44 protein-coding genes and 1 pseudogene (2 of these 45 cut by a window edge) are annotated in these 57,671 nt (G+C 49.7%); 10 read left to right on the forward strand and 35 right to left on the reverse strand.

Annotation, left to right across the window (positions count from 1 at the left end; translation table 11 throughout):
• The 5 genes from yjfF to MRBLPE1_RS22520 form a co-directional block, all read right to left on the reverse strand.
• Positions 1-1,019: the 5' portion of a galactofuranose ABC transporter, permease protein YjfF gene (yjfF, locus tag MRBLPE1_RS22500; RefSeq protein ID WP_364149522.1), read on the reverse strand. The gene continues 10 nt to the left of window position 1, outside the view; only the first 1,019 of its 1,029 coding nucleotides appear in the window; it begins with the start codon at positions 1,017-1,019; its stop codon lies off the left edge, out of view.
• On the reverse strand, positions 1,016-2,026 hold the full coding sequence (locus tag MRBLPE1_RS22505; protein ID WP_364149524.1) for an ABC transporter permease: 1,011 nt from the start codon (positions 2,024-2,026) through the stop codon (positions 1,016-1,018). The genes yjfF and MRBLPE1_RS22505 overlap by 4 nt, the downstream gene beginning before the upstream one ends.
• Positions 1,998-3,533: a sugar ABC transporter ATP-binding protein gene (locus MRBLPE1_RS22510; RefSeq protein WP_364149525.1), complete on the reverse strand. Its 1,536-nt coding sequence runs from the start codon at positions 3,531-3,533 to the stop codon at positions 1,998-2,000. Before MRBLPE1_RS22510 ends, MRBLPE1_RS22505 begins: the two co-directional genes overlap by 29 nt.
• 197 nt (positions 3,534-3,730) lie before the next feature.
• Positions 3,731-4,252, reverse strand: coding sequence for a GNAT family N-acetyltransferase (locus tag MRBLPE1_RS22515; protein WP_364149527.1), 522 nt, complete (start codon positions 4,250-4,252; stop codon positions 3,731-3,733).
• A complete protein-coding gene (locus tag MRBLPE1_RS22520; RefSeq protein WP_364149529.1) occupies positions 4,249-5,490 on the reverse strand; it encodes an MFS transporter in 1,242 nt (413 codons plus the stop codon). The genes MRBLPE1_RS22515 and MRBLPE1_RS22520 overlap by 4 nt, the downstream gene beginning before the upstream one ends.
• Positions 5,491-5,671: 181 nt before the next feature.
• Between MRBLPE1_RS22520 and MRBLPE1_RS22525 the strand changes: the two genes are divergently transcribed.
• Positions 5,672-6,646, forward strand: a complete 975-nt coding sequence (locus MRBLPE1_RS22525; protein WP_364149531.1) for an aldo/keto reductase — start codon at positions 5,672-5,674, stop codon at positions 6,644-6,646.
• 27 nt (positions 6,647-6,673) lie between these two features.
• On the opposite strand, the gene MRBLPE1_RS22530 is transcribed toward MRBLPE1_RS22525, so the two are convergent.
• Positions 6,674-7,006, reverse strand: a complete 333-nt coding sequence (locus tag MRBLPE1_RS22530; RefSeq protein WP_364149533.1) for a winged helix-turn-helix transcriptional regulator — start codon at positions 7,004-7,006, stop codon at positions 6,674-6,676.
• Between the two features lie 164 nt (positions 7,007-7,170).
• Between MRBLPE1_RS22530 and MRBLPE1_RS22535 the strand changes: the two genes are divergently transcribed.
• Positions 7,171-8,289 (forward strand): Gfo/Idh/MocA family protein, encoded by a 1,119-nt coding sequence (locus tag MRBLPE1_RS22535; protein ID WP_364149534.1) that lies wholly within the window; start codon positions 7,171-7,173, stop codon positions 8,287-8,289.
• Positions 8,290-8,391: 102 nt separating this feature from the next.
• Here the strand turns inward: MRBLPE1_RS22535 and MRBLPE1_RS22540 are convergent, their stop codons facing one another.
• The 5 genes from MRBLPE1_RS22540 to MRBLPE1_RS22560 all read right to left on the reverse strand — a co-directional run bounded on the left by MRBLPE1_RS22540 (position 8,392) and on the right by MRBLPE1_RS22560 (position 14,263).
• The gene (locus MRBLPE1_RS22540; protein WP_364149536.1) at positions 8,392-8,754 is read right to left on the reverse strand and encodes a YmaF family protein; all 363 of its coding nucleotides are present in this window, start codon (positions 8,752-8,754) and stop codon (positions 8,392-8,394) included.
• Between the two features lie 197 nt (positions 8,755-8,951).
• A complete protein-coding gene (locus MRBLPE1_RS22545; protein ID WP_364149538.1) occupies positions 8,952-10,124 on the reverse strand; it encodes a styrene monooxygenase/indole monooxygenase family protein in 1,173 nt (390 codons plus the stop codon).
• A 115-nt stretch (positions 10,125-10,239) separates the two neighbouring features.
• Positions 10,240-11,955 (reverse strand): cellulase family glycosylhydrolase, encoded by a 1,716-nt coding sequence (locus MRBLPE1_RS22550; RefSeq protein WP_364149539.1) that lies wholly within the window; start codon positions 11,953-11,955, stop codon positions 10,240-10,242.
• 336 nt (positions 11,956-12,291) lie between these two features.
• Positions 12,292-13,344, reverse strand: coding sequence for a Gfo/Idh/MocA family protein (locus MRBLPE1_RS22555; protein ID WP_364149541.1), 1,053 nt, complete (start codon positions 13,342-13,344; stop codon positions 12,292-12,294).
• Positions 13,345-13,375: 31 nt separating this feature from the next.
• The gene (locus MRBLPE1_RS22560; RefSeq protein ID WP_364149542.1) at positions 13,376-14,263 is read right to left on the reverse strand and encodes a sugar phosphate isomerase/epimerase family protein; all 888 of its coding nucleotides are present in this window, start codon (positions 14,261-14,263) and stop codon (positions 13,376-13,378) included.
• Positions 14,264-14,388: 125 nt separating this feature from the next.
• Between MRBLPE1_RS22560 and MRBLPE1_RS22565 the strand changes: the two genes are divergently transcribed.
• Entirely contained in the window at positions 14,389-15,273 is an 885-nt protein-coding gene (locus MRBLPE1_RS22565) for a helix-turn-helix transcriptional regulator (RefSeq protein WP_364149544.1), read from the forward strand.
• A 125-nt stretch (positions 15,274-15,398) separates the two neighbouring features.
• Positions 15,399-16,319, forward strand: coding sequence for a DUF4358 domain-containing protein (locus MRBLPE1_RS22570; RefSeq protein WP_364149546.1), 921 nt, complete (start codon positions 15,399-15,401; stop codon positions 16,317-16,319).
• 82 nt (positions 16,320-16,401) lie between these two features.
• On the opposite strand, the gene MRBLPE1_RS22575 is transcribed toward MRBLPE1_RS22570, so the two are convergent.
• On the reverse strand, positions 16,402-18,291 hold the full coding sequence (locus MRBLPE1_RS22575; RefSeq protein ID WP_364149547.1) for a beta-L-arabinofuranosidase domain-containing protein: 1,890 nt from the start codon (positions 18,289-18,291) through the stop codon (positions 16,402-16,404).
• Positions 18,292-18,480: 189 nt separating this feature from the next.
• On the opposite strand from MRBLPE1_RS22575, the gene MRBLPE1_RS22580 reads away from it, so the two are divergent.
• Positions 18,481-19,347, forward strand: coding sequence for a helix-turn-helix transcriptional regulator (locus tag MRBLPE1_RS22580; protein WP_364149548.1), 867 nt, complete (start codon positions 18,481-18,483; stop codon positions 19,345-19,347).
• Between the two features lie 19 nt (positions 19,348-19,366).
• Here MRBLPE1_RS22580 and MRBLPE1_RS22585 read toward each other — a convergent pair whose 3' ends face one another.
• From MRBLPE1_RS22585 to MRBLPE1_RS22630, 10 genes are all read right to left on the reverse strand, one after another.
• Positions 19,367-20,539, reverse strand: a complete 1,173-nt coding sequence (locus MRBLPE1_RS22585) for a sugar ABC transporter permease (RefSeq protein ID WP_364149785.1) — start codon at positions 20,537-20,539, stop codon at positions 19,367-19,369.
• A gap of 2 nt (positions 20,540-20,541) precedes the next feature.
• Entirely contained in the window at positions 20,542-22,065 is a 1,524-nt protein-coding gene (locus MRBLPE1_RS22590; protein WP_364149550.1) for a xylose ABC transporter ATP-binding protein, read from the reverse strand.
• 136 nt (positions 22,066-22,201) lie between these two features.
• Positions 22,202-23,305 (reverse strand): D-xylose ABC transporter substrate-binding protein, encoded by a 1,104-nt coding sequence (gene xylF, locus MRBLPE1_RS22595; RefSeq protein WP_364149552.1) that lies wholly within the window; start codon positions 23,303-23,305, stop codon positions 22,202-22,204.
• Between the two features lie 130 nt (positions 23,306-23,435).
• Positions 23,436-24,986, reverse strand: coding sequence for a response regulator (locus MRBLPE1_RS22600; RefSeq protein WP_364149553.1), 1,551 nt, complete (start codon positions 24,984-24,986; stop codon positions 23,436-23,438).
• Entirely contained in the window at positions 24,979-26,430 is a 1,452-nt protein-coding gene (locus MRBLPE1_RS22605) for a sensor histidine kinase (RefSeq protein ID WP_364149555.1), read from the reverse strand. Before MRBLPE1_RS22605 ends, MRBLPE1_RS22600 begins: the two co-directional genes overlap by 8 nt.
• Positions 26,427-27,404 (reverse strand): substrate-binding domain-containing protein, encoded by a 978-nt coding sequence (locus MRBLPE1_RS22610; RefSeq protein WP_364149557.1) that lies wholly within the window; start codon positions 27,402-27,404, stop codon positions 26,427-26,429. Before MRBLPE1_RS22610 ends, MRBLPE1_RS22605 begins: the two co-directional genes overlap by 4 nt.
• 218 nt (positions 27,405-27,622) lie before the next feature.
• Positions 27,623-28,057 carry an L-fucose mutarotase gene (gene fucU, locus MRBLPE1_RS22615; protein WP_364149559.1) on the reverse strand — a complete coding sequence of 145 codons (435 nt, stop codon included), beginning with the start codon at positions 28,055-28,057 and terminating at the stop codon, positions 27,623-27,625.
• Between the two features lie 40 nt (positions 28,058-28,097).
• The gene (locus MRBLPE1_RS22620) at positions 28,098-29,600 is read right to left on the reverse strand and encodes a rhamnulokinase (RefSeq protein WP_364149561.1); all 1,503 of its coding nucleotides are present in this window, start codon (positions 29,598-29,600) and stop codon (positions 28,098-28,100) included.
• Positions 29,601-29,651: 51 nt separating this feature from the next.
• Positions 29,652-30,311 carry a class II aldolase/adducin family protein gene (locus tag MRBLPE1_RS22625; RefSeq protein ID WP_076266723.1) on the reverse strand — a complete coding sequence of 220 codons (660 nt, stop codon included), beginning with the start codon at positions 30,309-30,311 and terminating at the stop codon, positions 29,652-29,654.
• A gap of 15 nt (positions 30,312-30,326) precedes the next feature.
• Positions 30,327-32,117: an L-fucose isomerase gene (locus tag MRBLPE1_RS22630; protein WP_364149563.1), complete on the reverse strand. Its 1,791-nt coding sequence runs from the start codon at positions 32,115-32,117 to the stop codon at positions 30,327-30,329.
• 126 nt (positions 32,118-32,243) lie between these two features.
• Between MRBLPE1_RS22630 and MRBLPE1_RS22635 the strand changes: the two genes are divergently transcribed.
• The gene (locus MRBLPE1_RS22635; protein ID WP_364149565.1) at positions 32,244-33,257 is read left to right on the forward strand and encodes a LacI family DNA-binding transcriptional regulator; all 1,014 of its coding nucleotides are present in this window, start codon (positions 32,244-32,246) and stop codon (positions 33,255-33,257) included.
• Positions 33,258-33,390: 133 nt separating this feature from the next.
• On the opposite strand, the gene MRBLPE1_RS22640 is transcribed toward MRBLPE1_RS22635, so the two are convergent.
• The 4 genes from MRBLPE1_RS22640 to MRBLPE1_RS22655 all read right to left on the reverse strand — a co-directional run bounded on the left by MRBLPE1_RS22640 (position 33,391) and on the right by MRBLPE1_RS22655 (position 38,402).
• Entirely contained in the window at positions 33,391-33,957 is a 567-nt protein-coding gene (locus MRBLPE1_RS22640; protein WP_364149567.1) for a YdeI/OmpD-associated family protein, read from the reverse strand.
• A 395-nt stretch (positions 33,958-34,352) separates the two neighbouring features.
• Positions 34,353-34,868, reverse strand: coding sequence for a DinB family protein (locus MRBLPE1_RS22645; protein ID WP_364149568.1), 516 nt, complete (start codon positions 34,866-34,868; stop codon positions 34,353-34,355).
• 82 nt (positions 34,869-34,950) lie between these two features.
• Positions 34,951-35,868 (reverse strand): helix-turn-helix transcriptional regulator, encoded by a 918-nt coding sequence (locus MRBLPE1_RS22650; RefSeq protein ID WP_364149569.1) that lies wholly within the window; start codon positions 35,866-35,868, stop codon positions 34,951-34,953.
• Between the two features lie 1,676 nt (positions 35,869-37,544).
• On the reverse strand, positions 37,545-38,402 hold the full coding sequence (locus tag MRBLPE1_RS22655; RefSeq protein ID WP_364149571.1) for an AraC family transcriptional regulator: 858 nt from the start codon (positions 38,400-38,402) through the stop codon (positions 37,545-37,547).
• A 148-nt stretch (positions 38,403-38,550) separates the two neighbouring features.
• Here MRBLPE1_RS22655 and MRBLPE1_RS22660 point away from each other — a divergent pair, with 148 nt between their 5' ends.
• Together MRBLPE1_RS22660 and MRBLPE1_RS22665 are read left to right on the forward strand one after the other, a co-directional pair.
• Positions 38,551-39,849 carry an alpha-glucosidase/alpha-galactosidase gene (locus MRBLPE1_RS22660; protein ID WP_364149573.1) on the forward strand — a complete coding sequence of 433 codons (1,299 nt, stop codon included), beginning with the start codon at positions 38,551-38,553 and terminating at the stop codon, positions 39,847-39,849.
• A 237-nt stretch (positions 39,850-40,086) separates the two neighbouring features.
• A pseudogene (locus tag MRBLPE1_RS22665) lies at positions 40,087-40,759 on the forward strand (cupin domain-containing protein).
• A gap of 67 nt (positions 40,760-40,826) precedes the next feature.
• Here MRBLPE1_RS22665 and MRBLPE1_RS22670 read toward each other — a convergent pair.
• The 7 genes from MRBLPE1_RS22670 to MRBLPE1_RS22700 all read right to left on the reverse strand — a co-directional run bounded on the left by MRBLPE1_RS22670 (position 40,827) and on the right by MRBLPE1_RS22700 (position 54,664).
• Entirely contained in the window at positions 40,827-45,320 is a 4,494-nt protein-coding gene (locus MRBLPE1_RS22670; RefSeq protein WP_364149575.1) for a sugar-binding domain-containing protein, read from the reverse strand.
• Between the two features lie 77 nt (positions 45,321-45,397).
• On the reverse strand, positions 45,398-49,780 hold the full coding sequence (locus MRBLPE1_RS22675) for a beta-L-arabinofuranosidase domain-containing protein (RefSeq protein WP_364149576.1): 4,383 nt from the start codon (positions 49,778-49,780) through the stop codon (positions 45,398-45,400).
• A 92-nt stretch (positions 49,781-49,872) separates the two neighbouring features.
• A complete protein-coding gene (locus MRBLPE1_RS22680) occupies positions 49,873-50,469 on the reverse strand; it encodes a TlpA family protein disulfide reductase (RefSeq protein WP_364149577.1) in 597 nt (198 codons plus the stop codon).
• A 50-nt stretch (positions 50,470-50,519) separates the two neighbouring features.
• A complete protein-coding gene (locus tag MRBLPE1_RS22685; protein WP_364149579.1) occupies positions 50,520-51,533 on the reverse strand; it encodes an S-layer homology domain-containing protein in 1,014 nt (337 codons plus the stop codon).
• Between the two features lie 318 nt (positions 51,534-51,851).
• The gene (locus MRBLPE1_RS22690; RefSeq protein ID WP_364149581.1) at positions 51,852-52,124 is read right to left on the reverse strand and encodes a DUF6171 family protein; all 273 of its coding nucleotides are present in this window, start codon (positions 52,122-52,124) and stop codon (positions 51,852-51,854) included.
• A gap of 14 nt (positions 52,125-52,138) precedes the next feature.
• Positions 52,139-53,632, reverse strand: a complete 1,494-nt coding sequence (locus MRBLPE1_RS22695; protein WP_364149583.1) for an alpha-N-arabinofuranosidase — start codon at positions 53,630-53,632, stop codon at positions 52,139-52,141.
• A 249-nt stretch (positions 53,633-53,881) separates the two neighbouring features.
• Entirely contained in the window at positions 53,882-54,664 is a 783-nt protein-coding gene (locus MRBLPE1_RS22700; RefSeq protein WP_364149584.1) for an alpha/beta hydrolase, read from the reverse strand.
• A 229-nt stretch (positions 54,665-54,893) separates the two neighbouring features.
• On the opposite strand from MRBLPE1_RS22700, the gene MRBLPE1_RS22705 reads away from it, so the two are divergent.
• Together MRBLPE1_RS22705 and MRBLPE1_RS22710 are read left to right on the forward strand one after the other, a co-directional pair.
• Positions 54,894-55,874, forward strand: coding sequence for an aldo/keto reductase (locus MRBLPE1_RS22705; RefSeq protein WP_364149586.1), 981 nt, complete (start codon positions 54,894-54,896; stop codon positions 55,872-55,874).
• A 165-nt stretch (positions 55,875-56,039) separates the two neighbouring features.
• Positions 56,040-56,525, forward strand: a complete 486-nt coding sequence (locus MRBLPE1_RS22710; RefSeq protein ID WP_364149588.1) for a C40 family peptidase — start codon at positions 56,040-56,042, stop codon at positions 56,523-56,525.
• Positions 56,526-56,610: 85 nt separating this feature from the next.
• Here the strand turns inward: MRBLPE1_RS22710 and MRBLPE1_RS22715 are convergent, their stop codons facing one another.
• Both MRBLPE1_RS22715 and MRBLPE1_RS22720 read right to left on the reverse strand, forming a co-directional pair.
• On the reverse strand, positions 56,611-57,492 hold the full coding sequence (locus MRBLPE1_RS22715) for a helix-turn-helix domain-containing protein (RefSeq protein ID WP_364149590.1): 882 nt from the start codon (positions 57,490-57,492) through the stop codon (positions 56,611-56,613).
• Positions 57,493-57,623: 131 nt separating this feature from the next.
• On the reverse strand, positions 57,624-57,671 hold the end of the coding sequence (locus tag MRBLPE1_RS22720; RefSeq protein WP_364149592.1) for a LamG-like jellyroll fold domain-containing protein. 5,400 nt of this gene lie beyond the right edge of the window; the window shows 48 of its 5,448 coding nt (coding positions 5,401-5,448); its start codon lies beyond the right edge, outside the window; the stop codon is at positions 57,624-57,626.

The raw sequence follows: 57,671 nt of genomic DNA on the forward strand, positions 1-57,671 counted from the left end.
ACGACTTTATTTTCAAATTTCGGTTTATTTTTGGCAGCCGGCAATGCGCTTTTTTCTTTTCTCATCACGATAATTCGTTGAAATGCCATGAAAAGAAATAATAAAAATCCAATCGTAATCTTTGTCCACCAGGAGCTTAACGTGCCTTGGAACATAATGATCGTTTGAATGATACCTGTGCATAGCACCCCAAGCGTCGGTCCGATCATATAACCGAATCCGCCGGTCAATAAAATCCCGCCGATTACGCAGGCCGCGATCGCATCCATTTCCATGCCCATTAAATGCAGCGAATAGCCGGACAGCATGTACAAAGTGAATACTACGCCGCCGATTGCCGAGAACAAGCCGCTTAAGGTATAGACGAGTATCGTTGTTTTTGCAACGGGCAAGCCCATCAAAACCGCTGATTTCTCGCTGCCGCCAATGGCGTATACCGCTCTTCCGAACGAGGAATAACGGCCGATCAATATAGCGGCTATGACCACCGCTGCCGCAACGAGGACACTAATCGTGATAAAATTATCGCCCCACAGATGAATCTTGTACTGTGACAGTTTCACGTAGGTTGGATTGCTGATGACGATGCTCTCCGTACTGATCAGAAAGCTGATTCCCCTGGCAAGAAACATGCCCGCAAGCGTTACGATCCAGGGGTGAAGCTGAAACCGCTGGATCAAATAACCTTGCCCTGCGCCGAACAGCGTACCGATTAACAGCGCAACGACCGTCACGACCAACGCGTTCACTCCCTGCTCGAACAAGCCGGCGGAAACCATGCTGATGAGCGCCACAACCGACGCTACGGATAAATCGATACCGCCCTTAATAATGACGAATGCCATTCCCGTCGCGACGATGATCAGATAGGCATTATCGATAAAAAGATTCAGGAAAACCTGCATCGAGAAAAAACCGGTGTAAAGGGCTGCCCCTGATCCATACAAAATGAACAAAAGCAGCAGTGTCGCCAAAACAATAATGTTATTGTGACTAATTTTTAGAGAGAACGGTTTCATTGTGCTGCCACCTTCTTTTTCGCCAATTTAAACGACTGCCTGAACATGTCGGATTGAATCAAACAAACGACAATGACGACAACCGCCTTCACGAGTAAAATACTGGAGGGCTCAACGCCCAAGGAATAAATCGTGGTTGTCAAACTCTGGATAAACAAGGCGCCGACGATCGTTCCGCCTAAATAAAAGCGTCCGCCCCGCATCGAGGTTCCGCCAATGACGACTGCCAAAATCGCATCGAGCTCGATCCATAATCCCGCATTGTTCGCATCGGCGCTCGCTACGTTTGCGCTAATGATAATACCCGCGATCCCGGCGCAAATTCCGGTAATGGTATACGCCGTCATAAAGATAACCTTCGGACGGATGCCCGCATAGCTGCTCGCCGTTTTGTTGCCGCCTGCCGCCTCGAGAAACAAACCGAATGCGGTACGCGTTTTGAAGAGATAAACGATGAGGAACACGCCCATTGCGAGAAACAACGGGAACGGAAGGCCCAGCAAATGCCCTTTCCCAATGAACTGGAAAGCTTTGTCGCTTGTCGTAAGTACCTGCCCGCCCGTAATGAGCTGGGCGATTCCGCGGCCGATGGTCAAGAGGATCAAAGTAGCTACCATCGGCTGAATGCCGAGTATTGCCACCAGCATGCCGTTCCACAATCCGCATAATAAACCTGCCCCGATCCCAACCAGAACCACAAGCCAAAGCGGATATCCATCGAGCATAAATACCGCGATCGCCCCCGAAATGGCAAGAACGGAACCAACCGAGATATCAATGCCCTCCTTCGCGATAACCAAGGTCATCCCAATCGCGATAATGATGAGCGGTGAACCGTTCTTCAAAATATCGATGAGATTACCGAATAAATGGCCGTCCTTCCACTCCATCCTGAAAAAATCAGGAATAACAATCAAGTTAAACAAAAATAAAACAACGATCGCTAGGATCGGCCAAATGATCTTCTGTTTTCCTAAATTAAGCGCCAATCCCGTCAGACCCGCCATACAATTCCGCTCCCTTCGCAATCATTTCCATGATGACATTCTCGCGCATATTCGCTCCCGTAACCTCGCCGATCTTAATGCGGTCCCGCAGCACGACGATTCGATTGCAGCATTGCACGATTTCCTCGAGCTCTGCGGAAATAATTAGAATGGAAATGCCGGTTGCCGCCAAATCAAGAATGAGCTTGCGTATCTCCATTTTCGAGCCAACATCGATACCGCGCGTCGGCTCGTCCAGAATGAGCAGCTTAGGCTGTGTCGCAAGCCATCTCGCCAAAATCACCTTTTGCTGATTGCCCCCGCTCAGGTTCTCAATCTTCTGCTCTGCGCTTGGGGTTTTTATCTTTAACAGCTCGATATACTTATTCGCGATTTCCTTCTGCTTGCGCAGCGGAATAAACGAGAACAGGCCTTTGCGGGCTTGCAGCGCCAATACGATATTCTCACGGATGGTCAGCTCTCCTACGATCCCTGCAACCTTGCGGTCTTCCGGCGTGAAGCCGAGCCCTTTCTGAATCGCTTTCTGCGGAAACATCGACGAAATCTGTTCACCGTCAATGGTCAGTGTTCCTTCATCCGCTTTGTCGATGCCGAATATCAGCTTTGCGATTTCGGTTCTGCCCGAGCCCAAAAGCCCTGCAAGGCCCAGCACCTCGCCTTTGCCGATTTGAAGATCAATCGGATTGATGCTTCCCCGCTTGCCGAGCGAGCTGGCACTAAGGAAATTTTCGCCGGCAATACGTTCCACTGCTCGTTTTCCAGCGGCTTCCTCTGTGCTCCATTCGCGTCCAATCATATGCGACACCAGCTCTGTTTTGGACAAATCCTTCGTTACGTACTCTCCCACGAGCGTACCGTTGCGAAGCACCGTTATTCGGTCAGTCACCTCATATACCTGGTCGAGAAAATGGGTGACGAATACGATGCCCATGCCCTCTTGCTTCAGCTTGCGCATGACCTTGAACAGCTGCTTTACTTCATTCGCATCGAGGCTGGATGTCGGCTCATCCAAAATAAGAATGCCATTCGAAATATCAACGGCTCTGGCAATGGCGACCATCTGCTGGATGGCTACCGAGTAATGCGATAAGGGCAGCTTCACATCAATGGCAAGGTCAAGCCGCTCCAGCAGACGCTCGCTTTCGTGGTACATTTTTTCCCAATCGATTAATCCGCGTTTTCGCGGATGGCGACCGATATAAATATTTTCCGCAACGCTTAGATTGGCGCATAAATTAACCTCTTGGTATACCGTGCTGATGCCAAGCTGCTGTGCTTCAAGCGGGGATTTGGGCGAGATCGGCCTGCCGGACAGTTTCACCTCGCCTGAATCCCACTTGTGTACGCCAGTCGCAACTTTAATTAAAGTTGATTTCCCGGCACCGTTTTCTCCCATCAGGGCATGGATTTCACCCTTCCTCAGTCCAAAATCAACATTCGACAGCGCCTTAACGCCAGGAAACGATTTGCTTATCCCTTTCATATGCAGCACGTAATCTGTGCCCATGACCTTCACCTCTTTCCAGTTTCACCTCCAATTGTAGAAAAAACGGCACCTGTCCGTATTTAGAAATATAGGTCTTTTTTTTAACATTTCGGACATTTAGAAGGTTGAACCCATCGTTAAAAAACAAATAAGCAGCGGAAGACCTGGACTCGTAAATACAGTCCTGGACTTCCGCTGCTTATTTCATGTTCCGCGTATTATAAGCGTTTTACATAACAATGCCTGGGTTTGCCTCCATACATAAGGCGAGTAAATGCAAGGCCAAATCCTTCGGATTCTAAGTTTCGTATGCTGGCATGATTGTCAGGATGCACCGTTGAAAAGAGGTAACGGCAGCCGTTCTCCTTGGCTCTTTTTTCACGCAGCCGATGGAAATGCCTTTGTAAACCGCGCCCGCGAGCCGATTCATGAACTACGGTTGCTTCCAAAAACGCCACGTGAGATAACTCGTTCTCCAGCACCCCGAATTCCCTTCCGGGATTATGCCCGCTCCGCTTTGGAAAAGTCAACACAGAATAGGCAGCAAGGCTCCCGCCAAGATAGGCTCCATAGATTTCCCCATTTTTGAGGACATAGTCATGAAAATAATCCTCTTCGTCCATCGCAAAATGATCTTGTGACGGGAGCCGGGACATCACGTCGAGCATGAGTGTTATGAGGTCTAACATATCTTTTTTTCCTAAACGGCGGATTTCCAAATTCATTTCCTCATTCATCATGTTCCCCGTCCCTCCTCAGCTGCATGTCCGGCGTACCTCTTGTACATGAACAGCAATGCCATACTCGCCGCAAACGAAAGAACAATCAGCAGGAATGGCATGGTCGGATCCCATTTGTAAGCCCAGCCTCCGATAATGCCGGACGGCGAAATGACAAGCAGAATCAGAACCGAGAGCATGGCAAATACGCTTGCGCGGTTTTCGTCGTCGATCGCGTTTGCAACAGCCGCCTCCAGATAGGGGTATGTCATCATCGTCCCCACCGCGGCAAGAATCGTACTGAAGATCAGCCAGAACATCATGCCCGGAAGAGATAAAACTAGTACCAGATTCGATAAGAGCGAAATAAAAAAGCCCCAAAGCATAATCGTATGAAGCTTGTCATTTCCCAGCCGGGGCAGCAGCAGCCACATAGATAGCAGCATGAACACGGAGGTTACAGCCGGAAATATCGATACAATGCCGCTGTCTAACCGCAGATGATCGACAAAAAAGAGCGATAAATAAGTGCTCTTGAGCGTGAGCTGAAACTGGAACAGAATGTAGACCCCAAAAATCAGCAGCAGCGGGCCATTCCCTGACATCTCGCGGATAACCCCTTTGTATTCCCGCAAACCGGCCAGCAAGCCTATGCTGCGGGTTTCCTCCATTTTGCGAAGACCGATCTCCGTTTCACGGGTGGCAAAATGGCGGCCGATGAATTGGATGGTCATGCAGACGCATGCGAGGAAATACATGATCCGCGTTCCCGGAATAAGACCGTAGTGGGCGACGAGCAGCCCTCCGAGTGGTGCGAATAAGCCGCCCAGCATGCCGACAAACTGGAGTACCGAAAAGACGTACGTCCTGTCCTTTGGAGCCGTGTCCTCAACGAGCAAGCAGTAAAACGCGGTATGCGGCACCCTTTGAAACCCGTTCACGATAGCCGCCGCTATAAAAAACCATATATTTTGCGATACCGCCCACAACAGGGTACCTACCGTCCAGCTTAGCACGTCAAAATATAGCAGCGCCCATTTCCTGCCGAGCCGGTCGGTTAAATAACCGCTGATGAAGGATGAGAAAACCTGAACGAGCAGAGTCAGCGTCGTGATACAGCCGATCGCCGTTTCGTTCATCCCCATCTCAAACATATATATCGTGGCATACGTGCTGAACATACTGTAGGGAATTAGAAAAAAAGGCTCGTAGAGCAAACAGCCCCGCGCGTTTTTGGGTAACTTGGATAAGCCGAACATCTTCCTCCTCCATTCTGTTTTGCCTTATGCTAATTGGCTCTCTTTGGATTGCAACAGTAACCTTTAGGTAATCTGGTAAACAAAATGTACCTACTTTTCAGATATTCTAATTTGTTTTATGTTGTATTTGCGGTTTAGCTTAGACAAACCAAATTTATTCATTAGATAGGTGGTATGTAAAATGGAATATCGGGTACTAGGGCGTTCCGGTCTACGGGTTAGCGAGGTCAGTTTGGGTTGCTGGGCGATAGGCGGACCGTCTTGGCGTGACGGCAGTCCAGTGGGTTGGTCGGGCAATAATGACAAAGACTCGCTAGCGGGTTTACACAGAGCCCACGCTCTGGGGATCAATCATTTGGACACTGCAGATGTGTATGGCGATGGCCATTCCGAAAGAATAATCGGTCAATTTTTACAGGAAATTCCGCGTGAATCAGTTATTGTCGCTTCGAAAGGAGGCTGGTTCAAGGGTACGGCCCCCAATGCGATGCAACCGCTTCATATTCGCCATCAGATCGAGCAGACACTTGATAACTTGGGTACGGATTATCTGGATATCTATTATTTTCATAATACGAATTTTGGCCCGAATGACCAATATCTTGAAGAAGCAGCCGATACGATGCGCCAATTGCAAAAAGAAGGCAAGGTTCGCGCAATTGGTCAATCCGCATATAGTTACGCGGATTTTATGAGAGTATGTCCGATAACGAGGCCAGACGTGCTGCAATTTCATTACAATGCATTTGGGAACCCATTCGACCTGCCGGAAACCAACTTGTTCCGCTGGGCTGATGAACATCATCTCGGGATCGTGCTTTTCGGTCCTCTTGCGCAAGGGCTGCTGCTGGATAAGTTTGATCCGAATCACCCTCCTCAGTTTGGCGACGGCGATGTACGCGCAAACAATGATGCCTACACGAAAGAACGGTTGTTGGAGATTCGCCGCAAACTACAGCCGATTAAAGAGCGTTTTGGCGATGAAGTCCAGGATTTGGTTCGGGTTGCGATTCAATATCCTCTGGCGCAATCTCCGAATGCTTGCGTCATTCCCGGATTTAAAAACGGACGTCAGGTAGAATCAAATGCTGATGCCGCAGGCAAGCCGCTCACTGATGAAGATATCTCGATCATTAGAACCATTTTTCGCGGATAATCAACATTCTTTGGGAATACGGATGAATTATTTCGAAGCCCACTCATTTCCCCATTTCTTCATTTCGTGAATAATGGCGTGGAGGGCATGTCCTTTTTCCGTAAGCGCATATTCGACCGTCATGGGAACGGTAGGATAGGCCGTTCGGGTAATGACTCCATTATTTTCAAGATGACGGAGCGTATCGGTCAATGATTTGGCACTAATCCCGCAAACGGCTTGCCTTAATTCGCCAAACCTTTTTTTCTCGTGAAACATCATTTCCCTGATGACCAGAAAGGACCATTTCCCGCCAACAATATCAAGCGATTTTTCTATTGAACAATTCGCAAGGTTTTCTTGATTTTCTGATTCTTCCAATCCAATCTCTCCTTTGGTTCGGCATGCTGGATCTTTTCTTAATCTTATTTTAATTTCGGACTTCATTATACGATACTCAAATGGTTAAGAGAATCTATTTCTATTTTTCGGATTTATTTTAACATGAAAAGGCTGAACAACTGTGCTTTCGAGGAGGAAACGTTATGAATATTGGATTTATAGGTTGTGGTATCATATCGATGGCTCATTTAGAAGGGCTGGAAGAGTTAAAAAGAGCAAACCTGAAGACATTTGATTTGACGGCTGTTTGCGATTTAAATGAGAAAAGGGCAAATGCATTTGCTGCTAATGCGGAGGAACGTCTTGGTAAACGTCCAAAGGTATATACTGACTACAAAAAAATGATTGCAGAAGAACCTTTAGATGCAGCTTCTGTTTTGTTGGACCATGATTTGCATCATATTGTGGCGGAAGATTGTTTTGCTGCGGGCATCCATGTACAAATGCAAAAACCGCTGGCTATCTCGCCATTCTATGGGCGTAAAATATTGGCGGACGCCAAAAAATACGACAGGATATTAACCGTTTCTGAACCAAGCGTTTTAGGTGCAGAGAACATCGCTATGGCCAGAGCAATCAAGGACGGAATCATTGGCCCGGTTCATTTACTGATGGACTATGCGACAGTCACCTTAAATAGGGCTTTTTTTGCCGGTACCGCTTGGCGGCATTTTAAAGGGAGGGCAGGTGCGGGATGGATCAACGATCACGGCGTGCACCGCACGCAAATGTTTACGGAAGTGAACGGGCCAATCCGTGAAGTTTTTGCTTATACGGAAATATTCGAGAAAGAACTGACAGACGGCAAAACGACAATCCGCCCTACGGGAGAGGACACCAGCGTTACCGTCTTCCGTTTTGATAACGGAGGGCTGGGGCATTGGATGTGCAGCACGGCTGCACATGGAGAAAGCGCGGGAGGAGTATGGATCTATGGCAGCAATGGCTGTTTCCGTCCCGGAAAACATATTGCGCTTGGAAACGGTCAGATCATTCCGATTGCGGATGTAATCAAGCAATATGCGCCAGAAGCAGCGGCACATCCATTTGCACACTCCTATGTGGAACTGTGGGAAGCGATCACGGATCGGAAAACGCCGATATCCAGCGGCGAGCGAGGGTTTGAAGCACTATGCATTGTTTTTGCCGCCCTTGAATCGGCGTTGATCGGGCAGCCAGTGAAGGTGAGGGAAGTTATGGACGGAGTAAGACATTCTTATGAAGATACCGTTGTCAATGAGATGATTCCTGACCGCAGATAAAATAAAACTTTCAAAAAAATAGAAGGCTGCAGATTTTTGTCGGCAGCCTTCATGACTATTAATTACCGCTCTATTAGAATGTTTGCTAGCAGTATGTTTCCCTTAAATAAGCGGCTCTTGAATTAATGTCGCGAATTTAAATTGATGCACATGCCCATCATTTAATGTTGTCTTTCCGGTCACAAAATGAACGTGTTTGCCATTACCGACCGGAATAGCTGGTCCTGTTACAATCTTTTTCAGTTTATGAAAATGATTAAAGAAATCCGTTTTTGTAAGATCGATTTCATGGACATGGCTTTTTCCTACTCGAATCGCTTGCCCCGTAACGCCTGCAAAGCGATGGTTGTGTCGATCAGCGCCTTCCTCAGCCAGTTTCGTACTGCCTTCAAATTCATGGACGTGACGCTGGACTTTTTTGCAGGTTTTTGTTTTCTTCCTTAATACCGTTCTCTTTCTCCGCATTCGTGGCAGGCCTCCTAATGGAAATGTGACTCATCACATCCTATTAGGACTTATAAATATACGTGCTAGGCAACTATCAATGATTCTCATTTTATTTGTAATGGCAGCCTGATCGATCAAATCTAACTGCCATTCAATAGAGAAAAAGCTGCATAATTCCTGCAGCCTTCTTGATTCCGATTGTTAGTCTCCGTATATTATTGGCGAAAAAAGGCTTCGTAAGCTTTCTGCGGTTGCTCGAACCAATGGGCGATTTGATCGGCAACTTGTTGGTCCGCGGCTGCCTTTAAAAGCATTTGAACGATGTGCTCGGGCATCGGTCCGGTCATTGCATTGGTCCATTCCGTCACTTCCGCCACATAGGGGCGAGTACGGCTCCAATAGTCGATTCCGACTTTTTCATCCCAAGTGGATTCCTTGTATGCTATAAGCGTCTCATATAATTGCTCCGCGCAATAGGAGGCCGTATTGCAGCCTTGACCCGTGATTGGGTCAGCTAGAAACACACTGTCACCGCAGCCCAGTACCAAAGTACCGTTCAGCATCAGATAGGGCCTGTGAACCACCGGGGTAACCGCTGTCTGGAGATAAGACGTCTCATTCGCCAGAGCAAAACGATCCAAATCAACGCGACCGTAAATCTCCGGGAAATGGTCCCTCAGCATGTTTTTCATCTGTTCCTCGAACGCTTGAGCGCTTTTTACCGGTTTAAAAACATCCAACATGCCCTCAGGCAGTGCCTCTAGAAATAAAATGGTAACCGCTCCTTGTTCCGTTAACGCGGGAATTTCAAACATTTCGCCGGCTCCCGGAACTACCGTGATGGAAATCCCCTCAGGCTCTACCGGGGCTACACCCTTAAAATAACCAACGATACATTTACGCTGCGGCGCAAGGAATGGCGTGAGCCCGGCTTCAACGGGGAAGGCTGGCAGCGGGCCTGATTTGCCGGATGAATCAATCAACAGGTCAAATGATTCAGCCAAGGCATGAATCTCATCCCGTGCTACGCGGGTCTTGCGAAAGTTTACGCCTTGTTGAACCAAATCATCCATCGCCTTAGAATAGGCCATGCGCTGATCAACAGACGTTGCCGCGCCTGCGAGCTTCCCCACAAACAATTTTTGCTGTCCCATGCTGAAGTGAATCGTTTGAATGGAAGGGGCAGTATCCATGCCCGGCATTTGGAACCGCTTCTCCCGATCCAAAGTCGGATGGAAATGCACCTGGGTCGATCGAATTCTCCCATGGCGGACCTCATCCGATTCCTCATAGTGAAACAGGGTCACGTCAAAATCGTTTTTCAAAGAATAGGCCAGCTGAAGCCCCGCCGTACCGGTACCGATAATTCCAATCCGTTTTTTCATCATTTCATCTCCCCCTTTAAGGTTTTCTGTAATGATACAGAAAATTTTCTTGGGCCAAAAGGGAATTTCTACCTATATTGTGAAGAAGCCAACCGGACAATCGGTTGGCTTCCATTGATTATTCGGCGACGGCTCCGACGATGGTCGTTCCCGTCTTCGTAATCGTATATTCGACGATTTTCCCGCTCCAAAAGTGGACGGTCAGCACAACTACGCCGTCATTGACCTCGTTAAAGAAGTTTTGCGTGAGCTTAATCTCATTCGTGTCGTACGACGGCGAGAAAGCATACGCAAATTCCTTGAAGGATGTCCAGTTCTGCGGACCCGCGTTGCCTCCTGCAGCGTAAACAGCTTCCATCGTGGCAAGCCGGTCGCCGTTGAACGCTGTCGGGATCGAGAAGTCGTTTGTCGTTCCGGCTGCATTCTGCAGCACTGGCGTAGAATAGACGATTACATCAAACGTCCAGTCCTCGCCCTTGTTGAATTCCGCTGTAAGCTCCGCGTTTTCGCCGTATGCGCCTGATGCCGTCAGCTTGGAGAGTAAGCCTGCCTTCACGGTCAGGATATCGCCCTCTACGGAATAGTCTGTGCCTTTGCGCAGCGTCTTGCCATTATGGCGAAGAGCCGTCAGGCGATTACCGTTCAATTCGAGCTTCATGACGGCATCCTGCGCTTTCTCGCCCTTGGCCAAATAAATCAAATCGGTTTCCGCGGTTGCAGAGCGGCCCTTCCAACTCGCTTTAAGCATGCCGTGCAGCTGCGGATCGTTCCATTTCAGCTGGCTGCGGTCGAGATGCTGTCCATTGTCCCACAGCATATGGGTAATGCCTCTTTCTTGGATGTAATGAAGCAAGTACTCGAAAAATTTAAGCTTTTCGCCTTGTTCGATCGTACCCGTGTTTTTGTCGAAGCCGAGCAATCCGTATTCCCCCAGAATAACGGGGATGCCCTTTGCCACTAATGTAGTATAGACGCGGTCGAATGTTTGGACGATGTCGTTTTTTGTTTCTTCATTGAAGCGGGTGAAGCCGGCGATGTTGACGCTGAATGGCCAAAATCCATAATAGTGAACGGTGGCAATCAGGTTCGGGTCGTTCAGCCCGGCAAACGTATCTACCAGCGCGTCGAGCCGATCCTGGTTCGCGTTCGTCTCAAGCGTCGGCAGCACGAGCGGGCGCTCGGAGTTGTTGCCGCCGGAGCCGCGTACAATCTCATGGAAGGATGCATTCAATTCATGCAGCATCGCGAAGTTATCTTCGCCGTTTCCACCCCAGCCGTCAGAGAAGCGAGGTTCGTTGATGCTCTCGAACGAAAGCTTCTTCGATTCGTTTTTGAACCTTTCGGCGATCTGCGTCCAGGCTGCGTTATATCGGTCCAGCACAACATCGTGTTCGCTGCCCATACGGTTAACCCACAGCCAAGAGTCGTGATGCAGGTTGATCATGACGTACAAGCCGGCGTCAAGGGACCAGTCAACGACCTCTTCAACGCGGTCCAGGAATGCCGGATCGATCGTGTAGTCTGGTGCCTCGCCCATCCGGTGATCCCACGTTATCGGAATGCGAATGCTCTTGTAGCCTTGCGAAGCGATATGCTTAATGAGCTGCTTCGTCACGCGCGGATTGCCCCAGGATGTCTCGTCGGCTCCTGTCGCGTCAAACGTATTGCCGAGATTCCAGCCTGGCTGCATAGCTTCGACGTAGGATTGGATCTTGCTCTTCGGAATGGCGATCGCGGGCCCTTCTTGCGAGGCTGCGCTCGCGGATGGAAGGATCATACCTAACAAAAGCGTTACCGACATGATGATGCTAATGAGCTTTTTGGATGAATGCATATAATAAAATTACCTCCTCCAGGTTTTGGTTCCGAAACAATATGCCGTGCATGTCGAACAGGTAGGAGCTCCACTCCTTTCATGAAAGCGTTGTCATTAATAGAATACAGGGATGATTGTACCATGTCATAATTTTTGGAAAAACCCTAACAATCAGAGAAAAAATCAGATGGAAATTACAGGATGGCGGCAGTTATTAGAGTAGATTACGCATTTCGTTCGTATTAAAAATTGAAAACTCTCATCTCTCCAAAAAAAGAAAGTATCCCCCGCGGCTTTGCCGCTTTGGAGATACTCTCTGCTAATCCTATCTAAAACAATTCTCTGCGGCTGCCGTTACTTCAGTGCCGCTGCATCCATGAAATCGGAAATCTGCACCTTGCGGCCGGTATTGGCGCTCTCAACCGAAGCGAGGACCATCGCCATACTAAAAATATTGTCGCTGCAGTCGGTTTCCGGCTTACGGCCTTCCTCTAACGAAGCAAACATATCGTCCAGGCAGCCTTTATGCCCGGTGTTAACCATATCAGGAAGCTGGGTTTCTACTCTCTCGTAGTCCCTGATAAACTTTCCGGTCTGATCACCGGCCGCAACGATCTCCGCGTAGGGATTTCCATGCCCGTCCCAAATCGCAGTGCCGTGCTCGCCGGTTACCCGCCATGATGCTTCCCATGAGGTAAGTACGCCTTCCGCGCACCAGGATCCGCGATAATTAAACACGGACCCGTCAGACATTTCGAAGATACAGATCGCCATGGCATTGCCTGCGTACCAGGAGCCGGGAGGATTAAACTCTTGGCAATATACCGAAACCGGATTTGCTCCCATAATATATCTTGCTTGGTCAAACGTATGAATCGACATGTCGAGAAGCAGAGGACTATCCATTGCATCGCGGAAGCCGCCGAAATGGGCGCCTAGAAAGAAGTCTGCGCCAATAAACCCCGGCTTACCGATTACGCCCTCCGAGAGCAACTGGCGCAATGCGCGAATACGCGGATCGAACCTGCGGTTTTGCATGACCGCATGCGTCCTGCCCAGCTCGTTCGATAACTGAACGATTTCGTTGCAGTCATTCATCGTTTCGGCAAGCGGCTTCTCGCCAAACAAATGGCAACCGCTCTCTAAAGCAGCTTTGCTTATCGTATAGTGGCTTGCCGGAATGGTAACATCAAACACCAATGTGGCACCCGTCTCCGCGATTGCTTGATTAATATCGGTAAAGACGGGACAGGCAAGCTGCTGCCGGTCAGCCATGGCTTGCGCAAATTCCATTTTGATATCCACGAGCCCGACGATTTCCGTATCTGTTCTTTGCTTGGCGTATTCCACCCATGTATTTGCCATGCCGCCGCAGCCGGCGACGACGACCCGATGCTTGATTGTCATCCTAATCTCTCCTCGCGTTCACTCTGGATTATTAAACGGGATTTGGAACAAAATCGCCGCCGCGGCAGCGCTTCAAATAGTTCAATGCATGCACTTGCCCGGTCATTTCCAGCTCGTCCTTATAAACGGGATCATGCCAGCCTTCAATATCGATCGTGCCTTTATAGCCGTTTTGTCTCAAAATAGAAATAATATCCGTCCAGTTCGTATCGCCAAAGCCCGGCGTACGATGCCATACAAATTGCTGCTTGCCATGGACGCCATGCTCTCTAACAATGTCCCATGCAATGGTTGCATCCTTGCCGTGCACGTGGAATACTTTATTCACCCATTTGCGAAGCTGCGGAATGGGCTCAATCAAGCTCACCATCTGATGGCATGGCTCCCATTCCAAGCCGATATTGTCTTCCGGCACGGCGTCAAACATAAGCTCCCAAGCGGTCGGGTTGTGCGCGATATTCCAATCGCCCGTTTGCCAGGTGCCGCCCATATCGCAATTTTCAAAAGCAATCCGCACGCCTTTATCCGCTGCTCTGCGCGTCAGTTCGCCGAACACTTCCTTGAACTTCGGAATCGATTCATCGATCGGCCGGTTCGTAATGCGTCCCGTGAAACCGGATACAATATCGGCTCCGAATAAATGGGCATGATCGATAAGGCGCTCCCAGCTTGCAAGCGTATCGGCATTATCGCCCGCGCCTGTCAGCGGATTACCGAATACGCTTACAGCCGGAACGACAAAATCATGTTCATCCGCAAGCGCTCTTACCCGCTTCGCCATTTCAACCAAATCCGTCTTGCCCGTCGTTTGCCAGAACGTTAGATTAAAGGATTCGAAGCCATGCTTTACAATTTGCGGAATGACATGATCTGCGTTGCCCCCGCCTACTAATGTTCCGATTCGCAATTTGTTTTCCACTGTTGAATATCACTCCAATATTGGCTTATAGTATTCGTAACAACTCCATTATAGCTAGGAGTTTTGCAGATTACTCTATACAATCTTGCGCAATACTAGTCTAATCTTGTGGTGGTGAACAGGAGATGTCCTATCCTAAGGAACTGCGGGAAAATACCCGTTTGGAGCATAAAAGTTATCCGATACAGCTGTTTCAAAATCACTGCCATGATGTCAAGCCGAATGACTGCATCCTCTATCTGCATTGGCATGAGCATTTCGAAATTATCGTCATGCGGCAAGGCAGCGCGTTGTTTCATATCGACAGCAGGCCATACGTTGTCAATGAAGGCGATGTCATTATCATCCCTGGCGGCGGACTGCATGTCGGCTACGCCCTAGGCTATGGGCATATTTATTATGATTGCGTCGTCCTGAACGCTTCCCTCTTCAATGATTGGGTTCATGATCCTGTGCACGCGCAGTTTGTTGCCCCTTATCTGGAGGGCCGTCTTCATTTTCCAGTCAAGCCAACCGAACAAGAGGAAAGCTGCCGGCGCTATTTCCCTTTGCTCGATGAAGCGGTGGCCGAGCTCGCGGCAAAGCCGCCCGCTTATCAGCTTGTCGTAAAGTCTAAGCTGCATGCATTATTTACGCTGCTCTCCCGCACCTTTCTCGAGCGCCAGCTCGCTGGCAAACCGGCCGAGCCCTACTTTGTCAACCGTGACCGGTTTAAACGGCTCATCCAGCGAATCGAGTCCGATTTTTGCGAGAAAATATCGATCGAGCAGGCTGCGAAGCAGGTCAGCTTGAATCCTTACCATTTTTGCAAGCTGTTCAAAAAGCTGACTGGACGTACGTTCGTCGAATATGTAAACGTCAGCCGGATGAACGAGGCCGAGCGCCTGCTTCGAGAGAGTAACGATACGATAACCGAAATCGCCGCAAAGGTCGGATGCGAGAATCCGAATTATTTTACGAAGCTGTACAAGCAATATAAAGGAATGACGCCGTCACAGGCACGGAAATAGCTGCATAATACAGTGATTTCCTAATGTTTATCGCATGGAAAAATGTCGTAAATCGTCAAAATAGCAACTTTTGTCCCTCTTCTAGCGTCTACATTTAATAACGACGTTTAAATGGGGTTAATATGATGTTTAAGCTAAAAAAGAAATATTTATCCATTGCTTTATTGGCTGTAGCCGCAGCAGTCATCTCGGCTAGCTGCAGCAATGCAGGCAACCAGCCGGAAAATAGCGATAGCTCCGTAAATATATCTCCTCAAGCCGGTGAATCGGACGAGCCGCGGAAGACCGCTCCGACTGAAGAACCTGAAGCTGCCGTTTTGCCTACGCCGGCTGTGACGGAAGAAGCAGCAGCCTCGCCGGCTCCGACGGAATCCGCAGCTGCGGCTAAGCCGGCTGCCACCGATAAGCCGTCAATTGAAACGTACGGGAAACCGGAAGCGACTGCGAAGCCAACGAAAAAACCCGCTGCTTCGCCAAAGCCGTCACCTATAGCAGAGCCGACTAAGAAGCCAGCCTCAGCTACAGCGGCTCCTACGCTGAAGCCAAGCGTGAAGCCGACAGCAACGCCCAAACCGTCACAGCTCACGATGGCGACTCCGTCGCCTACGCCAAAGCCGACGACTAAGCCTGATCCGGAGAACCCGTCCGCGGAATTTACGGTTGCCGATATCGCGGCCAAATTAGCAGCCGATGCCGGACTTGGGCCTCTCAAACCCGTGGAGGGCGATCAGATCAAGGAGACCTATGGCATCGACACGGAAACACAGCTGGTCGACGGCATTTTTTATCAACCCAAGATGGTGATCCAAGCCGGTGAATTTTCGGTTGTGCAGCTGAAAACGGATCAAGACTACGACGACGTCAAAGCAGCTTTCGAGAAGCGCGCCGAAACGGTGAAGAAAACGTACGAATCCTATCTGGAGGATCAATATGAGCAGGCACAAAACTACCAGATTATCCGGAACGGAAACTTTGTCCTATTCTCGATAACGCCTGATCAGAAAAAAACGGCAGAAATCTTTAATGGCTTCTTTAAAAAAGAATAGACCGTCTATACAAAAAAAGACTCCTTACAGCCTTTGGGCTCTAAGGAGTCTTTTGGTTTGACCATGCAAGGATGACGGCTGCTTACGGATGCCTTGCAACCGGCTTTCGCTGTCCAAGAAGCGGGAATTCTCCGATGCGCAGCTTAGCGCTTCCGTAAGGGACCAGCTCAAGCTCCTTCGTCGGCTGCCCCTCGGTATTCGGGTTGAGCGGCGGCGTACCTGCATTATTGCCTTCCATTCGCCAGTCGCTCACCAGCTTGCCTCTCGCTTTCAGGCGAACCGGTGCAGCGGATGCATCGAAAGGCTGATAAGGAATGGCTTCGCTGCTCACGGTAACCTCGAAGTCCGTATCAGCCAGCAAGCCGTATTTCCATGCAGAGGCCGGATAAACCTCCCAATCATGGAACCTTTCGCGCTCACGCAGCAGCTGCCAATTTTCCGCGATTGGCAAAGCATACACAAGCGGTCCGCGTTCAACGCTTATCGCGTATAGATTGCGGGAAACGGTGCGCACCTCCATCGGCAGCTGGAGCAGCAGCTTATCGCCGCTATTCCATTCGCGCTCAATTTTTGCATATCCTTTCACCCTCTCCAGCACGACCCGCTCGCCGTTCACAAGCAAGCTAGGCTCCGCGCACCACTCCGGCACACGCAGTGAAATGCCAAACGTCGCAGACCGATCCAAGCGAAGCTCAATCGCAACCGAATCCCGGAATGGATACTCACCGCTTACGCGAACTTCGATTGCTTCCCCGCCCGCAACATACGTTTTTACATGGCAAGGCGCATAGGATACAGCGGCCAGGCCGCCGCTTGCATCCGTCATCCATAGATGCGAAACCAGCTTCGGCCAGCCCTGATGCATATTTGCCGTACAGCAGCCAAAGTTAGGCTCTAAGCCAAACAAATTCGCGTCTGCGCCGTTGCTCCAATTTCTTGGTGCTACGTTGCACATCATTTGGTTCACCTGCTGATCATATTGATGAGAGGTCCAGTCCTTGGAAATCGTTGCCGGCAGCGCGTTAAATGCCACCTTTTCCAAAATATCGCCGAAGCGCCCTTCGCCAAAAATCCGGGTAAGCTGTTCCATGGAATACATGTACTCCACTACCGCGCAAAGCTCGACGCCTTGGCTCGGATGCGTGCCTGATAACCATTCATCGCCGGAGAACATGCCATGCGCCTGCCCGTGATAGGTCATCAGGCTGTCGATACCGCGATGGACCGCATCGCGCTGAAGCTCTTCTCCGGATAACTCATAAAGTATGCCGGGCGTTTTGATTCCCATTGCCACGTTGACGACATGGGTCCGCCAATCCCATTGTTCGACCTTTCGCCAGAAAGGGAAATCATGAAAGATATCCGTCCAATCTAATGTCTGGCCCGCAACGATGTCGGCCAGCTTCAGCAGCTCATTGTCACCTGTTTTTTTGTACACCCACAGAATACATAGCAGCATTTCTGATCCGCGCGACTTTGCCCACCCGCTCAGCGGTATTTCTTCGATTGTAGCGCGTACATATCCAAGAAATTTGCTCAGAAACGGGACAATCCGTTCGTCTCCCGTCGCCTCTTCAAACTGCATCATCACCTTCAGCATAATCATGAAATGCCACCAGTCATGCTGCTTATCGACGTCATTGTTTACCGTTTCGATGCGAGCCGGACCAAATGAACCGTTCTCCTGCTGGCTTGCGAGCGACCATTCTACCCATCGGTTCGCTTTGGCAATAAGCTTCTCGTCGCCCAATATATAGGCTAGCGGCAGCAGCCCGTCCACATAATAAGGTCCGCGCTCCCAGCTCTCGCCATTTCCGCCGATCCAGCCGTTATTAGGACCCACGTCTTCCCAGTGCTCCTCCAAATGGCCTGTTAATCCGTCTGCTTGTATCCGAAGCTGATTGTACAGCCAGCCTTCAGCCTTAATGCTCCCTAACGGCAGCGCTTTAAATGCTTCATGTAATTTACTCATGCTTCATTCTTCACTCCCTTTGCCGATATGTTTACTACCCGACTATAACACGCGGAAAGGGCTTGCTTGGATAGCTGATCCCAACTACTTTTTATCTAATCACAACATCAAACATAATCGATAGCTTTGCGCATAAAACCATAATCGCTTATGATTATCCCAATAGATTGCAGCAAGGAGCGAAGGGGAATGTTCCAATTCATTTGTCCGCCTATGCCTCATTACATTGATGGGGGCGAAGATACCTACCCGGTTCAAGGCAAGCATGCCGATCGTTCCCTCATCGGTGTCTTCGATCTCATATTCGTCACTAGGGGCTGTTTATATATGGAGGAGGAAGAAATACCGCTCCATATTTCGGCCGGTCAATTCGCGATTTTGCGTCCCGACCGTTCCCACCGATCAACGATGCCGTGCAGCGAGGAAACCCATTTTTACTGGCTTCACTTTCAAACGGTCGGGGAATGGAGCGAATCGCCAGAGAAACTTCCTTTTGCATTAGCAAGACAGAGCCAGCCCTATGCCCATATTGATTATTTTCCGTTTCATCTTCCAAGGCACCGGTCCCTGCAATCGCCGCTAGCCATTGAGGCCCAAATGCGCGAGCTGCACCGGCTGCGCGAGCAGCCCTCCGCTCATTCGCGCTGGAAGCAGCAGCAGCTTTTTCACGAGCTGCTTCAGCATCTCCAGGAGGAAAGCGGAGCCGCTGCCGACAGTCCGCAGCTTCAAATTGCCGAAGCCGCGGCTTTGTACCTGCGCCGGCATTATCAAGATCCGCTCAAGTATAAGCAGATGGCGGAGGAGCTCCATTTTCACCCCAACTATATTGCCATTTGCATGAAAAAAACGTTCGGCTGCACTCCACTCGAATATTTAACAAGCCATCGGATCGAACAGGCCAAGCGTCTTCTCATCCATACGGATGAGCCGGTTGGCAAAATAGCCGAGGACACGGGCTTTGGCTCCTTTCCCTATTTCGTCCGGTGCTTTACCAAGCACGCGAATACCAAGCCAAAAGCGTTTCGGATGCAGTACCGCAGCAAGAAACCGGAATAAAGCCTTAACCACTTGCACGCTAGACCTTTTTCCGCTGCCTTGTATAAATATCGACGTACACCGCAAGAATCAGAATTCCACCTTTGACGATATACTGCCAAAAGGATTCTAAATTCATTAAGCTCATGCCGTTATCCAGGCTTGCCATGACGAGTGCACCGATTATGGCTCCCGCAATGGTGCCGGTGCCTCCCATCAAGCTTGTGCCGCCAATTACGCAGGCTGCGATAGCATCAAGCTCATAGTTTTGACCGGCGCTCATCGTTGCCGCATTCAGTCTTGCCGTCAGCACAAGCGCGGCAATCGCCGCTAATGTATTGCACAGCACAAACACAAGCAGGATTCGCCGCTTAATGTTGATTCCGGATAAACGCGCCGCTTCCGGGTTGCCGCCAATCGCATAGACCTGCCGGCCAAACGTCGTATTTTTCGCGATGAAGGTAAAAATGAGCGAGAGAACAATAACCATCACAAAGGGAACCGGGATGCCCTTATAGCTGTTCATTAAATATACAAAGCCGATGACAAGGGCGCCGATCACGCCTAAACGGAGAATGCTTACCGCAAACGGCTCGACATCGAATCCGAATTTAGCTCTTGCTGTCCGCTTCCGCATGACCATATAGCCGGCAACCGCCAATGCCGCAATTCCAAAAATCCACCCGATAAGGTCTCCTACATACGATTGTCCGATCGCTTTCACGGAAGGCGTCAGCGGAGCAATCGTCACGCTGCCGGTCGTTCCGAACAAAATGCCGCGGAAGATAAGCATTCCGCCTAAGGTGACGATAAAGGCCGGCACCGCCCGGTATGCAATAATCCACCCCTGTATGAATCCGATAGCAGCGCCAATGGCCAGCGTAGCTAGAATAACCGGTATCGTATTCCACTCGTACCAGACATTTAGGATCGCGGCGATCCCGCCAGTCAAGCCGACCAGCGAACCCACCGATAGGTCAATTTGGCCCGCAACGATGACCAGGACCATTCCAATCGCCAAAATGGAGGTAACCGACATTTGCAAAAATAAATTCGAAATATTCGTCGGCGATAAAAAACGGTCATGCAGCAGCGAAAACAATACCCAAATGGATATTAAGGCTCCAATCATCGTATAAGCGCGCGCATCGAATTTGAACCAATTCGGACGCTGTTTCGTTTTGCCCGGACTGAATACGGTTTCTTGATTCATGCTCATCTTCCTTTTCCTCCCGTTGCGGCGGTCATAATCAGTTCTTGCGTTGCTTCTTCCGCCAGAAACTCCCCGGTTTGCCTGCCTTCGGCAATCACAATAATTCGGTGGCTCATCCCAAGCAGCTCCGGAAGCTCCGACGATACCATAATGATGGATACGCCCTGCTTGATTAAATCGTTCATGATCGTATAAATTTCAAATTTGGCTCCCACATCGATTCCCCGTGTCGGCTCATCCAGGATAAGAAGCTTGGGGGCAGTCATCAGCCATTTGCCGATAACTACCTTTTGTTGATTGCCGCCGCTTAACGTTCCGACGATCGTCTCCACCGAATTTGCTTTTACCCGGAGAGAACGTAAATACTGGTTACCAGCCGCAATTTCCTCATTATGGCGAAGGATGCCGCTTGCGGATATCGAACCAAGGCTCGCAAGGCTCACGTTGCTTTTCACGTCCATCCCCAGCACGAGCCCGTATTTTTTCCGGTCCTCCGATACGAGCGCCAAGCCTGCTTTTATCGCTTGCTGGGTATTTTTAATCTTCACCGGTTTACCTTCCATTTCAACCGTTCCATAGCTTTGACCCGCGTACGATCCGAATAAGCTCATCACCAGCTCTGTGCGCCCCGCTCCCATCAAACCGGCTATGCCCAGTATTTCCCCTTTGCGTACCTCGAAGCTGAGATTGTCGATCACCTTCTTGCCCTGCCGTTCCGGATTCATGACCGTGTAATCCTTCACCCTCAGCACGACCTCGCCCGGCTTTGCTTCCATCCGCGGGAATCGCTCCTTGAGCTCCCGTCCGACCATAAGCGAAATCACCTTGTCCTCATGAATATCCGAAATGTTGTAAGTTCCGACCGATTGTCCGTCGCGCAGCACCGTGACCGTGTCGGCTACGGCAAAAACCTCGTTTAGCTTATGAGAGATATAAATGCAGGTAACGCCGCGTTTCTTGAATTCCTGCAGGATTTGGAGCAATATATCAACCTCTTGCTCTGTCAAAGCGGCGGTCGGCTCGTCTAAGATAAGAATATTCGCCTTCTTGGACAGCGCCTTGGCAATTTCGATCTGCTGCTGCTTGCCGATGCCCAGCTCTCCGATTAATTGTTCCGGGTTAACGTCAAGGAGACCGACCTCCTTCAGCCATTTTTCGCTCTCCTTGAATACCCGCTCCCAATTAATAATCCCGAAGACAGCCGGCTCCTTGCCGAGGAACAAATTCTCGCCTATTGACAGATCCTTGACCAGAGCAAGCTCCTGATAGATGATGGCAATGCCTGCTTCTTCTGCATCCTTTATTTTCATGAAGCGTCTTTCTTCCCCGTTGATTAGAATTTGGCCTTCATAAGTGCCATGCGGGTATAATCCGCTGAGCACCTTCATTAAGGTTGATTTGCCGGCTCCGTTCTCGCCGCAGAGCGCATGCACCTCGCCCTTTTTCACCGAAAAAGTAACATCATTCAGCGCTTTAACGCCTGGAAACTGCTTCGTAATATTGCGCATCTCTAATGCCGCCGTCATCTCATGAACCCCTCCGTAGTCAAGCGTTTACGGCTGCTGCCGCCCAAATGAATCTGATCATTGTTTCTATAGAAACAAAAAGGGGAAGAGCGTCATGGCACCCCATCGCTTCTTCCCCCGCTTTGCCCAATTGCTGCTACTTCACATTTTTGTATACATCTTCCTTGGAATGGAAGCCGTCTGCGATAACCGTAGCGTCTATATTCGTTTTATCAACCGCTTTCGGTTCAAGCAGCACGGATGGCACATCGATTTTCCCGTTGTTGACCGTTTTGTCTGCGGCGACTTCCTCGCCTTTGGCCATCTTTACCGCCAGCTCAGCCGCTTTTTCCGCCAAATCCTTAATCGGTTTATAAACGGTCATCGTCTGCGTGCCTTCCACGATCCGCTGCGCTGCCGCGAGCTCGGCATCTTGTCCGGATACCGGTATTTTTCCGGATAGCCCTTGCGCGGCAAGCGCCTGAATGACACCGCCTGCGGTACCGTCATTGGCTGCCACAACCGCATCGATTTTGTTATCGTTCGCGGTGAGCGCGTTTTCCATATTCGCCAGCGCGTTCGCCGGGTTCCAATCCTTCGTCCATTGGTCAAACACAACCTCAATGTCGCCGCTGTCGATGAGCGGCTGCAAAATATTAAAGGCGCCTTTCTTGAATAAATGCGCATTGTTATCCGTCTCAGAGCCGCCGATGTAAACGAATTTGCCTTTTGGCGCCAGCTTAACGATCGCCTCTGCTTGCATTTCGCCCACTTTCTCATTGTCGAAGGAAATGTACAGATCCAAATCCGAATTTTTAATTAATCGATCATAAGCAAGCACTTTAATGCCGGCAGCGTGGGCTTTCTCCACAATGGCAGCCGTCGCTTCCGCATTATGCGGAACCACGACCAGCACATCCACCCCTTGGCTGATAAGATTCTCTGCTTGCGAGATTTGTTTCGCATCGTCGCTGTTGGCTGCCTGAACCTCAACTTCTGCGCCAAGCGCTTCTGCCGCGGCGATGAACAAATCGCGGTCGCGCTGCCAGCGTTCTTCCTGCAGCGTATCAAGAGAGAAGCCGATGACTAACTTATCATCGCCTGCTTTAACGTCGTTTGCTTCGGCTGTCGATTCTGTATTGTTCGACTTGGCGCCTTCATTTCCGCTGCTGCTGCCGTTTCCGCTTGAGCAAGCCGTCAAAACGAGCACCAAAGCCAATACAAACGATACTGCCCCGCCTCTTGTAAACCTTTTCCCCATTTTCTTCGCTCCCTCATTTTCCAAAATGTAACTGCTTACATTTACAAATATAGCACGGTGCCGGAAGCCGAGGGCGCTGTTCTTCCAGCACTCTTTTGCCATCGTCTGTACTTTTTTAAGATGGCAGGAATCATACGTTTCGGTGTCCGAAAATCACTTTGCGGTATTCCGACGGCGTTGCGCCGCAAACCTTTTTGAATACCTTGCTGAAATAATTGGGATCGTTATAGCCGATCTCGAACGAAATTTCTTTTAAGCTGCGCTCGGGGTCCCCCATCAGCTTCTTAGCTTTCTCGATTCTGCATTCCGTCAGAAAATCAATATAATTGATGCCTTCATGGTCCTTGAACATTTTGCTCATGTAAAAAGGGCTCAGCCCGATTCTCAGCGCCATGCCTTCAAGCGTAATATCCTTTTCCGAATTTTCAATGATATACTGTTTCATTTGCCGGGCAGCATCCGGCTGCACGCTGCTTTGGTAAGCTGCGATACAGGAAACAAGCTTGCCTATCAGCCCTTCCGTTTCTGCCCTAAGCTGTTCATACTGCGTGACCTGAAAGGAAAATAACGGCTTTTCCACTTCTATCCCCATCTCCCCGGCCACGCGGGCTATCATCCATAATCGTTCTAAAACCTCCTGCGCCGAACGCGTAAGCGGGGTTTGCTGCCGATCATGCTTGGCAAGCAGCGCCATGACCGCTTCTCTTACCGACTCCCACTTTCCTTGGCGTATATGTTCGATAAATTGTTTTTCCGATTCTTTGCCTTGTTTGTCGCTTGACGAAGGGCGGTCGGCCTCGGCCTCACCGTAAAAACGTTGTTTCGCTGACGGCCCCATTTGCGCCGACGCGAGCAGAGCCTCTTGATAAGACAGCTTTACATTGTCCAGCCCGGTATAGGGTCCCCCTATCCCGATTCGCAGTTCTCCCCCCGGCTCTCGCTGCCGGAGCATGAGAAGCTGCTGTACAAGGGAATAAGCTTGGGAACGATAGGTTTTGCCGGCTTCGCGAAAAACAATAATCGGAATTTGCCGCCCGGACATCGCGCCGACCCAGCCGCTCTCCGTTTGGTGGATCTTCCCTTTAACCGCGGCATACATCGCTTCCGCTTGCGTTTCGCCGGACAGCATGACGAGTAAAATAAAAGCTTCGCTCGTCAGTTCGCCTCCAAGCAGCTGCAGCATATCGCTGATATGGACATCATGGACACGGTCGAATAGAAGTTGCGTGACGACATCGGCTTCCACAAGAGGCATCATTTTCCGCAGCGCTGCCTTCTCCTCCCGTTGCTGCGCGTCAATCGTTTTTTCAAGACGGATGTCCTCGATCACTTTTCCAACGATGCTGATGATTTCGCTCGCCTTGCTGGGTTTAAGCACATAGTCTTTTACTCCCAGCTTAAGCGCTTGCTTCGCATATTCGAATGTGTCGTAAGCCGTCACCATAATAAATTTGGTCATGGGCAGCAGCGCTGCAATGCGCTCAATGGCCTCAAGCCCGTTTATGCCTGGCATCTTAACATCCATTAACACGAGATCAGGCTGCCACTCTGCAGCGGTCTCAATCGCCTTGGCTCCGTTTCTTGCCTCCGCAAATTGACAGGTTGGGAAGCCTTTGTTCAAAATCGCCTGAAGCCCTTCCCGCTCAATCTGCTCATCATCTACGATTAATAATTTAAGCATGCTTTGCTGCGCTCCCTGTCATCGGTATTTTGATCGTTACCTTCGTTCCGCAATCCGCTGCGCTTACGATATCGATTACGTCATCCTCGCCGACAAACAGCCGAAGCCGTTTGACAACGTTGCTGAAGCCGATGCCCGTAGAATGCCCGGTCCCGTCCGCATTTCCGCCTTCCGTCAAAATATGGTTTGCCTTCTCTGCCGACATGCCGGCGCCGTCGTCTTCTATTTCAATCATCGCGCGGTTGTCCTTCTCATAAATGCGAAGCGCAATGGTACCTCCGTCCTCCAGCGGCTCGACAGCATGTATGACCGCGTTCTCGATGATCGGCTGAAGGGTGAGGCACGGAAGGCATGCCGACAGACAGCGCTCATCCACCTCCAGCAAGAAGCGGAGCCGGTCCGTAAAACGGGCGCTTTGAATTTCTATGTATTTCATCGCGACGGAAAGCTCTTCCGCTAGCGTAACGGAACGGTCCAAGCGGCGGAGATTATAACGCAGCAGTCCCGCTACATTCGCGATAAGATCACTCGTTTCCTCCGAGCCTTCCAGGTATGCTTTTTTGGAGAGGGTATCTAAGGTGTTAAATAAGAAGTGAGGGTTGATTTGGCTTTGCAGGCTGATCAGCTGACTCTCCTTAAGGAGCAGCTTGCTCTGCTGCAGCTCGCTCTCGAGCTGTGCCTTCTGCTGGATCTCGGAGATTAAATTGTTGATATTCACGCGCATACGGTCAAAGGTTTTGGCGAGGAAGGAAATTTCGTCGTTGGAGAATATCTCTATTTGTTTATCGAAGCGTCCCCGTGACAGCTCCTTGGCGGCGATCGTCAGCTTCTGGATCGGCTTTGTTATGCTGAGCGAAAACCAATAAGTAAATAGGAGCATGATAATCGTAATGAAGGAGAGCAGCCATATGCCCAGCCGCTTAAGTTCCGTACTCTGTTCGATAATACCGCGGTAGAACGCATCATAGGTCCGTACCTCTTTGTCGATCAGCGTAATCGTAGTCTCGGCGATATACTTATCGATACGGGCAGCTTCCTCGAATTTTTCGGCCGATTGCTCCGCGCTGCCTTGCTCCAGATACATAACCGACAGATCAGCAGAGGCCACCAAGCTGTCAATCATATTCACATAGCTTGCGAGCGTAAAAGCATTGTCCTGATTGCGCAGGCTCACCGTTTGCAGCTTTGCCATCATCATGCTTTCCTTGTTCAGATTAAGCTTAGCCAGTTTGAGCTCCGACGGCTTCTGCAAATAATCATTTAATGAAATAATCGTTTGGTGGCTGCGGTCCGTCACCTCATTCATCCTTAAATAACGCTGCAAGATATCGTTGTACTGCTCCTGCGTTTTCTGATTATAGTAAGTAAGCACCATCCAGATGGTCACCATAATAAACAATAGGATAAGCGACATCGTCAAAATTTTCCGCTGAATGCTGTTCACTGTGCATCCTCCGCCCTTAATACCCGTATATCCGTAAAATAACCGTCAGGGTTTAGCGGAACCTGCTCGCCGGTCAGCCACTTAACCATATAAGTAACGCTTTTCTTGCCCATGGTCTCCGGGGATTGGGCGATCAATGCATCGATCTGGCCTTGCTGCATCAGCGTAAGCGTCTCCGGCGAATCATCGAAGGAATAAATATAAAAACCGCCTACCTGCATCCGTTTGCTAATTTCCTGTATGATAGACCCTGCATGCTTTGCCGTTACGGCAATAAATGCATCCGCATCCGGCTCTTCATTGAGCAGCTCGTTCGTCGCGGCCGCCACGTCCTCGCGCGAATCGCCTGCCGCTACGATCTTAGTCTCTATCTTGTCGTAAGGCCTAAGCACATCGAGAATTCCTGTCAAACGGGAGCGTTGAAAATCCTCCTGACGATCGGACACCATCAGCACTACCATTCCTGCAAAGCCCATATCCGACACAAGCTGCCTTGCGATCATACGGCCGGCCTCCAAATGATCGGAGCCCACGTAAGTGCGGCGCAAGCTCTCGTTCATCGGTACGTCATTGGCGACGGTAATTATCGGAATTCCGCTGCCCGCTGCCTTCACCTTCGTCAATTCCTTAAATTCATCCGTATCCAGCCCTTGCACGATGATTCCGTCGACCTTGGAGGCAATCGCAACCTCCATATTTTTCAAGAAATCATCTCGGTTTGACCCGTATGTGCCCCATACCTCCAAGCTTGCCCCGTACTGCTCGGCCGCTTTCCTCGCCCCCTGCTCCACCTTTGCCCAAAAAGGGGTGTCCAGCTCTTGCGTAATCAGGACGAGCCTGTAGCTGTTATCCAGTTCTGCCGTCATCACGGGCTCATTCAAGTCGGAGGAGAATACCTTAATCATCGAGGTCAATGTAAAAAATAAAATCACTAAACAGCCTGCAAATAAACTAACGATAATCGATTTGCGCAAGCACCTTTGCCTCCTGCCAACAAAATAGGAATATTTTGTGATAGCGTTTTCATATTCAAATCATAATCAATGCTTCGCTCGCTGTCTACGGGCAGAGCCAAAAGGTTAAGATCTGCCCGTAGTTAACATTCTTACAGGAATGCGAACGCAAAAAAGCTGCCTCGGTTTTTAACCGTAATGGCAGCTCTTTGCTTACGTAAATCTATTCCCAGACCTGGCTAGCTCTCTGCAATAACGCCCTTTTTCAAAATCAAGTTGGCATAAAGCGCGCTTTCCCCTGTCGCAATAACGGCGTACGCTTTTTTCGCCCGTTCATAAAAAGCAAAGCGTTCCACCTGCTCAAATGGCTCCGTCAAGCCTGTTCGCTCTTCAATTATGGCGCGATACTGCTCCCAGATCGGCGTTTGTACCGTATCCCCGGGCACCACTTGCATTAGCGCGGCTGGTTTTTCCACATATTGATCGAGCGGAAATAGCTTCAAAATGCCGTCAAGCAGCTCGGGAATAGAATGACCGTCTGCGCGGATCAGCCGCTGCGCGTGGCTGGCACCGGGAAAGTTGCCGTCAGCTATAACGATTTCATCGCTGTGCCCCATCTCGCTAAGCACCTTAAGCAGCTCTGGAGAAATCAGTTTCGATATGCCTATCAGCATAAGGGGATCTTCCTTTCAGCACATGTTCTTTGGCGGTTTTTTATTGTTTCTCGCTTAGACGCTCGAAGGTTCCGACCGCTGTATTCCACTCGTCCGCTTGTACCGGGATGTATTCTTCGATTCGAAACGAGTCTGCCACCAAGCGGCGCGCTTCCGCTAGCCCGTCGCACTGGCCCAGCGCAACCAGCTGCATCAGCATATTGCCGACAGCGCTCGCTTCAACGGGTCCCGTCCAAACGGGGCGGCCAATCGCGCTCGCGGTAAATCGGCAGAGCAGCTCATTCTGAATGCCGCCGCCTACCATATGCAGCCCGAGGAACGACTGCTTCGTCAAGGCCTCCATTTGGGTAAGTGCCTGACGATACCTAAGCGCAAGGCTTTCCAAGATACAGCGCGCAATTTCTCCCACTGACTGGGGAACCGGCTGCATGGTTGCCTCGCAATAAGCTTGAATGCGCCCAATCATGCCGGACGGCGCATAAAAGGCTGCGTCATCGGGGTAAATAAGGCTGCGAAACGGCACGGCGCCTTCAGCCTGAGCGACGATATCGGCAAAGGATAAAGCCAGGCCCTGCTCATCCCATTCCCGTTTGCATTCCTGCAAAATCCACAGCCCCATAATGTTTTTCAGGAGCTGGTAGGTTCCGCCGACTCCGCCCTCATTGGAGAAATCGAGCGCTTGCGCTTCCGGTGTGACCAGCGGGCTCGCAAGCTCCGTCCCTAGGAGTGACCAGGTGCCGCATACGAGATAAGCAAACGGAGAATCGCCGCTTGCTGGTACGGCTGCAGCCGCGGACTCGGTATCATGGGTGCCGACCGCGACCGCTTCCATTGGCGGAACATCCAGCTCCGCGCACACCTCATCGGTTAAGCGGCCGAACCGCGTCCCGGGAAGAGTCGGCTCGAGGAACAGCTTGCTTGGAATACCAAGCTGCTCCATTAAAGCCTTGTTCCACTGCTGTTCCTTTGGCTGGTAGAGCTGCGTCGTCGTTGCCATCGTAAACTCGCATATTTTTTCCCCGGTCAGAAAATAGGCTAGCAAATCCGGAGTAAGCAGCAGCGTGCTGGCCGCCGCAAGCTTTGGCGATCCTGCCTTCTGCATGGCATACAGCTGATTCACCGTGTTAAAAGGCATAAACTGCAAGCCGCCTTCCTCGTACAAGCGGTCATTTCCTATGAGCGCATTAAGCTCCTCAACGATACCCTCCGTTTGTGGATCGCGGTAATGATAGGGATTACCAAGAAGCTCCCCGTTCGTGTCAAGCAATCCGAAATCCACTCCCCAAGTATCAATGCCGAACGTCTGCGGCTCGTAGCCGAGCTGGAATGCTTTGCGGATGCCTGTTTTCAGCTCCTGCAGCAGACGCAGGATATCCCAGTGCAAATGCCCCTGCACCGCAACCGGCTGATTGGGAAAGCGATGAATCTCTGTTACCTTCAACTGTTTTTGCCCGCTTGCCTCATCCGGCACCAGCTCGCCGATTAATGCCCTGCCGCTGCTGGCGCCGAGGTCAAAAGCAAGCACCGTAGCAAGCTTCGCCATGCTTAGATCCTCCCATCCCCTAGGCTCATGCCGCTAATCGGCGAAAAACGCCTACTTCATCTTTTGCAGCAATTCTATGCGGTACGCTTCGCTCTCGAGCGACGCGATTTCCTCGAATTCTTCTTTCGTCAGCACCTTCGGCTCACGGATCGCTTTCGCTATCAAATAGATTTTGGTGCTCTCCTCCACAACCTCGGTCCGGTAATAAGCCTCGCGCAAATTGCGTCCCGAAGTAACAAGACCGTGGTTGCCAAGCAGCACCGAGCTCGCTTCGTTTACCTTGGCCACATAAGCATCCGCCAGCTTATCCGTAGTCGGAAGCACATAAGGAACATAAACCGTTTTGCCGACCAGCGCCGCTTGATCCGGGAACATAATCGGCAGCTCCTGCTCCACCAGCGTAAAAGCGATGCAATACGGCGGATGCGTATGAACGATGGCGCCGATATCCGGATTAGCCCGGTAAGCATAAAGATGCATCAGCACCTCGGAGGACGGACGCAGCCCGATATCCGTAATTTCACCCGTTTCGATATCCACCTCTACCCATTGATGCGGCTCAACCTCGTCAAGCGCAAAGCCGCTTGGTGAAAGGTACATTTTACCCTCGAATTTAGCGCTGATATTTCCGCCAGGCCCGACCACCAATTTGTTCGTAACCGTCTTTCGCGCATATTTGCATAGCTCGTTGCGAATGTCCGTGCTGCTCATTGTAAAACCTCCAATTTATTTATAAATAGGTCCGAAGTTCTGGCAAGCGCGATAATCCGAGCTCTCCGCATTAGCGGTGCCGAACAAGCCCCAAGCTCTAGGACGGAAAATGCGTTCTTCCGGAACGTTATGCATATTGACCGGAATCCGCAGCATCGAAGCGAGCGTGATTAAGTCAGCTCCGATATGCCCATAGCTTATGGAGCCGTGATTCGCCCCCCAATTGTCCATAACTTCGTAGACGGAGTGGAATGCGCCTTCGCCTGTCAGCGTTGGAGCAAACCAAGTCGTCGGCCATGTAGGGTCCGTACGGTTGTCCAGCGTGTCATGCACATCCTGCGGCAAATCAACCGAATAACCTTCGGCGATTTGAAGAACAGGACCGATTCCTTTGACGAGGTTGATCCGGGACATCGTCATCGGCATGCCGCCGCGCGTCAAGTAATCGGATGAATAGCCGCCGCCGCGGAAGTATTCGACGGAAGCCGGACGCCACGACGTCGCATGGAGGCATTTTTGCGCTTCGTCCTGGGAAATTTCCCAGAAAGGCTTCATCGCCGGCTGGCCATCCTTCGTTTGCTCGCCTGTTCCGTCCATCGTCGCGGAGCCTGAATTAATCAAATGAAGAATTCCGTTTTCCGCTGCGCCAGCCAGCTTGTGGCCGGTTACGCGCTCGACCGATTCCGGGCTCCAATAAGTGCGGACGTCAGCGAAAATTTGAGCCGTATTCGTCAGCAAGTAACCAAACAGCATCACCACGCCGTTCAAGCTGTCATTTTCCGTCGCTACCATGTAAGGCGCGCGGATGCCGTTCCAATCGTAAGAGGAATTCAGCAGCGTTTCCATGAAATCGCCGTTCGGAAAATGATCCGTCCATTGCCGCTGGCCTTGGAAGCCCGCCACAATCGCGTTATGACCGTTTGCTTCCTCCCCGAAGCCAAGCTCGTCAAGCCTTGGATTGCCGACCATGAGGTCACGCGCGATCTGGGTCATTTTCACAACCGTTTCCCAGTCCTTATCCTTCTGTTCTCTCGAGGTTTGAAGCTCGGCAGGATTATTGTCCGGGCCTTCGATGCAGTTTTCTTTCACCCACGTAAGCGCTTTCTCGAATTCCTCGCCATCGAATATGCCTTCTTCCATACGGCGAACGAATTCACTCATGTCGATATATTCCGTGCGCATGCCCAGATACTCCTGGAAAAACGCGTCATTAACGATCGATCCGGCAATCCCCATGGAAACCGAGCCCATCGACAAGTAGGATTTGCCGCGCATGTATGCAACCGCAAGACCCGCTCTCGCGAAGCCGATCAGCTTGTCTTTCACATCGAACGGGATGGATGTATCGCCTGAATCTTGTACATGCTCGCCGTAAATACCGAAAGCAGGAAGACCTTTTTGAGCATAACCGGACAATACCGCAGCCAGATATACGGCTCCTGGACGTTCCGTACCGTTAAAGCCCCATACCGCTTTTGGAATGGAGGGGTCCATATCCATCGTTTCCGTGCCGTAGCACCAGCAAGGCGTTACCGTTATCGATACCCCTACACCAGCTTTGACGAATTTATCCGCGCAAGCCGCAGCCTCGGATACCCCGCCGATGCAAGTGTCGGCGATAACGCACTCGACCGGTTCGCCGTTTGGATAACGTAAATTCTCCGATAAAAGCTTTGCCGTGGCGATTGCCATGTTCATCGTTTGCTCCTCTAATGATTCGCGAACGCCTTTCCGTCTGCCATCGATCGTCGGGCGTATGCCAATTTTAGGAAACCCTGATTGAAAACGAGTGCTTGTATCCGTCATAATAAAACCTCCATTGGGTTAAAATAATGTTACCGATAACCTCAAAATAACAAGATTAAGGCTTGCTGTCAACAATGATTTTTTTGTATGATAGAAACTATGATTTATCGATAAGGGGACAAAGATATGGTAACGATTTATGATGTAGCGGCTAAAGCAAGCGTATCCGCTATGACCGTCTCCAGAGTTATCAATAACACTGGCAAAATAAGCGAAAAAACAAGAGCGAAGGTAAAGCGTGTCATGGAGGAGCTTGGTTATGTGCCTAATCAGACGGCCCGAAGCCTCGTGCTCCAGCAAACAAAGCTGCTCTTTCTGCTCATAACCGATATTATGAACCCGTTCTATACGACGCTTGCCCGGGGCGCCGAGGATGCGGCCAAGCGCTCGGGCTACCGGCTGCTGTTTGGCAACAGTGATGAAAGTATCGATAAGGAATCCGATTACGTGACGACGATTTTGACCACGCGCGTGGATGGTGTGCTTGTTGCGCCTGCCGGCGATCCGTCGCTGCCCCATTTGGAATCGCTGCGGAAGCATAAAGTTCCGTTCGTGCTCCTCGACCGGGAGGTCCCGGGCATCGCATGCGATATCGTGCTCGGCGACAGCAAAGACGGCGCAAAAAGACTGGTTGAGCATCTCGCTGCGCAAGGCCATCGCATCATTGCGATCGTAAACGGGTCGCCTTCGATTTCTAGCGCAAGGCTGCGGCTTCAAGGCTTCCAGGAAGGGATGAAGCTCAATGACCTAACGTATGATGAACGGTACGTTTTCGAGACCAGCTTCGGTCCGTTAAACGATTTAACGGAGATGGGCCAATGGCTGGATCAGCTAGACCCGCCTCCGACCGCGATCGTTGCGGGAAACAATGTGCTTGCCGTCGAAATTTTACGGCTGCTTCGTGAGCGCGGCATCGGCGTGCCGGACGAAATGTCCATCGTTTGCTTTGACGATTTGGGTCCTTATTCGGAAGTAGAGCCGTTTCTGACGGTTGCTGCCCAGCAGGCCTATCAATTCGGCTATATGGGCATGCAAATGCTCGTTGAGCGTATTCAAGAGCGGGAAACGGCGCAGCCTTGGAAAAAAATCGTCCTCCCCGCCGATCTGATCATCCGCAGGTCGGTAAAAGCCTTAACGTAGCCGGAGCTCGTCTTCGCCAAATAAAAAGAGACTGCTTATTACAGCCAATACCGGCTTAGTAAGCAGTCTTTTTGCTGTGGGCTTAGTAACCTTAGAACGTGGTCAGCGGCTTGGCTCGCGCTGAGCGCCGAGTTCAAATTAGTAGGCGTCCATTATCATGCCATTGCCCGTACATTTTATTTTCTTTCGTGTTTGTTATAAATTTTTCTAATCTACTCTTAAATAATTCCGGCTGATTTTTAATGCTTTGTATCGTGTCGATCCGAACTCTTTGATAAAGAGCCGGAAATGCCAAAAAATTCTCATATACTTGCGTTTCCTCTTTTAGCCTTTGCTCTATCACCCTATCGATTTTAAAAGAATCGTGGTCCATATCAGGAAGTACCTTTCTTCCTTCGTCTCTCATTAACCCCAACTTTTCGAGGCGGCGGACACGTTCTTTATTCAATTCCGTCCATGAGCTTCCTTTGCTTCTAGGAGACAGTCTCTGCGCCAGCCCAGTTTCAGAAATCTTCTTTTTGACTCCATCGATCCATCCAAAGCACAAGCATTCTTCGACCGCGTCCAAATAGAGCAACGTATCCGGGTTTGGCGTCATACTGACTATTACCCAACAAGATTTTTCAGTCTTGCCATTTTCCCGCAGCCAAACCCTCAAATCTTCTCTCGATTTTACTGTAAGTAGATTTTCGATTTCCATAGTTAAAATTCGTTCTCCTTTCTAGGTATGGAGAGTAATTATATTCATTATAGAGCCTATGACCCTAGCTGATGTCGAAGTTATGAGTAAGAGGATGTATTCCATAAAAGCAAAGGCGACTTATTTCTCTTTTGAAATTGCTAGAAAGCTGCAAATCAATTTACAAGCAGTAAAAAGGTCGATTTCTCTGTTCACAGAAATAACGACCTTTTTAGACTGAATTGATTTCATTCAAAAAAACATCCAATGCCCTTATTAAGGCTTTAAAACGATTTTTTATTCGTTCCTGCTGAGTATTTATAGATATAGATGACGTCATTTTAACCTATCGAGGTTCTCCCGTTGTACTGGAAACAGCAATGAATATCATCGCTATAATCTTGCAGCGTCAGTGGTTAAATGGATACTGCAGGTTCCTGATACCAAAAAAGCGAATAGTCGTTCATCGTGGATGCGTGTCCTAACTGACGTAACATTGTAGAAATATTGCCCCTGTGATAGGTCCCGTGATTAACCAGCTGCAGCACAATTTCCGATAAGCGTGTTTGGCGTATTCCGGCGAATGGATTGTCAAGCAAAATGGTTTGCTCCAAATCGGCTTGGCTTCGGAACCATTCTCTAAATTGTTCCGATAACTGGGCAAAGATATTGGCGTATTCATCTACAGAGAGCAGGATGCTCTCATTTAGCGGTATGCATGCTTGCAGCGCCTCTCGCATACTCGTGCCTGTTAAAACCAGATACCACATTTTATCAACCGCATAGATATGGCTAAGGGCATGGGCGATGGTGGGAAATGAGCTGTTCACATCCTGACTCAGCACAGAAGACGGGAGTTCCTTGATTCTCCCCATGATCGTTTGGTTGGCCCATGTGTGGTAATTAAACATTTCAACTGAATGTTTCGTCATTCGTATTGTCTCCTTTTGACTTGCCATTAATTTGATTTTGTTTCTGTAGTTATCATAATAAAAGAAGTATGACAACAGTCTGTCATACTTCTTCATAGAGTTTGAGTGTATTTTGAAGCTGTTCTTTTAAGATGCCTCGCAGTGCAGGAGGTTCGAGAACTTCAGCACCGCTGCCAAAACTTAGCAGAATTGACCAAAGCCAACGTGCTTTCAATGGCCTATAGACAGGGATTCGCATTGTCATACTTCCATCGGCATGAAATTGCTTATCAACCTGGTGAAACTGGTCCATCGCTTCTGCCAAAGCCTCAGGTCCCACCCGGATCACTACTTCCTCCACCTGATCTTGCCATGCCTTGTTTGATGAACCAGCCTCTTTCGGTACCTCGGGATGAGGCTGAAAGGCATCCTGTGTCAGGTACAAATTCATCATCCGGGATAGCCGGAACTCTCGATAATCCCGCCGTGTCCGGCAATAACCATATACGTACCAATTGCCATGTTTAAAATGAAGCCTCATCGGTTCCATATCACGGGTTGTGCGTTCATTATTTACATTGACATAATCAAAGCGGACGATCTTTCGCTCCGTAATGGCCGTGCGTAAATGTGGAAGCGCATCGGGATCCGTTCGGCGGGTTTCAAAGTCCACCGCTAGACTCGAAGTTTGATGCTCCGTTCCAATCGTTCGCAGTCGTTCAATGGTTCCTTGCGCACGCTCGTCTTCAAACACGGAGGAGAGGCTGCTGAGCACGGTGATCAGGGAATCGACATCATACGAACCGAGCAAGCTTTTATCCATTTTATATCCGTCCATCATGCCATATCCACCTTTAATCCCCTGGTACGATACGACCGGGAAGCCAGCGGCACAGATCACATCGATATCCCTATAGATGGTTCTTTGGGAAACCTGATACTCTTCAGCCAGCGTGGAGGCAGATAAAACTTCGTTGTTCAACAGCTTGTAGATCATTGAGATCAATCGTTCCAATTTCATAGGTATCCCCACCCGTCATTCCATTTCGTATTGCTGGTCATTATTGCTGCACAAACTACATTGTAGCTAAGTAAAAGCACGTTAAGTTGAAGATACGTTGTATAAAGTGCATCCTAGCTCAGACTTGCAGCTCGGGCGTGTCGCTGCGATGCGAATCGTGATGCAAGATGCAGCGTTGCACCACCTCATCATGTATGGAGCTACACTGCAGAAAGTACAGCAGAAACCTGACATAGATACTCAACTTAGGTGCTACATTGCAGAAAAGGCATCAGAATTGGCCAATAACCCAGCATACGGGTCCGAAACCATCATTTCTGCTGCACAAACTACACTGTAGCTGAACAAAAGCTAGTTAAGTCGAAGATACATTGTATAAAGTGCATTGTAGCTCGGACTTGCAACTCGGCGTTTCACTTTGATGCGAACCGTGATGCAAGATGCAGCGTTGCACCACCTCATCAAGTTTGGACTACACTGCAGAAAGTACAGCAGAAACCTGACATGGATACTCAACTGCGGTGCTACATTGCAGAAAAGGCATCAGATTCAGCTTATAACGCAGCATACGGGTCCGAAACCATCATTTCTGCTGCACAAACTACACTGTAGCCGAGCAAAAGCTCGTTAAGTCGAAGATACGTTGTATAAACTGCATTGTAGCTCGGACTTGCAGCTCGAGCGTGCCGTTGTGATGCGAACCGTAATGCAAGAAGCAGCGCTGCACCTACTATTCTAGTAAGGAGCTTCACTACACCTACTATTCTAATAAGGAGCTACACTGCAGAAAGTACAGCAGATACCTGACATAGGTATTCAACTGCGATGCTACAATGCAGAAAAGGCATCAGATTCAGCTTATAACCCAGCATACGGGTCCGAAACCATCATTTCTTCTGCACAAACTACACTGTAGCTGAACAAAAGCACGTTAAGTTGAAGATCCGTTGTATAAAGTGCATTGTAGCACGGACTTGCAGCTCGGACTTGCAGCTCGGGCGTGTCGCTGCGATGCGAACCGTGATGCAAGAAGCAGCGCTGCACCTACTATTCTAGTAAGGAGCTACACTACACCTACTATTCTAGTAAGGAGCTACACTGCAGAAAGTACAGCAGAAACCTGACATGGATACTCAACTGCGGTGCTACATTGCAGAAAAGGCATCAGATTCAGCTTATAACCCAGCATACGGGTCCGAAACCATCATTTCTGCTGCACAAACTACACTGTAGCTGAACAAAAGCACGTTAAGTTGAAGATCCGTTGTATAAAGTGCATTGTAGCACGGACTTGCAGCTCGGGCGTGTCGCTGCGATGCGAATCGTGATGCAAGATGCAGCGTTGCACCACCTCATCATGTATGGAGCTACACTGCAGAAAGTACAGCAGAAACCTGACATGGATACTCAACTGCGGTGCTACATTGCAGAAAAGGCATCAGATTCAGCTTATAACGCAGCATACGGGTCCGAAACCATCATTTCTGCTGCACAAACTACACTGTAGCCGAGCAAAAGCTCGTTAAGTCGAAGATACATTGTATAAAGTGCATTGTAGCTTAACAGCCGAGCCACCGTAAGGCAACGTGCATCCTAGCTCAACGGCCAAACAACCGTGATGCAAAATGCATTGCAGCTCAGCCAATCCATTGTGATACAGAACCAGCGCCATCTGCCTACTCTTTTCCGCGAAGTCCTCTGCGAAAATCCGTAGGCGATTGGCCGCTCCATTTGTGGAATTGTTTCGTAAAAAACAATGGATCATTGTAGCCGACAGACGCCGCGATTTGAGCGATCGTCAGCTCGCCATCCAGGAGCTCCTCTGCTTTCTTCATCCGTACCTTATATAAAAACTGCATCGGCGGAAGCCCCGTCGCCTCTTTGAACAGCCTCGTGAGATGGGCGCGGTGGTAGCCGAGCGTCCGAGCGATTCCTTCAATCGACAGCTGTTGACCGTACTGAAGTGACATGAGCCGGACAGCTTGGTCAATTTGGCGGTAGGAGTGGGATTCCGGCGTGCTTCCAGTGCTGCTGCCAGTGGGAGATAAGCTTCCAAGCTCATGCAGCACGAGTCTAAGCCATCCCGATGCCTCCATATTCCCTAGCGCCGGGGCATTCGTTTTCTCCATGCTTTTCCGTATGCTTCTGAACAGCTTTTGCATAGCAGGTAGCGAGCAGTCATGAATGACAGAAAAATCCGGCGTGATGCCGATGGAGCTGAGCGCCGCCTCTACGATATCTCCCGAGAAGGCGACCCACATATATGTCCATGGACTGCTTAGGCTTGCTTCATATTTGACCAAAATATCAGGGAAAATGACAAAAGCATCGCCAGCCTTGCATGAATATGCTTTTCCAAGCGTCTCAAACGTTCCCTCACCGTCCAAAACGATATGGATCAAAAAATAATCATGGACGGCAGGTCCAATAAAATGTCCGCCGACCGGCCTTCCTTTTCCGCTGAATAAGACAGACATTTCTCCCTTTAGAGGAGCTCTATTTATACTAAGCGAGAAACTCTGATGCGTTTCCATGGCTGCACCTCCATTAAACCAGCTCTACACATTTTACTAAATGATGCTACATTTCTCCATATAATCCTCCCTTCCTTCCATATCCATTTTTAGATGGCCTCTTTATACTAAAGGAGTCAGCACTCAATTAATAGGAGGCCATTGTCAAATGCCCAAAATTACTTTTATCGGAGCAGGAAGCACCGTTTTCGCCAAAAATATCCTTGGAGACGTGATGCAGACGCCCGCCCTTCAAGGCTTTGAAATCGCTTTATTCGATATTGACGGGGAGCGTCTTCATGATTCCGAGCAGATGCTGCTCAATATCCAAAAAACAAGCGGAAGCACTTGTCAGATTAAAGCTTATACCGATCGCAAAGAAGCGCTTCGCGGCGCTAAATACATTGTAAATGCCATTCAAGTAGGCGGCTACGATCCTTGTACGATTACCGATTTTGAAATTCCAAAAAAATACGGCCTGCGCCAAACGATAGCGGATACCGTAGGCATCGGCGGTATTTTCCGCAACCTCCGCACCATTCCCGTTATGCTCGATTTCGCTCGCGATATTAATGAGGTTTGTCCGGATGCCTTATTCCTGAATTACACGAATCCGATGGCCGTTCTAACCAATGTGATGAACACCTACGGCGGCGTAAAAACAGTCGGATTATGCCACAGCGTTCAGGTTTGCGTACCGCATTTATTTGAACACCTGGATCTCGATCCCACCGGCGTAAAATATAAAATCGCAGGTATCAACCATATGGCTTGGCTGCTGGAGGCGAGCAAAGACGGCGTCGATCTTTATCCGGAAATTAAACGGCGCGCAGCCGAGAAGCAGAAGGAACAACATCATGATATGGTCCGCTATGAGCTCATGCTCAAGTTCGGCTACTATATAACCGAATCCTCCGAGCATAACGCGGAATATCATCCCTATTTCATTAAACGCAATTATCCGGAGCTTATTGAACGCTTCAACATTCCGCTTGACGAATATCCGCGCCGCTGCGTGAATCAAATCGCGGGCTGGAAATCCATGCGAGACTCTCTCGTGAACGACAGCAATCTCGAGCACTGCCGCAGCCATGAATATGCTTCCTATATTCTTGAAGCCATTGAAACGAACAATCCGTTCAAAATCGGCGGCAACGTCATGAACACCGGCTTGATAACGAACCTGCCGAAGGAAGCTTGCGTCGAAGTATCGTGCCTCGTGGATGCTAACGGCGTCACGCCTACTTATGTCGGCGACCTGCCGCCGCAGCTTGCTGCATTAAACCGCACAAACATCAACACGCAGCTGCTCACGATCGAAGCCGCCATTACGGGCAAGCGCGATCACATTTACCATGCGGCGCTGCTGGATCCTCATACCTCAGCCGAGCTGTCTATGGATGATATCGTATCCCTATGCGATGATCTCATCGAAGCGCATGGCAGCTGGCTTCCAAGCTATAAATAAGCGTGAACGGCTGACGCCGTCCTTGGCGGCAAAGCTCGTTTCGCGGAGAAAGATAAGCATCTTATAAGGATAAAATTTATTCAATCTTATATTCTTAAATAAACAGCCGTTCCCCAGCATTCATTTGCCTGGAACGGCTGTTTTTTATTTCTAAAGATACTCACGCCGAAATAGGCAAACACATATCTATTTCCATAAGAATTCAATCACCCTATCGAAAAGGAGCAGAACATTCGCATGGATTCATATATGGACTACACGTCCCCGGGAACGCAATTCGCATTCGATGTAAACAGCAATCCTATTTTCAAAAAAGATCCTTATAATTACTTGAATTTTTTATCCGTTAAGCAGCTTAACACCTTGACCAATTTAGCTGCTCGATATTTTCCTCAGCAAAGGAAACGTAGTCGAGCCGCATGACCATCAGAATGCCGCGGAGCTTGTTTACTGTATTTCAGGCGCAGCAGAAATCTCTCTCTTAAACCCTTTTACCAAGCAGCTCCTCCAATTCAATGTAGTGCCCGGTCAAGTCGTTAACATCCCGCAGGGCTGGTGGCATTACGAAATCGCCACGCTCGACAACACGCATCTGCTGGCGATCTTCGATGCTCCGTTTCCAGATGTTATTTACGGGTCAGACATTTTACGTTTAACTCCTTCCAATGTGCTGGCCTACACCTATTGCCTGGATGAAGCTAAATTAATAAACACGCTTGCTCCGTTAAAAGACACCGTCGTATTGGGTCCGCCAAACGGCTGCAGCTACAATCCCGTTCATGGCCAAACGGCCAACAAGCAATCGGCTAATCATGCGCCTGTCCAGCAGCAGGAAGCGAACCAGAAATATGGCCATCATCATCGCATACAGCAATACAGAAAACACGGTACGTTCAACAAAAACAGGTGACCAGCAGCCCTATCGCTGCAGGTCACCTGTTTTATTGTCGCACTGTTAAAACTGCAATGATTAAGAATTACCCCAGAATCCACCTTGCAAGCATCGCGATATCCTCGATATCGATTTTGCCGTCTGCATTGAGATCAGATTTCTTATACTGCGACCAGTTTGGATCTGCGCTTGTTTTACCGTAGGCAGCCGCTAAGATACCAAGATCGCCGATCGTTATCTTCTGATCGTTGTTAATATCGCCAGATAACACGGAAGCTTGGAATACAGTTACGGCAGCACTTAGCGCAGCAATCGCTTCATTCACTTGAATATCGCTGGCATTCGGATTGACGGCAACCTCTTTTGCTTTCGCAATGGCAGCAGCAAAGGCCGCTTTCGCACCTGCCGGGTATTGGCCCGGCTGCGTGCCGGCTACGGCACGGTCATAGATTGCTTCTGCGGCCGCAATCGCTTGATTCAGACCCGACACATCGACTTGGGCACTGATCTGAACGGTATGCGCAGCACCCTCAGCTTTGAGCTCTTCGCCTTCGCCGTTTGCCGCTTCAACATCGCTTACCGTAATCGTTGAGGTGTTAGGCGCTCCAGACGCATTAGCCAAAAAGCTCAGCTTCAGCCAATCCGAGTTGGCCTCCACGCCATTTCCTTGACCCGCTGCAATGATGCGAACCTTTCCTGGCTCAAGCGTTTTCTGCTCGAGAATGCCAAAGCCTTGCTTTAAGGATGCCGCCTCCGAAAATGCCAATTTCGTTGGATCGAAGCTTATGACCAGCATTTGAGCATACAGCGTCTGGAATTTCTCGTCTGTAATATTGGACAAACCTACGGTCACATCGAAGGTTTGGCCTGCTTTAACCTGTGCTGCGCCAGCAATCGTTGCAGTCGGTTCGTCAGCAGCCGGAACTACCGCGGCGGCGAACGCAGCAGATGCTTGATTCAAAGCTGCCACGGCTGTATCAACTGCCGATTGCACTGCTCCCGCATCGGCCGCAACCGATTTCGCAGCAGCTATTGCGGCTGCGAATGCATCTTTTGCCGCTTGCGGATATTGCCCTGGCTCCGTGCCAATAACGGCAGCGCCGAGCTGATCATCAGCAGCCGTCACGGCAGCTTGAAGCGCTGCTTTATCCGCCACTGCGACAGGCCCAACCGAGAAGTAATCAAAATTAGCTTGAATGGAACCTTGATCTCCCGCGGAAAGGCCGTAAAATCCAATTTTCAACTGGCTTAGATTAACGGTCATCGGATCAGCTGCTTGTTTCCAGTCGGTCCCGTCCCAATAGAACGTAGTAACGACATTACCTATCTTTCTGATTTGTAAATACGAGGTATCGTAGCCGGGATGCAATACCATATTAGTCGCTTTCATATAAACCGCGTTTTTCTCGTATGCGGTTTCTAGGCTTTTGCCTGCAGCGCCCTCTGTATCCCATACATGGCCAAACTTGAAGTAATTATCTTCGTTTTGCCAAATGAAGAGCCCTGCCTGCTGGAAGTTTTTCCGAACGGGAGCGTCGACTTTGGCCGTAATAACGAAATCCCCGGCCGGTGCGTCTTTTAGGAAGATGTTCGGCAGGTTATTTGACGTTTGGAAGGTATCTCCTGCTGACGTATCCAAGCTTAAAAACCCTGGTTTACGCGTCAGTGACCATTTGGAATTGTCTGGTTTAAAGACTGACCACGCGGCATCTAACACCGCAGCATCAAAATTGTCAGCCAATGAGCCTGCCGGAATCGGATCGTTCACGTTGTTGAAAAATTGCACGCGTCCGGCTTGAAGCGCCTTTAGGTTATTTTGGATATCGGCAGCTGACGCGTTCTCGTTCTGGACGGTCGCTTTGGCCGAATCAATCCGTGCTTGGAAGGCATCCGAAACGGCCTGCTTATACTCTCCCGTTCCTTCGCCAACTTTCGCTTTGCTTGATAATGCTTCTGAAGCAGCAATTTCTGCGAGCAGATCCGCTTTTGTAGCTGTGCCGATCAGATCGCGGTGGGCGGCCGCTATGCGGTCAAAATCCATTTTCTCCACTTTGCGGTCATACGACAGCAAACCGTTGATCTCGTATTCCACATCCGTGATTTGCGTATAAATCGCCGCGCTTAAGCCGGTTTCCTTCAGCTGCTTCACCTTATTGATATACGCGATGTAGGTCGAAGTCAGCTGCTCTTTGCTGTTCATCAATTGATAAGAGAAGACGAGCGGACTCCACTCATGCCCCGGTACATGCAAGCCTAAACCGCCGTATTCGCCCAATACGGATGCTCTTGTATCGCTTGGGCTCGGTGCGCCCGGTTCCGGATACCGATGCATATCCAGCAAATCGCCTGCTCCTGCATCCCACCAGCCGCTCGTGCTGTTTACAAGGCGAGTCGAATCCAGGCTTTTTACATAGCTGGTTGCATCCCTTGTCTGCTGTCCGCCTTGGTCGAATTGCCCCCAACCTTCATTAAACACCGTCCAAACAATAATCGATGTCACGCTGCGGAGCTGGTCAACCATCTCTTTGTACTCTTTAAACCACTGCGTCTTTGTATCTGCCGTAATATCTGAGCCCCTGTTGCCTTGGCGGTCCTCTAAACTAGGCATATCCTGCCATACGAGCACGCCAAGCTTATCCGCCCAATAGTACCAGCGTGCAGGCTCCACCTTAATATGCTTGCGAATCGTATTCATGCCAACGCGTTTAACGGCTTCGATATCAAATTTTAGCGCTTCATCTGTCGGAGCCGTGTAGATGCCGTCCGGCCAGAAGCCTTGGTCGAGCGGACCCATTTGGAACACGAATTTCCCATTCAGAAGCGGACGGGTTATGCCGTCTACTTTGCCTAACTTTATTTCTCTCATTCCGAAGTAGCTCGTTACCTCGTCAACCGTCTGCCCGCCATCCTTCAAATAAACCTTTAAATCATAGAGGAACGGATCATTGGGAGACCATAACCTTGCATTCGGTACCGGCACCGCGATTTCAGCGCCAATCGCGCCGGCTGCGGTTCCGACGACTTCCCCGTTTGCCATCGCGACAGCTTCAATCGTTTGGCCTTGGATGCCGCTGCCGGCTGCGGTTAATTTCAAAACCCCGTTTTGGATGTCCGTCGACATATCCAGCTTATCGATATGCGCTGCGGCAACAGGCTCGAGCCATACCGTCTGCCAAATACCCGAAACGGAGGTGTACCAAATGCCGCCGAGCTTTTTCACCGTTTGCTTTCCGACCGCTTGATCGGCGCCCATATCTGTCTCATCAAGCACGTGCACGATCAGCTCATTCTCGCCCGTCACGAGATAATCCGTAATATCGAAGCTGAACGAGGTGTAGCCGCCCTTGTGGCTGCCTGCCAATTGGCCATTCACATACACCGTTGCCAAATAGTCGACTGCTCCGAAATTAAGCTTCACGCGCTGGCCGTCCCAGCTCTCCGGAACCGTAAAGCTGCGTTTATACCACATCAAGTCTTCCACGCGATTGATGCCCGAGAGCTTTGCTTCGGCAGCAAACGGCACGAGAATTTTCTCTTTCAGCGATTTGCCCGCCGGAATCGCTTCTCCTTTTTGGGCCGCTTGGAACTCCCACTCCCCGTTCAAATTCACCCAATCCTCACGAACGAATTGAGGCCGTGGATATTCAGGAAGCACGTTTTCTTTGTCCACGTCATCCGCCCACGGCGACATGATTTGATATTTCGAGCCGTTAAGCAGCGGTTTATCGAAACCCTCCACGGCTGCGCCTGCCAGCGTTTCCAGACCGCCTTGACCGTCGTAAACCACCTTGACATTGCCAACGTCCTTGGAATAAACCGCTTCTTTGAAGTTGACAACGACAACCTTATCATCGCCCTCCTTTAAAGCCGCAGAGACGATAGCCAGACTGCCCGTCGAAATATTCACCTGCAAATGATTAATGAATTCGGCTGTTATTGGCTGAAGCGATTCTTGAAATGGAAGTTCGGCGCTGAGGCCGTCCTCGAGTATAGTACCGCCCGGCGCAAAGCCGTCCGGCAAATAAAAGGCTTCCGTCGGCACCGCTTCCTTCGTAACGCTTGGGCTGGACCAGCGCATATGCACATTCGAACCGCCGTTATCCTCGAAGAGCTCCAGCTTGATTTTGTGTTTCTGGCCTGCGTTCAATGCAACCGGAAGCGAGGTTTGTTCTTTGTCCCAGTCAGCTATCCAGTGGTCAATCGTAAGCTTATCGTCGATCCAGAGGCGGAAGCCATTGTCGCCGGTAATATAGAAGGTATAATTTTCGGTGAATGCAGGCTGAATAAATCCGGTCCACCTAATGCCGACACGGTTCTCTTGGCCTGTAAACATTTTGATAGACGGCTCAAGATTGGAAATATCCAAGTTTGGATCATAGCCGATGCCTTTTAAGGTGCCGAAAGTGTAATTTGGCGGACCTCCTGCCGTATAGTATTCGGATTTCAAGCCGTGGTACTGAGGCTCTGCCGCTCCCTCCGAAGCCCCAGCGCGGGGCGTAAAAGATACGGCGGAAGCCAGCATGGTAAATAACATGGAAAATGCCACTAACGTGCTTAATGCCTTGCTTCGTTTCAACATGTATGAACCTCCAAAATTTCATTTTAATAAAAGTTGAAATTGGCGGAGAAAGTGATGCGCCTTCCTCCCTGGTCCTTTTAGTCGATGATTCGGCCTGCAACCATAGCAAGATCCTCGATGTCTACTTTTCCGTCGCGGCTTAAATCAGCCTTTTGGTACTGCGCCCAATTCGGATCGCTGCTCGTTTTGCCATAAGCGGCAGCCACAATGGCCAGATCGCCTATCGTAATTTTATTGTCATGATTCACGTCGCCCGTATTATGGCCAATGACGCCGGTACGGAAGACATCGACTGCTTCGCTCAGCCTAGCAATAGCATCAGCGATTTCAGCTCGGGTCGCCTGATTATCGTCAGCCGTTTGCTTCGCTTTGTTAATTGCTGCTTGCAGCAGCTGTTTAACCGCTGCCGGATATTGCCCTGGCTTTGTGCCTGTGACTGCTTCGTCATGCAAGCCTTGCGCTGCCGTTATTGCCGCGTTCAAAACCGATTTATCCGCAGGAGCAGCTTGAATGTGCAGGAGATGCTCCGCTTTATTAAGGCGCAGCTCTTGCCCTTCGGCATTAGCGAGCAGCATATCGGTGACGGCAATGGTCGTGCCCGCCGCTTCCTCCAGCATGCCCGCCTGGAAGGTGAGCCTCAGCCATTCCGCATTAGGAGGCAAGCCAGCCCCTTCCCCGAATGCCAGAATCCGGATTTTGCCCGGTTCAAGCTCTTTTGGCTCCAGCAGGCTCAGACCCTCCCGGAGAGAGACGGCACCCGAGAAACTTAGCTTGCTTGGATCGAAGGTGACGGTTACATCCTGTGCGTACACGCTCTGATACACGCTGTCCGTAACATTACGGACCCCTAAAACAAGCTCGGCTTGATCGCCGCTCGGGATGCTCGCAGTACCCGTCCATGCAGCTGCCGGGTCATCCGATGGTTCAACGGCTGTATCGCTTGCTTTGGACAAGGCGATATAGTCCAGCTCATAGAAACCCGGATTCGGTCCCGTGCCCCGCATAAATTTAACCGAGTTGAGTCCTTCCTTGAGCTCGACGTTTATGCTTGTGGCCATGAACCTTCCCCAATTAATCGTGCCTGCTAGCTCAGTCGTCTGCTCTTCGCCGCCGTTTACAATAATTTTGGCGGTTGCGGGCTGGTAGTTGCCGGTGTTTTGGCCATACCAAATGAACATTTTATACGTCCCTGCCGCCGGTGCGGCCACTTGATTGAAGTCAACGTAACTGTCCGCATAATCCATGCCGCCCACATAACTTGATCCGGACGCATGGACATTATTGCTGCGGGCGGTTGCCTTAAACAGCTGAGCATTCTCCGCTTCATACTTTGCCGGCTGAACGCTCAAGTCTTCCGTAGCCTCAGGGAAATACGTTACCCGCAGGTTCTCTGCTCCGAAAGGCACCAGCGTGATATCTTCCGTAGGCTCGGATGAATATACAGGACCGACGGGAGGCTCTGCGGCTGAGACACCGTTCGGCGCTTTGCCCCATGCCGGAATCCGCTTGCCCTTCGCGATCAGCTTAACCGGAGTCGTCTCCTGCAAAAATGGATTTTCAGGCATTACAGAGGTTACAACCTCGATCGATGCCGCTGGATTATCCCGGTCAAGGAGCAAACCATAGTTCCAAGGAGACTCGGCATCAATGGTGTATTCCTTAAAGCCAGGTTCCTTAATCTGAGGAGCCGGATTCGATTTTTCTTTCCAGTTCTCTTCGATTTTTAGCGAGAAAACAAGCGGTCCTCGTTCGATGCCAATAGAATTGTTAACCCAGGTTGAGGTTTTCAGTTCCATCGGCAGCGTCAATACAACCGTGTCTCCTTCTTCCCATTGCCGGTCAATTGTGAAATACTCGCCCGATTTAACCGCAGCTTGCGGCTGTCCGTTTACCGTGATGACGGCATTTTTCGTCCAATCCGGTATGCGCAGCTTAAGCGGAAACTTCACGCTCTCGGATGCCTCTTCGATCGTGAAGCCGATCTGATCCTCGAATGGATAATTCGTCGTTTCTTTCACCGTGACATTTGCGCCTTTGATTTTGGCTGAAACGCGGCTGGGCCCGTATGCGATGACCCCTAGTCCTCCATCGGAAGTACCCGCCCACATGTCTTTCACAAAATAAGGCCAGCCCATATGCATGTTGAATCGGCAGCACGGGAAGCCCGAATAAGGGGACTGCACGGTGCCGTTACCGTAATTTTGCTTGAATCCGTGGTCCGTTACCCCGCTTTGCACTTGGTTCGGCAGCGAATAATATTGATGCGTCTTAATATCCTTGCTCATCGCGCCGGGCAGCGAGTTGAAGGTAATCTTCTCTAACGCGTCACCGATCGTCGGATCGCCGGTAATCATGGCTGCGACAGCGTTGCTATGTACCCGCTCCACGATCGCGCAAAGCTCAACGCCTTGGGTCGATGCCAGCCCCGCAAGCATCTCTGTGCCGGAATTCATGCCGGTAATCTGATTATGCGATCGATTCAAATGCTCTACGCCGGCTTGGAAAGCCTCTTTGTCCGCTTCATTGTTCGATAATTGATAATAGATGGCAGGTGTTTTAATCGCTTGATTTACATTGACGGTATGCTGCGTGTAGAAGTTATCGGGGTTGCTCTTAGCGGCTGTCAGGAAGTTATCATTAGCAAAAACATCGGTCGCATCAGTGCCTTGACTATGCAGCTTCTCGGCTAACTGAAGCAGGAATGGATCGCCTGTTCGGTTATAAAGCCATAACACGACATTCAAGTTGTCGCCGCTGCGAATTTGACCCCAATCCCTTAAAGGACGTTGATCCAGGTTGTTTTGCTGATAATGGAAATAGTTTGTTAGAAACGCAAGAACCCTTTCGTCATCTGTCGCTTCGTAATAATCCTTTAATACATAGATCGCGACCATGCGCGGCCACCAATCATTATCGCTGGCAGGGCCGAAGGAGCCGTCAGCCTGCTGGCTCTCCAGCATCCAACTGATCCATTTTTGCGACTTCGCAATCAATTCCGGGTCGTCAAGCGTATAAGCAAGCGAGACTAAACCCTTCACGTAATAGATAGGGCGTTCCCAGTTCGACTCCGGCGCGGTTCCTCCAAGCCATTCCGAATTCGTGTTCAGCTCGCCGTATAGATCCTCCGCATAGCCGGTCGCTCCGTCTTTCATTAGCTCCAACTGCTTTAACAGCCAGCCGTCAGCCTTTACAGAGCCAAGCGGAAGCGGTACAAACGGGGTTTGCACCAAAGGATCTTTATTTTTCACCGGCTCTTTGAATGACTCTGCGGGTACGGCATAGTCGCTTGCGATAAAGTTATCAAATACAGGCTGCACCTCATCCGCCCATACGCCGACTCCTCCGGAAGTAAATTTATCCGAACTTTCGTCGCTGTACTCTAGTACCGCATTATGCATATCATCCAAATAAATTTTAATTCCGTTTCCATAGGTTACGACCTTCAGCTGATAGAATTTGTTCGCCGTTACCGTTTCCATGGCTTTAACGACCTTGAGGTCGGTCCATTCGTCATTTAGCCGGCGAAGCACGAGATTTCCGTCTCCGCGCAGTCCGGCGTAATAGCCTTCCGTCTCTTGTCCTTGACTGCCGGATTGACTGCGAAATAATAGTCCCGCCATACCGGCTGCTGCCTGGAGCTTAACATCCGTCTCCACCGTAAAATCATTAAAAACCGTATCTTTCACGAGCAGTGATTGCTGCTGACCGGCATTCACGGTAATCCCGCCAGACTGCAATTTCCAATCGCCCTGTACGGCTTCCCAATTAGGCAAGGTCAAACCTTGCACGGGAGATTCGAATGCATCCGTGAACAAAGCCTCGCCTTTCTCATCGGAAACTTGTAAATGATCATAGGTTGGCTGGGATTGATAGAGCCTAACGCCCACTTGGCCTTTTGCGTAGGTTGTATCCGTTTGCTCTAAAACAAGCGCTCCGTTTACATAAAACTTGATTAGCGAGCCTACAGCGCTGACTTTAAAGCGATAGACTTCATTTGGATTGACGGCAATGGATGCACGCTTAAGCTCCGTCCATTTGTTGTCCATGCGTCCCAAAAATACGCTGCCCGAGCCTTGGGCGGAAATGCCCGCGTAATAGCCTTGTACATTGTCAGCGCCAGGCGCTGCGCTGACGGTACGAATCAGAAAGCCCGCATCGCCGTTCCGATTAGGCAAGCTGATGTCGGCTTCGACGGTGCCGTCCTGAATTTCCTTTTGTTTCACCAGCGCTTTAGAGGACGTGCTGCTTTCCGCAGTCAATTTGCCGTTTGCAATCGACCAAGCTCCATCGATGACGTTCCAATTGTCATTAATGATTGACCGGTTGAAATGATCCTCGAAAAATCCGGGCTCAGGCTCCGCCGAAGCCTCAACATGCACAGCAGGCAAAAAAGTGCTTACGTACATGGTGAAAATAAGCGGTAAAACAATCATTGTTTTCAGCTTAGCGCTGAACCTCATCTTGCTTCACTCCCTCAAACTTTGGTCATGATGAATAGCGGTTATGCCGGACTAGTTGTTTAGCTTTCCTCCCTCGTCCTTTTCGCCCGTGCTCACCTCCCCTCCGTTAACAGCTCCAGCTTGCTCTCGAATTCCATCGGGTCTATCAGATGGAATGTATCCAGCACAGTGCCGTCCTTATCGATAATGAATGTGGTAGGCAAGGCATGCAGCTCGTATAAGTAGGAGGCTCGTTTATTGGCATCCAGCAGATTGGTGAAACCCCATTCGTTTTTCTGAATGAATGCGTTAATTTGATCGGCCTGTTTTTCCTCCGATGAGAGATTCACGCCATAAAAATCCACTTTATCCCGAAACGTCTCATGCAGCTTCTTCAAGGTTGGAGCTTCCACGCTGCAAGCCTCGCACCAGCTGGCCCAAAATTGCAAAACAATCGGCTTATCGTTCGATTCTGCAACGGTATACGTTTCACCGTCTACGGATTTCAAAGTAAAGGCCGGCGCCTTCACGCCGGATGTTGCCGTACGATGCAAGGCAGCCTCCTGATCTACACTTAGTACATTCTCTAGCGCGGCTGCGTTCAATTTTCCGCCTTCGGTTCCGCCCTTGTTATCCGATTTGAAAATAAGGAGCAAACCGAAGGCTGTCGCTAGAAGAAAAACGCCAATGATCAAAATCGAGCTTTTCATTTGATCTACTCCTCATGCATCAGTTACCAGCTGCTTCAAGGCAGGGCTGCTTATTCCTTTACATCAATGGCGGCAAGCAAAAGAGTTACCGCCTCCGCACGGGTCGCATTCGCGTTAGGAGCGAATTGGTTATCGCCTCTGCCCCTCAAGATGCCCGCTTCAGCAGCCATCGCAACGGAAGGATGCGCCCATGCAGGGATCAAATCACGATCGGCAAAAGATGATTTTTTGGCCGGATCCGCCTCCCAAGCAAGCGCCCTTGTAACCATCACGGCAATTTCGCTGCGGGTAATCGGCTTGCCAGGCCGGAAGGTTTGGTCCTCATAACCCGTTAGGATGCCTGCCTCTACCGCCGTGGCTGCAAACCCGGAGGCCCAGCCCGGTATGCTGCCTGCATCCTTAAACGTTGTTGTGTCTCCTACGCTTGCTTGCATATCAAGCGCCCGGACGAGCATAGCCGCAAACTCGGCACGGGTAACCTGGGCATTCGGACGGAAGGTGCCATCGGTATAACCGTTAATGAAACCTAGTTTGACCGCTCGTTCTATGGCTGTTCTTGCCCAATGGGCCGCAATATCTTTGAATAAAACGGCAAAATCGTCCAAAACGGCTGTCAGCTTAACGTTCGGTTTAAGCGTAACCGATCCGAGTGCGCTGTTTACCAGCTTTACATCGGTGAGCTTTATCTCCGCCTCCCCTTTGCCTAAGCTTTCAAACAGGAAGCTGGATAATTTGCTTTTCCCGCTGTCGCCCTGTTTTTTTCCGATTTTTGTCGATGCGAACACGATTTGGCCGCCTTCCACGATCGGTGAAATCGAATAACCGGTGATGCTGCTGCTCGCGCTCTTCAAACGAAGCTTCTCTGCATCAAAGGAAAGCTTGACTTCAAAAGCATACATATCCGTTAATTTATCCGCTGTTACGACAATCTCGATATCGTTGTCCGACTTCCCCTGCGTGAGCGTAAATACAGGAGATTCAGCCGCAAAAGCAAAGCTTGGCATGGCCATGGCCAGCAGTAAAACGATTAGACCAACCGACATAAAACGCTTACAATTCAACATTGAAATCGTCCCTTTCAAATACAAAATGTGAGATGGAGCGATAAGCATGCTTGCTCTAAAAAAATGCGAGGCGATGATACAAAATGTATCATCGAAGCCGAGAAGGAAAGGTGCTCTTCTTGCCAAGAGTACCTTTAACCGAAGTTCAGCTGTGTTCGCATCCCTTCATTAGCTTTATTTTACAAAGATGATTTCGGAATGTATTTGCAATATCAGGTTTTAATTTATGAATTTCCGCCGTTCCTTGCCCTTGCGTCCCGTAAAATAACAAAGACCGCTCTCCGTAACAACGGAAAGCGGTCTTCTGTTTATTTTCGCTTACGCGAACTTCTTCCATCGGCTGTCACCGGGATTCGGGCAAGCTCGGTCTTTATATTTGGCAGCAATACGCACGAAGCAGCCGCAAACGGTACAAGTTGTGCCGTACTGAAACTTTGGACAGCCTCTGCAAGCCTGCAAGCGCTGCTCGTATACGTCATCCGGTACGCTAATATCGGATTGAAACATCGGCGCCGCCAAAATGCGGTCGATCTGCTCATCGGTTACGCGGTAATCATCCCGGCAACCCTTGCACTGATTTCGGCTGCTCATCATAAAAGCTTGCCTTATTCCGAGATAAGCTCAAGCACCGTTACGGACATAGGCGAGAGCTTCGCGCTGATTTTTGTACCGTTAACGGAGAAAGCTTGATAAGCTGTCGGCACGACCGCTTCCGGCTGCTCAAAGGTATTGTGCGCATCCTTAATCGCCGCAGTAAGCTCCGTCCCCGTAACTTGAAGTCCCGCTCCAACTAGGCCGCGGACATCGATATCAACATCGGCGCCGGAATGGTTATCCAGATTACACAAGCTAACATGGATACGGCCTTCCGCATCCTTGGATGCCGATACCGATACCTGCGGAATCTTCTGGTCGTTATGCGCATAATCCTGGCTGTCAATCGAAGTTGTCAGCAGCGTCGCGTCTTGATGCACCTTATACATGTCAAAAACATGATATGTCGGCGTCAGTACCATTTTCTCGCCCTCGGTCAAGATAACCGATTGCAGCACGTTAATCACCTGAGCGATATTCGCCATTTGAACCCGGTCACAGTGATCGTGGAAGATATTAAGCGTTACGCCTGCTACGAGAGCATCGCGAATCGTGTTCTGCTGGTATAGGAAGCCTGGATTCGTTCCTGGCTCAACGTCGAACCAAGTGCCCCACTCGTCTACGATAAGGCCAATGCGTTTGCTCGGGTCATAACGGTCCATAATTGTAGAATGGCGCTTGATCAGCTCGTCCATCCAAAGCGCTTTCTTCATGGTGATATACCATTCATCCTCAGAGAAACCCGTTGCCGCGCCTTTTCCTGTCCAGAATTCGCCTGGAATCGTGTAATAGTGCAAGGAGATCGAATCCATCATCCCGTGCGCTTCACGCATCACGACATCCATCCAGCGGTAATCATCCACGTTTGGACCGCATGCGATTTTGTGGATTTTGTTCTCGCCGTAGTTGCGGACATACGTTTGATATCTTCTATAGAGGTCAGCGTAATATTCAGGACGCATGTTGCCGCCGCAGCCCCAGTTCTCGTTGCCGACGCCGAAATATTTGACGTTCCAAGGCTTTTCTCTGCCGTTCTCTTGGCGTAATTCCGCCATTGGCGATACGCCGTCAAAGGTCATGTACTCGACCCATTCGGACATTTCCTGCACCGTGCCGCTTCCTACGTTACCCGAGATATACGGCTCGCATTCGAGCATTTCGCAAAGCATCAAAAACTCATGCGTACCGAAATGGTTGTTCTCAAGCACGCCGCCCCAGTGCGTGTTGATCATCCGTTTGCGCGACTCGCGCGGACCGATGCCGTCCTTCCAGTGGTATTCATCGGCAAAGCAGCCGCCCGGCCAGCGGAGAACCGGAATTTTGAGCTGCTTAAGCGCAGCGACTACATCGTTGCGGATCCCGTTCGTGTTCGGGATGGGAGAATCCTCGCCTACCCAAATCCCTTCATAAATGCAGCGTCCCAAATGCTCGGAAAAATGTCCGTAAATATTGCGGTTAATCGTGCCTGCTGCCAAATCGGCATTAATAGTGATACGGTTTGCCAAATGAATCAACCTCGCTTCGAATGTTGGGTTAGAATAACTTCATCATTTCACTGGATTAATATATTTGTTGATCCAAAGATATAAATGTTAATCCTACTCAAATCATAATGGCAGCGGATTCAATTTGCAACCCTAATCTACATTTATCCCATAAAATATTTATCGAAATATGCTCCTGCCGATAAAAAGAAAAAATCACGCGCGATATTGCTTAATATCGCGCGTGATTTTTTGTCGTTAATCATTTTGTTACTTTTCTAACGGGATCCATTTCAAGAAAGATTGAATATGCGTATCCCAATATCCCCACTCATGGCTTCCCGGGCCCTCGACATAAGTCAACGGATAGCCTGCTGCCTCACAAGCATCCCGGAATGCGAGATTATCATGGTAGAGAAAATCTTCCTTTCCGCAGCACTGGTAAAGCGGCGGCTTCATCATAGACGCTGCATTATGCTCTGCTACTAGATGAAGCAAATCTTCATCGGTACCCTCAATATCTTTCTCTCCATAGATCAGATGGAAATAAGGCTTCATATGCGTTATCGCCGGGTCTTTGATATGGGCAGCCATATCAAGCGCGCCTGACAAGCTTCCAGCGGCTGCAAACCGGTCAGGGTGCCTCAGCGCCCATTTGAACGCTCCATATCCTCCCATAGAAAGGCCTGCAACATAATTATCCTCCCTTGCGTCTGATAGGGGGAAGAAGGAACGAGCGATGGCAGGAAGCTCTTCCGTCAGGAAAGTCCAATATTTATTCCCGTATTCCATGTCCGTGTAAAAGCTTTGATGGACATTAGGCATGACAACAGCGAGCCCTAGCTCGGCTACATATCGTTCAATAGACGTTCTTCTCGTCCAGATCGTATCGTCATCGGAAAAACCATGCAGTAAATATAAAGTTTTGTGCAGCTTCTGGCTGCTTCGGTTATTCATACCGATTTGCGAAGACGTTTGCTGAGGTAAAATAACAGTCATTGATGTGCTGAGACCCAGCGCCTCAGAGAAAAAATTACAAGTAATGAACGCCAATCGATTTCCCTCCCGAAATATAATAATATAACAAGCTGTTCTCATCACTAGTAATGTAGCATCAATTTGAAGCGCTTGCAATCTAGGCTGCCGTTACCGCTAACCTTCTTTGCCAGCGCGTAATAAAGTTACTTAGTGAACTTTTTTTCAGTGCTTATATGAAAAACGATAGCAAGGTATAATAGAATCCGTCCGAGCTTGAATATAACTATATGGAGGTTGATGAAAAATGAAATTGATGCCATTAGAGCGTCGCGGGATATCTGACAGCCGTTTAGCGCTAGGCTGCATGGGACTCGGCGGAAGCTGGGATCTCGCTGACCCCATCACGACAAATCATATTCGTCAGGCTGAAGCAGCCGTTGAAGCTGCCCTATCCATCGGCATTACGATGTATGACCATGCAGATATTTATACGAGAGGCAAAGCGGAGTCCGTGTTCGGACAAGTCTTGAAGCAGCAGCCTAAGCTCCGTGAACAAATCGTCATTCAATCCAAGGTTGGCATCCAGCTCTCCGACGGTACTTTACCCGGAAGATTCAACTTTTCGAAAGATCATATTTTACCTTCCGTTGACGGGATTTTAGAGCGTCTTGGAACGGAATATTTAGATGTTTTGCTGCTTCACCGTCCAGATCCCCTTATGGAACCGGATGAAATCGCCGAAGCGTTCACGAAGCTGAAGCTCTCCGGAAAAGTACGGAACTTTGGCGTATCGAATATGAGCCCAGGGCAAATAAGGTTCCTGCAGCGCGCGCTGCCTGATCCGATCGTTGTAAATCAGCTAGAACTCAGCCTGCTTCGCCATGATTGGGTTGATCAGGGCATCCATGTTAACCAAAAGGCTGGCTTAAAAGATAATTTCGCAGAGGGTTTGATGGAATTCATGCAAATGGAAGACATTCAAATCCAAGCTTGGGGACCGCTTGCGCAAGGAAGGTTTTCGGGAAGGGTTTCGGAGAATGCAACCGAAGCGGAGATCCAGACATCCGCAATGGTTAAACAAATTGCTGACGAGAACGAAACAACGCCTGAATCCGTCGTGCTTGCTTGGCTAATGAAGCACCCGGCGCGCATTCAGCCCGTTATTGGCACGGTTAATCCTGAGCGTATTATAGCTTGCAAAGACGCCGTGCGCCAATCCGAGATCATGACGAGAGAGCAATGGTACTCGCTGCTCGTAAGCGCCCGAGGCGTAAACATGCCTTAACCAATGTTGCAATCCATAATTTATTAATATTTTTTCATTTATTTCTCATAATCGCTCAGAATCCTTATAACATCTAACTATTCGCTCTCATGTGGAAATTCCGCCTGTTTCAGATGTGTTATAGTCATACACATAATACGAAACGCGGAGGGACATCCTGACAGCATGAGAACATCACACTTTTTGAAATCGATTGCCAAAGCAGGCATTTGCAGCGCGATCGTCATGTCGGCAATATCACTTGGCTCTTTTGCGCCTAAAGCGCATGCAGCAACGCCCGTTACTATCAACCTTATCTCTACCGGTAAGCAATACCTCGGAACACCTTATAAATTCGGTGCTCCAGCTGGCGTTACATACGCTTTTGACTGCTCATCTTTCACCCAATTTCTCTTTAAAGGACTTGATGTTTCCCTTCCGCGCACCTCTGTAGCGCAAGCTGCGGTCGGCAAGAAGGTTGCTAAAGGCTCTTTAAGCATGGGCGATCTTGTTTTCTTCAACACAAACGGCAAGTCGATCAGCCATGTAGCCATTTATGCAGGCTATAACAAAATTATTCACAGCTCCACGAGCAAAGGCGTTACGGTTACAAGCCTCAATACAGGTTATTGGGCTAAGAAGTACGTAACGGCAAGACGTGTATTAAGCTAGTGTCATTTATTTACGACACGCATATTTGAAGCTGTTGCCGCTCCTTGCGGCAGCAGCTTTTTGCTTTTCATTGTGGATGGAAATTTTATTTCAAGGCCGCTACATGCCGCTGACGATACTTTAACGGCGTAACGCCTACTACCTTCTTAAACATATGAATGAAATATGAAACATTCGGATATCCGACCGCTATACCAACCTGCTCTATCGATTGCGTCGTCGATTGAAGAAGCCTGCTTGCTTGCTTAATTCTCCTTGCGGTCAAATAATCCGTAATATGGCTTCCCGTTTCCTCATGAAACACACGCGATACATAAAATTTCGATAAATGCAGCCATTCCGCCAGCTGATCCAGACTAACCTCTTCGGCATAATGCATTTCGATCCATTGCATGATTTTCTCCGAATATCGCAATGCTCTTCCGTCCGTCTCGATTGCTTCCTGATGCTGTACGCGGCCGCTTGCTTTATGAATGCGGCCTATTAGCTCTAGAAGCAGCAGCGTCACCTCTTCCTGTTCTTGGCCTCTTCCCTGATTGCTTATCTCATCGTAATTTGAGAACCCGTCCTCCACTTGCTGGATTTCTTGCGTTAAATCGAAGGCGGGCCCTGTCGATCTCCCCTGCCAAATCTTCATAAACAGGCTGTGACGAAGAGGGAAGTGTGCCAGGCTATCCGCAAATACGGACGGGTCAAAAAACGCGATCGTGCGTTTATACGGCGTGTTTTTGCTCACATTGGCAAATATCTTGTGCAATTGGAAGGGTTGAAACAAGAACAGCATGCCTGGGCGCATTTCATAAGTATGCTGGTTCACGATAACGCTTCCCTCTCCCTCATGCACATACAGCAGTTCCATGCATTGATGCCAATGGTAAAAGCCGGGGTAAGCCGCCTCTGATTTAACGGCATGCGACCACAGCATCGTCTGGCCATCAAATTTAACCGGGTCGAACAAAAAATTCATATAGCCTCCTGCTAGGACAATTGTTCAACATTTTATTATCTAGTATTGCAAGTTTCAGGACATTTGAACAGTAAAATGATATAAAAAAACGGCATGCGAATCATTTGATGATCAGCATGCCATTTTTATTTTTAATTTGCGGCTCCCGCCAAAATCGACACCTCATCTGAGCTCAATGC

Source organism: Paenibacillus sp. LPE1-1-1.1 (genome assembly GCF_040676435.1).
Lineage (GTDB): Bacteria > Bacillota > Bacilli > Paenibacillales > Paenibacillaceae > Pristimantibacillus.

What these genes read in the sequence shown, in the direction of transcription:
- MRBLPE1_RS22505 (WP_364149524.1), bottom strand. Translation starts at nt 2,026, where the DNA reads ATGGCGGGTCTGACGGGATTGGCGCTTAATTTAGGAAAACAGAAGATC.
- MRBLPE1_RS22510 (WP_364149525.1), bottom strand. Translation starts at nt 3,533, where the DNA reads ATGGGCACAGATTACGTGCTGCATATGAAAGGGATAAGCAAATCGTTT.
- MRBLPE1_RS22515 (WP_364149527.1), bottom strand. Translation starts at nt 4,252, where the DNA reads ATGATGAATGAGGAAATGAATTTGGAAATCCGCCGTTTAGGAAAAAAA.
- MRBLPE1_RS22520 (WP_364149529.1), bottom strand. Translation starts at nt 5,490, where the DNA reads ATGTTCGGCTTATCCAAGTTACCCAAAAACGCGCGGGGCTGTTTGCTC.
- MRBLPE1_RS22525 (WP_364149531.1), top strand. Translation starts at nt 5,672, where the DNA reads ATGGAATATCGGGTACTAGGGCGTTCCGGTCTACGGGTTAGCGAGGTC.
- MRBLPE1_RS22535 (WP_364149534.1), top strand. Translation starts at nt 7,171, where the DNA reads ATGAATATTGGATTTATAGGTTGTGGTATCATATCGATGGCTCATTTA.
- MRBLPE1_RS22540 (WP_364149536.1), bottom strand. Translation starts at nt 8,754, where the DNA reads ATGCGGAGAAAGAGAACGGTATTAAGGAAGAAAACAAAAACCTGCAAA.
- MRBLPE1_RS22545 (WP_364149538.1), bottom strand. Translation starts at nt 10,124, where the DNA reads ATGATGAAAAAACGGATTGGAATTATCGGTACCGGTACGGCGGGGCTT.
- MRBLPE1_RS22550 (WP_364149539.1), bottom strand. Translation starts at nt 11,955, where the DNA reads ATGCATTCATCCAAAAAGCTCATTAGCATCATCATGTCGGTAACGCTT.
- MRBLPE1_RS22555 (WP_364149541.1), bottom strand. Translation starts at nt 13,344, where the DNA reads ATGACAATCAAGCATCGGGTCGTCGTCGCCGGCTGCGGCGGCATGGCA.
- MRBLPE1_RS22565 (WP_364149544.1), top strand. Translation starts at nt 14,389, where the DNA reads ATGTCCTATCCTAAGGAACTGCGGGAAAATACCCGTTTGGAGCATAAA.
- MRBLPE1_RS22570 (WP_364149546.1), top strand. Translation starts at nt 15,399, where the DNA reads ATGTTTAAGCTAAAAAAGAAATATTTATCCATTGCTTTATTGGCTGTA.
- MRBLPE1_RS22575 (WP_364149547.1), bottom strand. Translation starts at nt 18,291, where the DNA reads ATGAGTAAATTACATGAAGCATTTAAAGCGCTGCCGTTAGGGAGCATT.
- MRBLPE1_RS22580 (WP_364149548.1), top strand. Translation starts at nt 18,481, where the DNA reads ATGTTCCAATTCATTTGTCCGCCTATGCCTCATTACATTGATGGGGGC.
- MRBLPE1_RS22585 (WP_364149785.1), bottom strand. Translation starts at nt 20,539, where the DNA reads ATGAATCAAGAAACCGTATTCAGTCCGGGCAAAACGAAACAGCGTCCG.
- MRBLPE1_RS22590 (WP_364149550.1), bottom strand. Translation starts at nt 22,065, where the DNA reads ATGACGGCGGCATTAGAGATGCGCAATATTACGAAGCAGTTTCCAGGC.
- xylF (WP_364149552.1), bottom strand. Translation starts at nt 23,305, where the DNA reads ATGGGGAAAAGGTTTACAAGAGGCGGGGCAGTATCGTTTGTATTGGCT.
- MRBLPE1_RS22600 (WP_364149553.1), bottom strand. Translation starts at nt 24,986, where the DNA reads ATGCTTAAATTATTAATCGTAGATGATGAGCAGATTGAGCGGGAAGGG.
- fucU (WP_364149559.1), bottom strand. Translation starts at nt 28,057, where the DNA reads ATGCTGATAGGCATATCGAAACTGATTTCTCCAGAGCTGCTTAAGGTG.
- MRBLPE1_RS22620 (WP_364149561.1), bottom strand. Translation starts at nt 29,600, where the DNA reads ATGGCGAAGCTTGCTACGGTGCTTGCTTTTGACCTCGGCGCCAGCAGC.
- MRBLPE1_RS22625 (WP_076266723.1), bottom strand. Translation starts at nt 30,311, where the DNA reads ATGAGCAGCACGGACATTCGCAACGAGCTATGCAAATATGCGCGAAAG.
- MRBLPE1_RS22630 (WP_364149563.1), bottom strand. Translation starts at nt 32,117, where the DNA reads ATGACGGATACAAGCACTCGTTTTCAATCAGGGTTTCCTAAAATTGGC.
- MRBLPE1_RS22635 (WP_364149565.1), top strand. Translation starts at nt 32,244, where the DNA reads ATGGTAACGATTTATGATGTAGCGGCTAAAGCAAGCGTATCCGCTATG.
- MRBLPE1_RS22640 (WP_364149567.1), bottom strand. Translation starts at nt 33,957, where the DNA reads ATGGAAATCGAAAATCTACTTACAGTAAAATCGAGAGAAGATTTGAGG.
- MRBLPE1_RS22645 (WP_364149568.1), bottom strand. Translation starts at nt 34,868, where the DNA reads ATGACGAAACATTCAGTTGAAATGTTTAATTACCACACATGGGCCAAC.
- MRBLPE1_RS22650 (WP_364149569.1), bottom strand. Translation starts at nt 35,868, where the DNA reads ATGAAATTGGAACGATTGATCTCAATGATCTACAAGCTGTTGAACAAC.
- MRBLPE1_RS22655 (WP_364149571.1), bottom strand. Translation starts at nt 38,402, where the DNA reads ATGGAAACGCATCAGAGTTTCTCGCTTAGTATAAATAGAGCTCCTCTA.
- MRBLPE1_RS22660 (WP_364149573.1), top strand. Translation starts at nt 38,551, where the DNA reads ATGCCCAAAATTACTTTTATCGGAGCAGGAAGCACCGTTTTCGCCAAA.
- MRBLPE1_RS22670 (WP_364149575.1), bottom strand. Translation starts at nt 45,320, where the DNA reads ATGTTGAAACGAAGCAAGGCATTAAGCACGTTAGTGGCATTTTCCATG.
- MRBLPE1_RS22675 (WP_364149576.1), bottom strand. Translation starts at nt 49,780, where the DNA reads ATGAGGTTCAGCGCTAAGCTGAAAACAATGATTGTTTTACCGCTTATT.
- MRBLPE1_RS22680 (WP_364149577.1), bottom strand. Translation starts at nt 50,469, where the DNA reads ATGAAAAGCTCGATTTTGATCATTGGCGTTTTTCTTCTAGCGACAGCC.
- MRBLPE1_RS22685 (WP_364149579.1), bottom strand. Translation starts at nt 51,533, where the DNA reads ATGTTGAATTGTAAGCGTTTTATGTCGGTTGGTCTAATCGTTTTACTG.
- MRBLPE1_RS22690 (WP_364149581.1), bottom strand. Translation starts at nt 52,124, where the DNA reads ATGAGCAGCCGAAATCAGTGCAAGGGTTGCCGGGATGATTACCGCGTA.
- MRBLPE1_RS22705 (WP_364149586.1), top strand. Translation starts at nt 54,894, where the DNA reads ATGAAATTGATGCCATTAGAGCGTCGCGGGATATCTGACAGCCGTTTA.
- MRBLPE1_RS22710 (WP_364149588.1), top strand. Translation starts at nt 56,040, where the DNA reads ATGAGAACATCACACTTTTTGAAATCGATTGCCAAAGCAGGCATTTGC.
- MRBLPE1_RS22715 (WP_364149590.1), bottom strand. Translation starts at nt 57,492, where the DNA reads ATGAATTTTTTGTTCGACCCGGTTAAATTTGATGGCCAGACGATGCTG.